The organism is Paeniglutamicibacter sp. ZC-3, from assembly GCF_025847175.2.
Classification (GTDB): domain Bacteria; phylum Actinomycetota; class Actinomycetes; order Actinomycetales; family Micrococcaceae; genus Paeniglutamicibacter; species Paeniglutamicibacter sulfureus.
Window position 1 is genome coordinate 1 of sequence record NZ_JAOYTG010000006.1, and the last position, 56874, is coordinate 56874.

A 56874-nucleotide genomic window follows, 5' to 3' on the forward strand; every position below is an offset into this window, starting at 1 on the left:
CGCTGCCTTCCGGTTATCCGGAAGGCAGCGCCCGCTTCTATTCCCCGATTGGGGAAGGACCAGCTAGACCGCTGCAGGCTCGGTCACGGCCATGGCCGGAACCGCCAGCGGGTGCGTGCCGGCCATGGTTTCAAGGACGCGGACCACTTGGCAGGAGTAACCGAACTCGTTGTCGTACCAGACGTAGACAACGGCGTTCTTGCCGGTGGCGATGGTTGCCAGGCCGTCGACGATGCCGGCGCGGCGCGAGCCGACGAAGTCGGAGGAGACGACCTCGGGTGAATCGATGAAGTCGATCTGCTTGTGCAGCTCGGCTCCCAGGGATGCCTCGCGCAGGTAGGTGTTGAGCTCTTCCTTGGTCGTCTCCGTCTCAAGGTTGAGGTTCAGGATCGCCATCGAGACATCGGGGGTGGGAACGCGGATGGCGTTGCCAGTCAGCTTACCCTCGAGCTCCGGAAGGGCCTTGGCCACGGCCTTGGCTGCACCGGTCTCGGTGATGACCATGTTCAGCGCCGCCGAACGGCCGCGACGCTCGCCCTTGTGGAAGTTGTCAATGAGGTTCTGGTCGTTGGTGAACGAGTGGACCGTCTCGACGTGGCCGTGGATGACGCCGAAGCGGTCGTTCAGGGCCTTGAGCACCGGGGTGATCGCATTGGTGGTGCACGATGCGGCGGTGACGATCTTGTCCTCGGCGGTGATGTCCTTGTGGTTGATGCCGTGGACGATGTTCTTCAGGTTGCCCTTGCCCGGTGCGGTCAGCAGTACGCGGGAAACGCCTTTGGCCTGCAGGTGCTGGGAGAGGCCTGCCTCGTCGCGCCAGCGACCGGTGTTGTCCACCACGATGGCGTTGTCGATGCCGAATTCGGTGTAGTCGACGGTGGTCGGGTCATTCGAGTAGATGACCTGGATCAGGGTTCCGTTGGCGAGGATGGTGTTGTTCTCCTCATCCACGGTGATCGAGCCGTCGAACGGACCGTGGACGGAGTCGCGGCGCAGCAGCGAGGCGCGCTTGACGATGTCGTCGTCCGAGCCCTTGCGGACAACGATGGCGCGCAGGCGCAACCCGTAGCCGCCGCGTTCGATGAGGATGCGGGCCAGCAGACGGCCGATGCGGCCAAAACCGTAGAGGACCACGTCGGTGGGCTCGGCGTCGGTGGCGCCGGACTTGCCGACCTTCTCGCCCAGTTCCTCGGTGAGGAAAGCGGTGAGATCGGTGGAGCCGGATTCGGTGAACTTCTTGTTCAGGCGTCCCAGATCGATGGCGACGGCCCCGAGGTCCAGCGTTTCGATGGCCTGCAGCAGCGGCATGGTCTGCTCAAGGGGCAGCTCCTCGCCTTCGATGCGGCGGACCACGCGGTGTGCCTTGAGGATGTTGATGGCCGACTGGTTGATCAGCTTGCGGCCATAAATGGAGGTCACCACGTTGTTGTTGCGGTACAGGCGCCCGATCAACGGGATCATGGCCTCGGCGAGCTCTTCGCGCCCGCTCCATTCCTGTAGGGCTTCGACAGACTGCTGGGTCACTGAAAATCCTTCCAAATCAGCCGGCTGGCGATCCTCAAGCCGGTTGTTACCGTAAAAGCACCTTTGCAGAAACGGTTGTTCAGGGGGTAGCAGGATCATTCCCCCGTGGAGCACTAGGGCCCGAAACCATTCTAGTATGCCTGCGCGGAGATCCACGGTGCGGGTCGGTGAGGTCTCTCACACCTACTGGCTCTTCGGGGTCTCGGACGCCGGGGTGCGTCCTGGGCTCCGGTACGGAGTCGCCTTCGTGGCCCATGGATCAACGCCGTGCTCGAGCCAAACCAAGGTCTGCTGCCAGAACGTGGACTTGTGCATGTCGTGAAAAAGCCCGAAGTGCCCGATGCCCTTCTGGCCGTAGGCTCCCGGTTCCAGGAAACGTGTGGTGGACGGCGCGTGCGGTGTGTAGGCCAGGGTGCGGGCGATCGCCGGCGCGGAGGCGTACGGGTCGTCGGTGGTGGCGACCGCGAGGATGGGTGCCTGTAATCCACGTTGGGAGGCGCGGAGTCTATTGCGCAAGGCGGGCGGTGCATTCAACGTGAAGTCCTTGCGGCCGCGTGCCCAGTCCAGTGCGACTCCCCGGGGCAGGTCCTCGAGCCATCCGCTGCGCTTGCCCGGGAAGAATCCGCTGGCCAATGTCAACATCGGCATGACCAGGTGCCATCGGGCGATGAATCGTGCGCGGTGGCCCGTCGCGTAGTCACGCCAGTGTGCATGCTGCGCACCGACGGTCAGGATGCGGGTGAGGTGGCGGGATTCGGGCGCAAGCCCGACGCCGAACCCGCCAAAGCTGTGGCCCACGAAGTGCAGGGGCAGATGCACGTGGTGGTTCCGGGCCCAGCCGAGGACCGCATCGATGTCATAAAGGCCCCAGTCATGCCATCGCGCCCGGAATCCGCGCAGCGACCCGGGTGCGGAGGCGCCGATCCCGCGGTAGTCGAAGGTGATGGCGCTGAAGCCGTGCTCCGCCAGAAAGGCGGCGTAGCGGCGGTAGTATCGCGCCGTCACGCCGGTAGCGCAGGCAATGACCACGATGCCCTTGACCGGAACCGTGTCCGAGGTGTCGGGGGCCCGTCCGTTCGGTTCAAATACGTGTCCGTACAGGATCTGCCCGTCGCTGCACGAGACTTCGATGGGGGTGGCCGGCGGCGCGATTCGTTTATCGCTTTGTACTATCGCGGGGTCCATGGTTCCTGTGGCGAATCATCGGAACCGTCGGCCGCCTCATGCGGGTGGCCGGGTGGTTGGTGCGGGAAACCTGCAAGGGGGTCCTTGTCCTGGCCTTGGGCCGACTCAAGGACCTGGCGTTTTTGTTCCTCCCGTGCCTGTTGGGCGGCCGTGCCGGAGGGTTGGTAGAAGGCGTTCAGGGCATCGAAAAATCCCGAGGCTCCGTCACCCCCGCCTTCGGTGGGAAAGGTGAACTTGGAGGCAGCCCACAGCAAACCGATGCACAGCACCGGTATCCCGATCAGCCAGAATAGCCACTCCATGCCTTGAGTCTAATGCTGTGGCAGGGGTGCCGGGGCGAGGCGTGTGCTCCGGCACCCCTGGGGTGTTCAGGCGACAAGTACGGTATCTGCCGACACCGGCGATTTCCGGATCTCGTCCAGACCTTCCACCTGGGCGGCTTCGGCCACCTTGGCCATCGGGATGTCGTGTTCCAGGGCGGCCGCCACGATGGCGTCGAGCGCTTCGATTCGTTCGTTCAGGAGAATGCGGGCGGAGGCCACGTCTTCTGCGGCGGCACGAATCAAGTCCAGTTGATGCACGGTGTTGTCCTTTCGTACGCGTCGAGTTTTGCAGGAGACAGTCTAGTCAGGCGTCGTCCGCTGCTCAACCGAAACTTGCAGGTTGTGGATGCCCTGGGTTCGGCGCCTGTGCGTGGAAGTGGTCCGGGTAGCAGGCTGCACGAGGGCCGGCAGCGTGGCGGTCGCCCTCGGGTTGGTCAAATGCGTGCGCGCGGCCGATCCTTGATGCCAAGCTCGGTGCAGTTGTTGAGCCTGGCTTCCCACGGGTCGCCCGGGAGGCACGGGATTGTGGTGGACGGGATGGCCGATACGCCGGGTTTTGTGTCGCGGTCGGTTACCCGAATCGCGGTGACGATCATCTATCTAGGAGTGCCGTTGCCGACACCCTCGAGCGGTCCACCCGACTACATTGAGCGAACAACCCAGTAGTCTGTCTGACCTTGCTCCGGGTGGGGTTTACCTAGCCGCTCCGGTCACCCGGAGCGCTGGTGGTCTCTTACACCACCGTTTCACCCTTACCCGCACGAATGCGGGCGGTCTATTCTCTGTGGCACTGGCCTGCGGGTTTCCCCGAGTGGGCGTTACCCACCACCCTGTTCTGTGGAGCCCGGACGTTCCTCGGGCCACTTGCGTGGCACGCGATCGTCTGGCCATCCCGTCCAGCATTCAAGTCTAGTCGCTTTTGCACTGCTCTCCGCACCAGAGAGGCGGCAAACTCCCATCTGGTGGTTGGCGGCGTCAACGAATCAGGAACTGGGGCGACGGAAGACTAGGCTTGACCGGTGTTGATTTTGCTTCCGCCCTCCGAGGGCAAAGAACCCGCCGGCAACGGCGACCCCTTTGATCCCGATGCCCTTCAGTTCCCGGAGCTGAAGCCGCATCGCCACCAGCTGTTGGCTGCCCTGGCCGAGGTTTCCCGTGCCGATGACGCGCTCGAGGTGCTCGGCGTGGGCAAGTCGCTGGTCGCCGAAGTCACGCGCAACATCGAATTGCACACGGAACCCGCGGCTGCCGCACACACCGTATACACCGGCGTGCTTTTTGAGGCGCTGGGCTATGAACGACTGGACGCCGCGGCGCGTGAGCGAGCTGATGCGAGCATCCTGGTGATCTCCGCGCTCTGGGGAGCCGTGGGTTTTGCCGACCGGATCCCGGCGTACAGGTTGTCCATGTCGGTGAAGCTGCCCGAGATCGGCAAGCTTGCCGGTTGGTGGAAGCCGAAGCTGACGCCGGTCCTCAACGCGCGGGCCGGCGACGACTTGGTTGTTGATTGCCGTTCCAGCACTTATGCCGCGGCGTGGGTGCCGCCGGCTTCAAACTCCGTGAGCGTCTCGGTGTTCCAGTTGCGCGGGGGCGTGCGCAAGGTTGTTTCGCACTTCGCCAAGCACACCCGTGGCGAACTGGCATCGCATCTGCTCACCCGAGGGGCCGAGGTCGCGACGCCTACGGAATTGCTGGAGGCCGCACGCGAACGCTGGGAAGCCGAGCTGGTGCCCGGCACCTCACGCAAGGCGCACCAGCTAAACATCATCCTGCCGGAGGACCACGCCTTCAGGGCCGTCGGAAACTAGCTTGCGGGATTGGAACTTGCCGCGTCGGGTTCGGCGATGTCGGGTCCATCGGTCCCCGCTATATCGGCAACCAGCTCGTTTTCAAACCCGGCCGGATGCTCCAGATAGGACGCGTAGCGTGCCGGGCCACCCGCATACGGGTGTGCCTCGGCAAAGAGCAAGACAAAGCCGCGGGACTGGGCCTGCCAAGTGAGTGCGTCGACCCTTCGGCGCGATCCGGCTGAGCCGGCCAGGTGGTTGACGCCTGGTGCCTTCCTTCGATGGGGCTCGTCGAGCACATAGGGGCCCGATTCCAGCACAATGTAGTCATGCGCCCCGACGTAGCTGGTTCCGCCCTTCCAGCAAACCCCAGCCGTGTAGCCAAGTTCCTCGAACAGCCGGCCGAGAGTGCCCCGGGACGCGGCCATGTCGCGGACCCGGATCTATGTGTGGTGCAGCCGCCCGGAACCCGGCGCACTCTCACGGACATGGGCCGCGGGGTGGCCTATGCTCCCCATTCTTCACTGCGCACCAGGATGGCTCCGGTGTCGGGGCAGAAGACCAGCTCATCGGCCGGCGCAGCCTTGATTTCCCCCAGGTCGCCCGCGGACAGAGCAATGCCGCTGGCCTCGGAGGTGCCGTGGAAGAGGCGGGCCGCGCCGATGCCGTTGCGGGTGCGCAACCTCTCGTAGATGGCGATGAGTGCTTCATCGAAGGTGGCCACCAGCCTGGCGCGGGCGTCCCGGGATTCGGCAAGCTGGTCCTGCAGCAAGGCAACGGCGGCATCGCGGCGCGCCAGGTGCTTCGCGTGCTCGTCGGCTCGGGTGGCAGTACGGGCCTGCGCCTCCGCGGCCCGCTCCTGCACCTCCTCGAGAGCCGACATGAGCTCAAGCTCGGTGTCTTCAAGGTCGTTTCGACGGACGGTGAGCGAGTCGATTTCGTGTGACAGCGCCATCAGGTCTTGGTGCGTACCGGCGCCGGCATCGATGCGCTTCTGGTCCTTGCCGATGTGGGCCACGACCTTTTCCACGGCCAACTCGGATTCCTTGAGTGCTGCCGCTGCGGCGTCGACCTCGATCTGCACCTCGTCCTGTGCGGCTCGGGCCTCCTCGAGGGCAACCTGGGCCGCGGCAAGTTGTGCATCCGCGGTGGCCTCGGCGATCTGGCGGGTGAGCTTGGTGGCCTGCGAATCGAGCGCTGCCACGTCCAAGAGTCGAAGCTGTTCCGCCGGTGCTGCCTTTGCCATGGTGTCCTCCGCTGTGCGCGCCGTGGCGCTGCCGTTCCTGGTATGCCTGGGCGATCAGAGATCGCCTAGGCACAACCCTAGTCAGTCGGGGAACTTCGTGGTGATTGTGACCCGCCGGAATCTGTCGATGGCGAGGCTGGCACCGCCCGGGCACGGCCGGGAAGCCAAAGGGGGCGGCAGGCGGCACGGCATCGCAGGAGGCTCGCCTTTTAGCGGGAGTGGAGTTTCAGGCGGCTGCGGCTTCGGGATGGAAGACCCAGTTCCGCCTGGGTCTTTGGAGCGGGTCGCGCGATGCGGGAAGGACGACGTGTGGAATGCCGGCTACGACCCGGATGCCGAAGTGACCCGCGTGGAAGGCGGTGTGGCACCGGATGCATAGCAACAAACCGTTACTGACTTCTGTCTTTCCGCCTTCGGAGAATGACTTGAGGTGGTGGGCCTCGCAGCGATGGACGGGCATGGAACAGCCGGGGTTGGCGCAGCCTCGGTCGCGGGCCGCGATGGCGCGCCTCTGGCCCTTGGTGAAGAAGCGTTTGCGTCGGCCCACATCCAGGGGCTGGCCCTCCCCACCCATGACCACTGGGGTGATCCCGGCGTTGCAGGCCAGGCGGCGGGCGGCGGCGGCGGAGATGTATTGCCCGTGGCTGGTGAACCCGGCGGTTTCCAGGGCCCCGGTGAGCGCGGCGTAGTCGATCATGACCAACAATTCGACGCGGGAGTTCAAAGGCATCCCGGGCTCCGCGGCTGCGGGGTCCATCCAGGAGCGCAGGGCCTCGAATAGTGCAGCAGAGAGGCGTTGGGCGCGGCGCCTGGCGTTGGCTTCGTCTCGGGTTTCGCCGGGGTATCGGTCGTGCTCGGGCAGGCCGTAGGGGTTGGCGCATGGCAGCGGCTTGCCGACATCGTTGAATCCGGCCCGGGGACGCTGCCCGGCGGGGACGTCGGGGTTGACGGCCCAGGCGGGAATCTCGGGGGCGTTTTCAGCGTCCTCGGCGCGCTCAATGGCTTCGGCGTCGTTTGCCGTGCCCGGGATTCCGGCCTCGTCAAGGAGTGCCGGCGGGGAGACGGTTTCCGGGGTGGCGGGAGTGCCGGAAGCGGTGCGGGGATTGTTCAGGTCCTCGGCCAGGGTGCAGAGCATTTCGTGGCCCTCGGCGTCGGTGGTGAGCTCCCAGATGTAGCCGGCAGGTTTGTGGCAGCGAAAGCGCAGCCCCTCGAACCGGGCCCTTGCGGCCTCCTGCCCCTCGACGCTGGTGTGCTCAAGGTCGATGGCCACCTGCTTCAGGAGCCTGCCGACCGCGGCCTCGTCGGCGGTGTGAAGGGTGCGGGCAACTTGCTTCTCCAGCGCGGCGCGGGTCTTCTCAGGGTCCGGTTGCGCCTCCAGGGACGGTTCCAAAGCGGCGAGCTTCGCCGCTGCGTTGGCCAGGACCTTGGGGTCGGAGGAGCCGCCAGCCAGCGCCCGGCCGAGGTGCGGGAAGGTCGGCGGCAGCGTGGTGCCGTCCGGGCCGTTGTGCTCCATGAGCCGGGCGTGGGTGCTGACGCGGTGGGCAGCCTGGAAATAGCTCAGGTGCAGTTGGTTCTTGAGGAACTCGGCGGTGTCGCGGTGCAGGGGCTTGCGGTCGGGGCCGGTCACTGCATCCGCCGGCAGGCCGCTGGTGCCGGCGACAAAACCGGCCGCGTCTTTCAGCACCTGGTTGGTTTCGGCCAGCGGCGCTTCGGTGAGGGTGTGGACCTCGGCGGCCTCGCAGGTGCCGGCGGCCAGGACCTGCCCGTAGGACCCGGTGCGGAAGAGGCATTCGGCCAGTTGCGCCAACGCGGCGGCCCGGACCGGGGAGCCGGCCGCGGAGGCGGCCCCCTGCTCCAACAGGCGGCGGGCGACCAGGTCAACGGCGGCCAACAGACGCAGCGGATCGACGGGGGTGCCGGGACCGGAAGATGCTCCGGTGCCGGTCCCCAAAGCCCCACCGAGTGCGGCGAGGGCCGAGTCGATGATGCCGGCCGGTGTGTCCATGGGATCCATGGTGCTCCCCGGACATCGGTGCCCGCCAGCGCCGGCATGGGTTCTGTGGATAACCCCCGCGGGCCGTCCAAGCGGGCACGAACGGCGCGGATGCAAAAGATGCGGTGCGCGCTCCCTGCCCGGGAAATCCGGGAGCGGTGAGCGCGCACCGCATCGAGGCAGGTGGGTGGGGTCGAGCGGTTACGGCGTGAGAATGAAGTCCCAGGGATCGGTGTTGATGGCCGAGACGCCGACCTCCACATCGTGTCCCAAATCGTGCAGGACGTTCTTCAGCGCGTCGGCGGCGGTGGGCAGCCACAGCCACTCGGAAGCGAAGTGGGAAACGTCGATGAGGTAGGGCTTGCCGTTCAATGCGGCTTCGCGGGCCTCGGATGCGGGGTGGTGGCGCAAATCGGCGGTCACGTAGACATCGGCCTCGGCGGCACGGACGGCATCGAAGAGCGAATCCCCCGCCCCTCCACACACGGCGACCTTGCGCACGATCCCTGCGCGGTCCCCGGCCACGCGCACTCCGCCGGCCACCGAGGGCATCGCGGAGAAGACGCGGGAGGCGAACTCGTGCAGCTGCAGCGGTTCGGGCAGCATGCCGACCCGGCCGATGCCTTCCTCGGGCAGCCCGTCCTTGGAGGGTGCCAGCGGCTGCGTCTGGGTCAGGCCAAAGATGTCGGCCAGCACGTCGGAGACCCCGCCGATGGCCGAGTCCGCGTTGGTGTGGGCGGTGACCAGCGCGCAGCCGGATTCGATGAGCAGGTGCACTGCCTCGCCCTTGAACCCGGTGGCGGCCACGGAGTTGACCGGGCGCAGCAGCAGCGGGTGGTGGGTGACCAGCAGGTCGGTGCCGCGGGAAACCGCGTCGGCCACCACCTCAAGGGTGGGATCGACGGCGAACATGATCCGCTTGACTTCGCGTTCGGGGCGCCCGACCACGGGTCCGACGGTGTCCCATTCCTCGGCCAGCGAAGCGGGCCAGAGTTCCTCGACGGCAATCAGCACCTGTCCGAGGGTGGGAGTGGACAGCATGGCTTCCATCTGGCCGGATGCCGGTTCTTCGGTCTCGGTGCCGAACCGGGCAGGCGCGGCGGTCGAGGCGTTCCCGGAAGCCACGGCCTGCCCCGCTGCGCCTGTGCCCGCCGCGGCGGAATCGAGGGGAGAATCGTTGCCGGGTGCGGTCGTGGGCATGCTCGACGGCGTCGATGCGGCCGCCACGGCGCCGGGGGCGGCGGGATTTGCCTCCGTATGGGCGGTGCCGGCGCTTTCCTGGTCGGCCGATCCCGGCCCGGAGACGATACGCATGCCGTGAGGCTGCTGCTTATTGCTCTGCATGCATCTACCGTATCCGGATCGGCCCCGAATGCCCTCATGTGCTGGCCGCATTTTGCGCCCGTGCCGTGAGCAGGGGGCGGCGGCATCGGACCCGCGGGAATGAATTGGCGGCGCCTGTGCTTGAGTGTAAGTGTGAATGATTTCTCAATTTCCAGCACACCGATCCGCTTTTCTGCCACGACCCGGGGTCCCGCCGGTCAGGAGCTGACCACCTTTGTGCTGGCCGGCGGCTGTTTTTGGTGCCTTGATGCCGTCTACCAGCGCACGCGCGGAGTCCACGCCGTGGTGTCCGGATACACCGGCGGTTCCGACCCCGCCCCGAACTACCGCACGGTCTGCGGAGGAAATACGGGACACGCCGAAGCCGTTGCCGTAACATTCGACCCCGCCGTCGTTCCGGACGAGGTCATACTCGACATGTTTTTCACCACCCACGACCCCACGACGCTCAACCGCCAGGGCTACGACGTCGGCACCCAGTACCGCTCGGCGATGTACCCGCTTGACGCAGCGCAGGAGTCGATTTTCCGCGAAAGCGCGCTGAAGTTCGGGGAGCTCTACCCCGATCCGCTGGTGACGGCTTTCGAGGTCCCGGGTGACTTTTTCGTGGCCGAGGGAATCCACCAGGACTACTACAACCGCTTCCCCGAAGAGGGGTACTGCCGGGTCATCATCGACCCGAAACTGGCCAAGGCCAGGAAATATTACGCAACATGGCTCGAGGAACCCGCCGCCGAGCGGTCCTGACTAGGCTTGTACCTGAGGTTCCCGGCGCGTCACTGCCCGACGGGACCGTGCCTGAACGGCCCATTCCGCTTCCACACCCAAGGACAAAGGACACCATGTCGAAGATCTACAACGACGTCACGCAAATTGTTGGCCGCACCCCGCTGGTGCGCCTGAACCGACTGGGTGCCGGGCTGCCGGGCAACATCGCCGTGAAGCTGGAGTTCTACAACCCGGCCAACTCGGTCAAGGACCGCATTGGCGTTGCCATCGTTGACGCCGCCGAGGCCTCCGGGGACCTGCGCCCGGGCGGCACCATCGTCGAGGGCACCTCCGGCAACACCGGAATCGCCCTGGCCATGGTCGGAGCGGCCCGCGGCTACAAGGTGGTGCTGACCATGCCCGAGACGATGAGCACCGAGCGCCGCGTGATGCTGCGGGCCTTCGGCGCGGAGATCGTCTTGACCCCGGGTTCCGAAGGCATGCGCGGCGCCGTGGAAAAGGCCAAGGAAATCGTCGCCACCACCGACAACGCCATCTGGGCGCAGCAGTTCGCCAACGCCGCCAACCCGGAGGTGCATGCAGCGACCACCGGTCCTGAGATCTGGAACGACACCGAGGGCGAAATCGACATCTTCGTGGCCGGCATCGGCACCGGCGGCACCATCACCGGTGCTGGCCGCTTCCTCAAGGAGCAGAAGCCTGGCCTGCAGGTCATCGCGGTCGAGCCGAAGGATTCGGCGATCCTCAACGGCGGCAAGCCGGGCCCGCACAAGATCCAGGGCCTGGGAGCGAACTTCATCCCCGAGGTGCTGGACACCGAGCTGTACGACGAGGTGCTTGACGCCTCGATCGACGACTCGGTCGCCATTGCCCGCGCGCTGGGGACGCAGGAAGGCATCCTCGGCGGCATCTCCGGCGGCGCCGCCGTCTGGGGGGCCCTGGAAATCGCCAAGCGCGAGGAAAACGCCGGCAAGCTCATCGTCGCCGTGATCCCCGACTTCGGCGAACGTTACATCTCCACGCTGCTCTTCGACGACATCCGTGGCTAAGACTGCCGATCCGGTCGGTGTCGGTTGGGGCGCGCGGGAAACCACACGCCCCGACCGGCACCGCTTCGGGCTTCACCCGCAGCTTTCCGGCCAACAGCCGGATCGCCGCACAAACAAAGGCCAAGGTTTGAGATTCTTTTCCCGACTAGCCGAAGACTTGCGCGGGGCAAGTGCGCATGATCCCGCCGCCCGCGGGCAGGCCGAGAACTTCCTGGCGTACTCGGGCCTCCATGCGATCTGGATCCACCGGCTGACCCACCGGCTGTGGCAGAACCCCAGGACGCGCTTTCCTGCGCGCCTGCTCTCCCAGGCCGGCCGCTTCCTCACCGGGATAGAGATCCACCCGGGAGCCACCATCGGCCGGCGGTTCTTCATCGACCACGGGATGGGCGTGGTCATCGGGGAGACCGCCGAGATCGGCGACGACGTGATGATCTACCACGGGGTGACCCTCGGCGGGCGCTCGCTGGCCAAGGTCAAGCGCCACCCGACCATCGGTGACCGTGTGGTCATCGGGGCCGGCGCCAAGGTGCTGGGCCCGATTGTGATCGGCGCGGATTCCGCCATCGGCGCCAACGCCGTGGTGGTCAAGGATGCCCCGGCGGATTCCATCATCACCGGCATGCCGGCGAAGAACCGCCCGCGCACCGCCGAGGAACACAAGCCGGCCGTGGATCCGGCCGAATACATCGATCCGGCCATGTGGATCTAGGGCTGGCCTGATCGAACAAGTTGCGGTGTCGGAGCCGGTCCCCTTGGGGGCGGCACCGGCACCGTTTTTTGCGTCTCCGGGCGGCGGACATGCCCGCAAAAAACCACGAGGTGGTGCCACCGGTATTCCGGGTGGCACCACCTCGTGGTGGTGAAGCGCGTGTCGACTAGTGGGTGTCTTCGGCTTCGATTTCGGTCTTGTCGCCGCTCCACTGGGTGTGGAACGAGCCGGCGGTGTCGACGCGGTTGTAGGTGTGCGCACCGAAGAGGTCGCGCAGGCCCTGGGTCAACGCTGCCGGCAGGCGCTTGCGGCGCAGGCCGTCGTAGTAGGCCAGCGAGGCGGAGAACACCGGCACCGGCACGCCCAGCTGGACGGCGGTGGACACCACGCGGCGCCAGGCCGGAAGGGCAGCGGCGATGGCCTCAGAGAAGGCGGGGGCGAAGAGCAGGTTTGCAGGCTTTTCATCCGCTGCGTAGGCCTTGGTGATGTCTGCAAGCAGGGCCGCGCGGATGATGCAGCCTTCGCGCCACAGCGAGGCGATCTCGTCGAGCTTCAGCTCCCAGTTGTATTCCTTGCCGGCGCTGGTGAGCATGTCCAGGCCCTGGGCGTAGGACACCAGCTTGGAGGCGAAGAGTGCCTGGCGCACGTCTTCGACGAAGTTCTCGTCCAGCTCGACGGCGACCTCGTGGCCCGCCAGGACCTCCTGGCCGATGGCGCGCATCTCGCGCTGCGAGGACAGGCCACGGGCGAACACGGATTCGGCGATGGCCGAGGTCGGGGAGCCCAGGTCCAGGGCCGACTGCACGGTCCAGCGGCCGGTGCCCTTCTGTCCGGCGGAGTCGACGATCACGTCAACCAGCGGCTTGCCGGTCTTCGCGTCCGTGTGGGCCAGCACCTCGGCGGTGATTTCGATGAGGAAGGAGGCGAGTTCGCCCTTGTTCCATTCCTCGAAGATCGCTGCCTGGGCCGCCGGCTCGATGCCGGCGCCGGTGCGCAGCAGATCGTAGGCCTCGCCGATGACCTGCATGTCGGCGTATTCGATGCCGTTGTGCACCATCTTCACGAAGTGCCCGGCGCCGTCGGTGGAGATCCAGGCGCAGCACGGAGCGCCGTCGACGGCCTTGGCGGAGATCTTTTCCAGCATCGGGCCCAGGGCGTCGTAGGACTGCTTCGAGCCGCCGGGCATGATCGAGGGGCCCAGCAGGGCGCCCTCCTCGCCGCCGGAGACGCCGATGCCCACGAAGTGCAGGCCCTTTTCGGCCAGTGCGGCCTCGCGGCGGCGGGTGTCCACGAAGTTGGAGTTGCCGCCATCGATGATGATGTCGCCCGCCTCGAGCAGCGGGATAAGCGAATCGATGACCGAGTCGACGGGGCCGCCGGCCTTGACCATGATCAGCACGCGGCGCGGGGTCTCAAGGTTCTGGACGAGTTCGGCCAGGGTCTCGGTGCGGATGAAGTCGCCCTCGTCGCCGTGCGCGGCCAGCAATGCGTCGGTCTTGGCGACCGAGCGGTTGTGCAGCGCCACGGTGTATCCGTTGCGGGCGAAGTTGCGGGCGAGGTTTGCGCCCATGACGGCTAGGCCGGTGACGCCAATCTGTGCAGGCATGAAGTCTCCATCGTTGCGATTTTGCTGGGCCGGGCGAATACCGGCACGAAGGAGCGCCGGGCACGGCTCCGTGACTTCTGTCCACTTTAGTTTGTCTGGCGTCTCCATGGCCAGAAGAACACGCCTCGTTGCCATTTGTTGCCCCGGAAACACGTGGCTTTTTGCCTGTTCACTGGGAAATTTGTGCAGTTGATTCCCGATAGGATTGGCTTATGCCCAATAGCCTGCACCAACGAGCCGTCGACCATCTCGGAAGCCGCATTGTCGACGGATCCATTCCCGCCGGCGACGTGATCCTGGCATCCGAGTTGGAGGGCGAGCTGGGGGTCTCCCGGTCGGTCGTTCGCGAGGCCGTACGCGTTTTGGCCTCGGCCGGCCTGGTGGTTTCCACCAAGCGCGTCGGGATCCGGGTATTGGCCGCCGAGCACTGGAACCCCTTTGACCCGCTGGTCATCCGCTGGCGCCTGGCCGGAGACGGTCAGGGCGCGCAATTGCGCTCCCTGACCGAGCTTCGCGTGGCCGTTGAACCCATGGCAGCCGAACTCGCGGCAGAGCACGCGCCGCCGGAATTTTGCGGCGAGTTGCTGAACCTGGCCGCCCGGATGCGCCATGCCGGCCGTTCCGGGGACCTGGCGTCGTTCCTGGAGCTGGACATCCGCTTCCACGCGCTGGTGTTGGCGGCCTCGGGCAATGAGATGTTTGCGAACCTGGCCAATCCGATCGGCGAGACGCTGCGGGGACGCACCGAACTTGGCTTGATGCCCGAGCACCCCCACGAAGAAGCGCTGGCCTGGCACCAGGCGGTCGCCGACGCGATTTCCGGCCGCGAGCCACACCGGGCGAGGGAATCCATGGAGCTGATCATGCGCCGCACCAATCAGGAGATCTGCGGCGTGTGGGCGGATCGGCCGCGACTCTTCCCGCAGCCCCAGGCCTAAGACCCGCAAGCGAAAGGCGCTCCGCCGGATCCCCTATGGGAGTCTGGCGGAGCGCCTATGTTTTTTGCGGTATGTCGAAAGCTGACCGGGTGAAAGCAGCGGTTAGAACTTCAGCAGGACCTTACCGGATACAGCGGAGTCCTTCGCCACGGCGAAGGCGGCAAGGGCCTGGTCGACACCGAATTCGTGGGTGACGACGGCCGAGACGTCCAGTGTGCCGTCCGCAAGTGCGCCCAGCACCTCATCGATCTCGTCGTTGAAGCGGAAGGAACCGACCAGTTCGAGCTCACGGGTGATGGCCAGCGAGATCAGTGCCGGCTGCTCGCCCGAGGGTAGCAGGCCGACCATGACGATGCGCCCTCCCCGGACCGTGCCGCGAACCGCCGAGGCCAAGCCGCGGTGGTTTCCGCTGGCCTCGATGACCACGTCGGCCTCGATCTCGGCGATGGCGTCGACGTCATCGGCCTTCAAGGTGGTGGTCGCGCCGGCTGCCGTGGCGATTTCCAGCGGGCGATCGAACATGTCCACCGCGATGATTTGAGCGGCACCTGCCCGCTTGAGCACCGCAACGGCCAGCACGCCGATGGGACCGGCGCCAATGACCATGACCCGCTTGCCGGCAACCCCGCCGGCGCGGGAGACGGCGTGCCAGGCCACGGCGGCAGGTTCGGCCAGGGCGGCATCGCGCAGCGCAAGCCCCGCCGGCAGTTCCCGCAGCATCCGCGCGGGCAGGTTCACCGCTGTGGCAAAGGCACCCTCGGTGTGCGGGTACCGTGCCGCGGAGCCCAGATAGGTGCAGCCCGGGGAGAGGTTGGGCCTCTCCCCGGGGTAGCGTGCGCCGGAGCCGCCGGGGGTGGCGGGGTGCACCGCGATGCGGGTGCCGGCCGCGGGGCCGGTTCCATCGGCGGCCGCGGCGAGGACCGTGCCGACGATTTCGTGGCCCAGGACCATGGGCGCCTTGAGGATGGACTCCCCCGCCGCCCCGTGCATCCAGTAGTGCAGGTCCGATCCGCAGATGCCGCCGTAGGCGATGGCGATCTGCGCCTCGTGCGAAGCCGGCGCGGGGACCTCGATGGCCTCGACCCTAAGGTCGCCGGCGGCATGGGCCACCACGGCGGTTGCAGGGGTGCTAGACGACAACTGTCATGCCTCCGTCGATGAAGATGGTCTGGCCGTTGACGTAGTTGGATCCGTCCGAGGCCAGCCACACGGCGGGGCCGGCCAGGTCGGCTACGGTGCCCCAGCGCCCGGCCGGGGTGCGGCCCAGGATCCAGGAGTTGAAGTCTCGATCGTCCACCAGGTTCTGCGTCATCTCGGTGTGGATGTAACCCGGGGCGATGCCGTTGACCTGCAGTCCGCCGGACGCCCACTCGGCTGTCATGGCCCGGGTCAGGTTGCGCAGCCCGCCCTTGGCCGCGGTGTAGGCGGAGATGGTGGGCCGGGCCAGGTCCGTCTGCACGGAGCAGATGTTGATGATCTTGCCCTTGCCGCGCTGAAGCATGCCCCGCGCTGCCTCGCGGCCCACCAGGAAGGCGCTGGTCAGGTTGGTGTCGAGCACGCGCTGCCAGTCGGCGACATCAAGCTCCAGCAGAGGCACGCGGTGCTGGATGCCCGCGTTGTTCACCAGGATCCGCAGCGGTCCGACCTCGGCCTCGATGGCCGAGATGTTCCGGGCCACGGCGTCCGCGTCGGTCACGTCGAACGCGTAGGAGAAGATGCGGTCCGCTCCGTAGCGGGACTCGAACTCGGCGGCCGTGGCCGCCAGTGTCTCGGCATTGCGGCCGTGGAGCACGATCGTGGCCCCGGCGTCGGCCAGGCCCGCGGCAAGTTCCCTCCCGATGCCGCGCGAGGATCCGGTGACCAGCGCGATACGCCCGGTCAGGTCAAAAAGGTTGCTGCCCATGTGGATTCCTTCCCTGGGTGTTGTTCGAAGAAGTGCGGGACTAGAACGCGGCGGCGACGGCGAAGATCAGGTACGCGATGGCAAAGCCGATCACGCCGACCAGCGCCTGGCCCACGGTCCAGACCTTCAGCGTCGTCTTGACGTCCATCCCGAAGAACCGGCTGACCAACCAGAAGCCGGAGTCGTTGACGTGGCCGGCGAAGACAGAGCCTGCGGCCAGAGCCAGCACGATGGCCACGACCTCAATCTGGTTCAGGTCCGCGTTGCCCACCACCACGGGCTGGACGATGGCGGCGGCAGTGGTCAGCGCGACGGTGGCCGAACCCTGGGCGACGCGCACCACGGCGGCGATGATGAAGCCGGCGACGATGATCGGCAGGCCGAGGGCGTCGAGTGAATCGGCAACCGCGTCGCCGATGCCGCTGGCGCGCAGCACCGCGCCGAACATGCCGCCGGCGCCGGTGATCAGGATGATCGAGCATACCGGGCCAAGAGCCGAGTCGACGACGGTCTCGATGAGTGTCTTGTCCTTGTTCTGCTTGTAGCCCAGCAGGTACATGCCCAGCAACACGGTGATCAGCAGGGCGACCGGCGTCTCGCCGACCAGGCGCAGGATCTGGACCCACTGTGCCTGGCTGTCCACGATTCCGGCTGAGGCAAGGGTGTTCAGGCCGGTGTTCATGAAGATCAGGACCAGCGGCAGCAGCAACAGGGTCACGACGGTGCCCAGCTTCGGCGTGGAGGCGAAGTCGTGCTGCTCCTGGGCGGTGCCGGCCAGGATGTCCGGGATGGCGATGTTGAACTTCCGTCCCACATACTTGCCGAACAAGTGGCCTGCGAAGAACCAGGTTGGCAGGGCGACGACGAGGCCCAGCAGCAGGACCAGGCCGACATTGGCCTCGAGCAGGCCGGAGGCGGCGACCGGGCCCGGGTGCGGCGGCACGAAGATGTGCATGACGGAGAATGCGGTGGCTGCCGGGAAGGCGTAGCCCAGGAAGGAGCCACCCAGGCGGCGTGCCACCGTGAAGATGATTGGCAGCATGACGACCAGGCCGGCGTCGAAGAAGATCGGGAATCCGAAGAGCAGCGAGGCGATGGACAGCGCCAGCGGTGCGCGCTTCTCGCCGAACTTGTTGATCAACGCATTGGTCAGCACCTCGGCTCCGCCACTTGTCTCGAGCATGCGCCCGAGCATGGCACCCAGGCCGACCAGCAGTGCGACGGAGGCCAGCGTCCCGCCGAATCCGCCGGTGAGGGTCGGAATCACCGCTGCCACCGGGATGCCGGTGGCAACTGCGGTCAGCAGCGAGATGACCACGAGTGCAACGAATGCATGGATGCGCCATTTGATAATGAACAAAAGCAGCAGCAGGATTGCGCCCACGGCAATGGAGAGGAGCGCAGGTGTCCCCAGCGTCCAGTTCATGACTAACTCGTCGGTCATCATTGTCCTTCGGAGGTATAAGGATGTCGGGTGATGGGGGTGGAACCGGTCGGTTCCGGATGTTACTTGTAGTTCAAGTTATTGGCCACGAGGGCCACAATGTCTTCCGGGCTATGGCTGATGTCCACTTCGATGGCGGCTTCGTCAGCTTCGATGGCCTCGAGCGCGTTCAATTGCGAGGTGAGCAGGGTCGAGGGCATGTATTCATGGCTGCGTTCGTCAAGCCGGTTCTGGATGAGGTCGGCAGGGCCGCGCAGGTGGATGAAGAGCGTGGCTGGCTCATGGGCACGCAGCAGGTCGCGATAGCTGCGCTTGAGTGCGGAACACGCGATGATCGCAGGGGTGCCGCTTTTGGAACTTCTGGAAAGTGCGTGGCCAATGGTCGCGAGCCACGGCTGGCGATCGGCGTCATCCAGCGGATGGCCCGCAGCCATCTTTTCCTTGTTGGACGCGGGGTGAAGATCGTCGCCGTCAGTGAACGTCGCACCGAGTTCCTCCGCAAGCATCTTGCCCACCGTGGATTTACCGCATCCAGAAACTCCCATAACGATCATGGGCGGGTTGGCAAGGCTGTTCATCGTCACTCCATCGTGGATCCAAAAGTAATGTCCTACATAACATGGTGATATCGGACATAAATCTGATTTATACAGACTAGGCCTCGCCCATCCGAGTGTCAACCGAGTGTTTTCCCGAGTCCATTCGGAACGTACTCCGTCTGCGAAAATCAGCGCCGACATGCCGATGCACGGGCCTGGCCCCAAGGCCGCGGAGCTGGCTTTCCGTTCACACCCCGTGGCTCCCAGCTAATGCCAAGGTTGACTTAATAGCGTGGAACGAGTCCAGGCAAGATCAACGAAGGGAATTCCACCATGGGACTCGGAGACAAGATCAGCAACAAGGCACAGGAAGTCGCCGGCCAAGCCAAGGAAAAACTTGGCGACGCAACGGATAACGAACGGTTGCAGGCCGAGGGCATCAAGGATCAGGCGGCGGCAAGGGCCAAGCAGGCCGGGGAACACGTCAAGGATGCTGCCAAGGACGTTACAGACAAATAATCAGTCCTTCGACCCAATACAAGTGCTTCGTGGCCCCGAGACAAGTCTGGGGCCGCGAAGCACTTTTGCATTCGAGCGTTCGCCCGCATTGCCGGCTATGTTTTGGCTTAACGAAAAGATCCCTCGAGGGAATCGACTTACGTCATTCCCTCGAGGGATCTTGCGTGTGGGCCCTACCGGGATCGAACCGATGACATTCACGGTGTAAACGTGACGCTCTACCAGCTGAGCTAAAGGCCCCTGGAACAAGCACTTTCCCGGAACATTTCCGATCGAGTGCGTTGCAACAAGAAGATAATCTAATACAGACATCCCTGACTTGGCAAATCGCGCGTCCGAATCGCGTGAACCGGACAAGCCGGTCCAGCGCAGGCCCGAGGCCACCAGACGGTACCCAAGGGAACTATCCGGCGGCCCGACCTCCCCCTTGGCTACGCCTGCGCGTAGCGTTTACGCACGAAGTAGAGACCCACGAGGGAAATGACGGCAATCGCCATGTAGTAGAGACTCGGGGCGTTCAGGGAACCCGTGATGCTCAACAGCCACGTGAGCACGAGGGGCGCGATGCCTCCGAGCAGGGTGACTCCGACGTTGTAGGTGACGGCGAGCCCAGTTCCGCGGATGGCTGCCGGGAACAAGGCCGACAGCAGCGCCGGCATCGGGCCGAAGTAGAAGGCCATGATCACTCCGAGGAGCGCAATGACAATCACCATGACCGGCACGGTCGGGTTGCTGACCATCAGCTGGAACAACGGCCAGGCCAGCAAGAGCGCCCCGACGGCCGCATAGGTCATGACTTTGGCCGGGCCGACCCTGTCTGCAAGATGCCCGACAAACGGGACCCCGATCAGCACGATAAGACCCGCAACGACGCCGCCAAGGAAAGCAGCGGTGGCAGGGATCCCCAGGTTGGTCACGGCAAAGGTCGGCATGTACAGGATCATGTAGACCGAAATGGTGGCGACGCCGATGACAGCCGAACCGGCCAGCAGCCGGCCGTAGTGGTTGACCACCAGGGCCTTCAACGGAGCGTGCTCCTTCTCGCTTTGCATGAACTCCTCGGTTTCATCCAGCTTGGCACGGATGTAAAGACCAACCGGGCCGATCAGCAGCCCGACGAAGAACGGTACCCGCCAGCCCCAGCTGTACAGGTCCTCCTCGGAGAGCCACTGCGTCAAGCCATAGCCGAAGGCCGAGGCCAGCAGCATGGATGCGCCCTGGCTGGCGACCTGCCACGACGAGTAGAAGGCCTTCTTGTTTGGAGCGGTTTCAATCAGGAAGGCCGTTGCCGTGCCGAACTCGCCGCCGGCGGAGAAGCCCTGGATCAGCCGCGAGACCAGGATGATCACCGCACCCCACACGCCTACCTGGGCGTAGGTATGGGGCCACCGCCATGATGAGCGTACCGACCATCATCAGCATGAGTGTCAGCGTCAGTGCATTCTTCCGCCCCTTGCGGTCGGCATAGCTGCCCAGGATCATTCCGCCCAGCGGCCTGATGACGTAGGACAGCGCAAAGGTTGCGAAGGTGAGCACAAGGGCGAAGGTCCCGTCAGACTCCGGGTAGAAGTTCTCCGCGATGACCACGGCGAAGGTCGCGTAGACGATGATGTCGAACCACTCCAAGGCGGCGCCAATCGAGGAACTGACCACTGCCTTTCTGGCAGCCGAAAGCTGCGCTGGGGTGGCCACTTGGGTGTTGGCCATGTTTTTCTCCTTGGGGGTTGGTGAAGGACCGGGCTCGGGCTGCGGCGCGGTCAGGCGCTGAGCGCCACGATCAGGTTGTCGATGAATGCCTCGCACTGGACGATCTGGTCAAGTGCGATGAACTCGTCCGGGGCATGGGCCTGGGCAATGTCGCCGGGACCGCACACCACCGTGGGGATGCAGGCGTTGAAGAACAGTCCGGCCTCGGTGCCGTAGGTGGCCTTGTCCGGGCTAGCGGTGCCGCCCAGCTGGGCTGCCAGGGCGACGATTCCCGCTTCCTCCGGGGTATCCAGACCCGGTGTCTTGGCCAGGACCTCAAATTCGACATGTGCTTCCGGGTTCCGCTCCTGCATGGCCGTTTCGATGCGCTTGGCCTCGAGGCGGAAACGCTCGATGAGCTCGATGGGATCGTCGTCCGCGATCGAGCGGAACTCGAAGTGGAGGGTGCAAACAGCCGGGATCGTGTTGACCGCGATGCCGCCCTCGATCTGGTTTACCGTCGTAGTCGTGTGCGGGACGATGAAGGCATCGTCGAAGGGGCCATCCTGGGCGAAGTCCCGTGCTGCCGAATCGACGAAGGCGGTGAATTCGGCGGCGGCGGAGATTGCATTGACGCCCTGGGTGGTCAGGGACGAGTGGGCTGCGACGCCATGGAAATCGACGCGAATGACGTTCACCGACTTGTGGCCACGGACAACGCGCATGCTGGTGGGCTCCCCCACGATGCAGCCGCGCGGCTTCAAACCTGCCTCGGTGATGGCGGCGACCAGGTCAACCGCCCCGATGCAACCCACTTCCTCGTCGTAGGAAAAAGCCAGGTGAATGGGTTCGTCCAGCTTTGCCCGGGCGATGCTCTCGAGCTTGGCCATGATCACGGCCACAAAGGTCTTCATGTCACAGGTGCCCCGGGCGTAGAGCTTGCCGTCCCGGATTTCCGGGACAAACGGGTCGCTGCTCCAGGTTTGGCCGTCGACCGGAACGACATCGGTGTGTCCCGAAAGCACGATGCCTCCGCTGCGGGTGCCGTCGGCGGCCGGGATGGTTGCCAGAAGATTGGCTTTGTTGCCCTCGGCGTTGTGGACCAGCGATGAATCGATCCCGAGGGCATCAAGGCGCCCGACAACGTAGTCAATCAGGGGCAAGTTACTGTCCCGGCTTGTGGTGTCGAAGCCGATCAGCTTCGCGATTTCCGCCATGGTCGCTTCGCTGGGTGCGTGTGACATTGCTTCTCATGGTGTTCATGGGGCCGGCCTTATTGCCCATGGTAAATCTGAAAGGGCCGCGAAGAGTGTCTCATTCCCCGGGCAGGGTGTTGCCGAGCATGAACGGGCAACGTAACACCGGAGGGCCAATTCGGCTTTGCAGATGGCAACTTGTTGCGGGAATCACGTCTGGCGCCAAGAATCTGCCTTGCTTAGCGCCAAAGTCATTCACGGACACGCTGGAGAACACTTTCAGGCCCGCCCAAATGACTCGGGAACGGACGAGCCAAGTGTCCATCAGGGTTTCCCCATGGTTCATCGGCAACCATCGAGGCATGAGCATCGATCAGGCCATAAATCAGGATGGACCCCCGGCCCAGGATAAACGGCGCCCGTCGCGACGCACTGTCTTTGCCCTTGTTCCGTTGGCGGCCTTGGCAACGACCGGGGTGGGAGTCGGAGCTGCGAGACTGCTCAGACCCCCGGACGTGCCCGCCACGCCGTTGGGCGCTCTAGGGTCACTGGACGGCGGTCTGGCGCGGATCCACGGGATCATCCCCTTGGAAACGGATTCCTGGAAGCCTCCGGAGCCCGTTGCGACGCTAAAGTCGCCGATTGCCTCCGGCGGTCATCGCGTACGGGTTCTTCTGGAGCTGACTGCCAGCAAGGCATCAGGCGTGCGGTTCGAATCAACAGACTTCGCCGTTGGGGAAATCGTCGGTTTCAGGGCGGAACCACTATGGGCCAGCCAGCAGTCGGCAATCATCTCGCTGGGCGAAAATTTGCAGGTGACGTTCATCTTTGAGATTCCCAACAAGGCAATACAGCTGGTTCTGGAGGGACCGGGGCAGCTGCGCCTTGCGCTCGGAACCGCCCATCACTCAAATCCCTAGGCCGGGCTAGTTCCATACGTGCAGGATGCGACCGCGCATATTTCCCAGGGGTACGGCACCGTAGTCGCGCGAATCAATCGAGGGGCCCCGATTGTCGCCCAGCACAAATACCGTGTTCGGCTCAACAAGAATCGGCCCGAAATACGTTGCATCGATGGCTTTGGGGTCGATATCCGGTTCCGGTCGGCGCACGCCGTCAACATATACAACACCGTCGATGATCGCGATTTCCTGCCCCGCCACGGCAATGACCCGCTTCAAGCTAATCGTTCCATCGTCGGGAGCACTGAATACCACTAGGTCATCCGTGTTCGGTCCGGTCGTTGTCGCGTGGGTCTTGAGCAACAGGGCGTGGGCACCCTCGCTGACCTGCGGGCTCATACTGTCCGAGGCGATCGTGATCGGCTCGAGAAGGAATATCCTACCCAAGACCAGCACTACAAAAAGTGCCGCCGCCGCGTGGATCACGAGACGGCGGCGCCTTGGTAGTCCGGGTCTGGACATCAATCGTTGTCCCATTCCGGGCGTGCAGCGGTCATCGGATCATGCTCATCGACCTCATTGGCGTTCAGCGCGACCCGAAATTGCGTCATCATGTCGTGGTCCTCGTGGGGAAGGTTGTGGCAGTGCACCATGTATCGGCCCTTGTGTGGTCCAAAACGCATGAGCACCTTCACCTTCTCGCCCTCCCCCACGTAGACAACGTCCTTGGGCCCCGCTTCGTACGGCATCGGAGCCTTGCCGTTTCGGCTAATGATCTTGAAGTCGACCAGATGGATGTGTACCGGGTGGAACCAACCGCCCGACTTGTTCTCAATTTCCCATTCCTCCACGCTATCCATCGCTACCTGGGCGAAAACTTTCTGGTAGCCGCTCGCGATCACCTCGGCCCAGCTTGATCCCCCGATGGTCCACATGTTTGTCTTGTCATCCCGCGCAACCCGCATGTATCGCTTCTGCTCAACCATCCCCTTGGTCAGGCCCATCACGTCAGTGTTCGGGGCAAGTACGGTGGGTACCGTGTTCCACGTCGTGTCACTTTTATCCACCGGGTCGCCCACTACATCAAAGGCCATGACCTTGTTGGTGTTGTCGTAGTCAACATTGTTCTTGTTGGACAGGTTGCGCAGTTCGACTCGCTGGCCCACTTTGTACTTGGAGAAGTCGATCAGTACCTCGTACCGCTCTGCGCCGCCGTGGCGCCACGATGTGACGGTGACGGGTGCGGGCATTAGTCCCCCGTCGGTGGCCACCATGGTCATGGCGTCGTTGGTACTGAGTGCCAGCCGCAGCGACCGGGAAATGCTGGCGTTGAGCACCCGAAACCTGTAGATGCGCCGTTTCACTTTCATCACCGGCCACGGAACGCCGTTGACGAGAATGACATCGCCCCAAAGGCCCGAGTGTGTGTTGTCGTCGTATCCCATGGCACCGTTTGCAGCGAACATGGCATCCGTAATGGTCAGGCCCACGTCGAATTCTCCCTGCGGAAGCAGTCCGCGTTCCTGCGGATCGTGGATTCGGTACTGTGCGGCCAGCCCTGAATAGGCATTCTGGGCCGTGTAGTGCACGCCGTGGTCGTGATACCACAACGTTCGTGCCGGCTGGAAATTGGGAAAATAGTACTTTTTTTGGAAACCAGGCATGGTGACGTCGCTGGCGTAGCCGTCATATTGCGGAAGCGAAGCCGAACCATGCAGGTGTGTTGAGGTGGCAAGCACGTGCCCGTGGGTGGGGTGGGTCGCCGGAAGCTTGTTCTTAACCGTCAAAGTGGTCTTGGTACCGCGTTCCACCTCGATGGTGGGGCCAGGGAAAATTCCGTTGTAGCCCAGGATCGGTGTTGAAAGGCGCGGAAGGATTTTGGCCGTTCCCGCCATTTGGGTCACCACATAGTTCTCGACCTTGGCTCCGTCGGCCGGCTCGATGCCCACCGAGTACGGACGCAAGACCGGCGGCTGGATAAATGCAGCCCGATACGGTCTGGGCATGTCGGAATCCCTGAGCCGGCTGGCTGACTTCGCCGCCACCGTTCCCCATGGGGTGGCTACCGCACCAACACCCAGAACGCCGATTCCACCTAGCAGCAGGACTTGTCGTCTTGAGGGCTGCATGATCGTTCCTTACTCGAGCGCGTGCATTGGTTCTGTCACCGAGCATGACCCAACAAGCTTGTGAAAAACCAATGAATGCACGAGGGGCCCGGACGCCGACTGGGAATGCCCGATCGAGAGACTTCGCCTCTTGTCCACGCCATGGTTGCTGCGGGATCCATCGCTGCGCGTCGACGTGACGGCGGGGTCGCTGTTCCTGTCACGGGGCTGTTCCGCCATACTCCTGTGCGCTGTCCAGAGCCGAGTCAGACGCCACCCGCGGAAAAGGGGGTGTTCACCGGTCTGCCCGACGATCTTCGGGAGGACCGGATCACTTTAGGCGTCAACGCTGCGATTGGCGAAGGCCCCGTTTGTCGGGACGCGGACCCGAATGCTGGTGCCCTTGTCCAACGTGCTCGTAATTTCTAGTCGTGCGCCCGCCGTCTCGGCGAAATCGGCCATCAGACGTAGCCCGAAATGGTCCGACTCGGACCGATCCGAGGAACCAAACCCCACCCCGTCGTCGCTGACATTCAGGTCCCAACTCCGGCCCAGTCGCATCAAGTGAAGTTCCATGTTCTTCGCCTCTGAATGTTTGATGGCGTTCAGCACTGACTCCCGTGCGATTCGATGGAACATGGTCGATTGCCGGTCGTCGAATGGCAGGGGGTGATCAATTCGGACGATCGTCCGGATTCCCTGGCTGCGGGCGCGCTCGGCGAGAATGCCAAGAGCGCGCGGCAACTCGTCCGCCGTGACCGAAGAGGAATAGAGCTCCGCCGTGATCCCTCGAAGCTTCCCAATCGTGTCTTGCAGCACCGCCCCCGGCGCAATGTTAGGTCCTAGCTCGGGCAATGGTTCAAGGACGTAGGCTAGGCCGGCCAAATCCTGGATGATGTCATCGTGCAACGCGGCGGCCAGCCGCATTCGTTCACGTTCTCCAGCGTCGATCGCCTGCTGCAGGATGGCACGGCGTTCCCGCTGGTGCTTTTGGACCTGTCGGGCCAACCGGATGCCGGGGATCAATTGCCCGCCCTGCAGAACCGCGCCAGCGACCAGCAGAACAGGGATCATGCCCAGCAGGAACTGATTCTCGGGACCGCGCACGACAGCGTCGTCGAAATACACCTCGAATAGCAACGGAACACCGCCCGCACTGCGGGAAGCCACGTAAACCTCCACCAGTTCGCCGTCGCCGGATTCGAACTGGTTTTCTTCTTCCTCCTGCACTTCCACGGTAGCCACCCCGGGGCCACCAGCCAACAGCTCCCGCGCCCACGGTTCAAGTTCGAATTTGGAACCGGCAAGTTCGCTCCTGTCTGAATACAGGATGGTTCCCTCCGCGCTCCACACCTTGATGCGAACGATTGATTCGTCGGCTAGCCACGGGGCCAACCGCGTGTCAATCCGGGACAGGACCTCCGGGTCAGGCTCTTCCGGAACCACGCCCAACACAGGGCTGATGACGTAGTCGGCCAGCCTTTGGGTGAGTTCCACCGCATCCTCAAGAGCCAGGTCTCGGGACACTGCCCGGACCCAGAAGGAGAACGGGATGGCAACAACCGCCAACACCACCAACCCGGTTGCCAAGAATTTGACGATTGCGCTACGGACGGCGGATCCCTCCTCGACCAGGGTCCCGGTCGAGGTATCGGCTTTGGCCTTCGTCCTGTCAACGGATCCCCTCATCTCAGGGGCTCCCCAGCAGACCCAGTTTTGTAGCTGCTACGACGGCTTCCAACTGGGTATGCGCATCTAGTTTCGCAAGGATCGATTTCACGTAGCCGCGGCAAGTGTGGGTGCTGATGCCCAGTGCCCGGGCATTCGTCGACACATCTTGGCCCGCTGCCATGAGCCGCAACACCTCAAGCTCGCGACCAGTCAGACTCGGACCTGGCCCGACGGTCTTTCGTCCCAACAAATCAAGGCGTGAAAGCAGCGCCGGAGCCACCACGAATTCCCCGGTCCGCACACCGCGAACTACATCCAACAGGATGTCCAGAGCTCCATCCTTGGGAAGAAATCCGCAAATTCCCACTGAAGCGGCACGCTGGATGGCGTGTACGTTTGGATCGCCGGTGAGCATGACGATGCGCATGTCCGGGGCACGGGCGAGGATCTGCTCGGCCGCCTGAAGGCCATCACCGTCCGGCAAGCGGTAATCCAGGATCACCAGGTCCGGAGATAGTTCGAAGCAAAGCTCGACACCTGCCTGCACCCCATGGGCCATACCCACGCAATCGAGATCACCCTCCCGATTCAGGGCCGCGGCCAAGAGCTCGGCGAAAGTGCGATGGTCATCTATCACCACGATTCGGGCAGCTTGCCCCGTCGTGGTGCTCTGTTCGGTTGCCACTGGCAATACAGCTCTCCCCATGAGCGCGATCCCCCCAAGGCCGCTTGACACTGGGCCAAAGGCCCTAGGGACAGTATCTACGCATGAGTTCGTTCGTGGCAAGGGTCGAGACGATCTGAGGGCAAAAGCCGGCCACCGGATTACACGGAGGCCGCACCCAGCGCTCGTTGCAAGTAGCCGAAAATGACACTGCCCGCTTCTTGGGGACTGAACCCGAGAACCTTGCCAGCATTTCCCGCATGTTGCCACGCACTGTTGCCATGGCCGGCGACAACTTCCTGGATCGAAAGCAATGCACCAATAACATGTCCGAAGTCATCGTCAGCTGCCGAGGTCAGGCGCAACAGCCGCTCTTGCGCTTGTTGCAGGACTGGCCCCGGGGAGCAGCCCAGCTCCCGATCCATAACCCGCCGGCAGTCATCGAGCGCTTGCAGGCCCTGTAGCGGGTTGCCGCCCGCTTCCAATCCGAGGACCAGGCATGTCCATGCCGCCTCGTTGAGGTTGTCCCTATCCAACACTTCCTGCGACAGGCGAATTGCCTCAAGATTCATGCCCAACTCCAAGGCCAATTGCGCTGCCAGTATGCCGGCTGAGGCTACCCGAGCTGCGTGCACGCAACGCTCTGCATCGGCCCACCCAGGCAATAGCTCGCTCCCCAGAAGTGGTTCGGTGGCCAGAGCCAGGGCCTGGCGCAACAACGGGAGGGCGATTTTAGGTTCGGAACCTTCGGCTCGGAGTATGAGGCTGTCAAAGCGTGACAGGTCAAGGTCGACCATTTCCGGATCCAGCATGTAACCCCCGGTGGTGGTTCTGAGCACCCCGTTCTTGCCTTGTCCTGGCTGTAGGCACCGTCGCAGAACCGAGACGTATGATTCCAGGGTTGAAACTGCCGCAAGCGGTGCCGACCCCTCCCACAACATGTCGATCAGTCGTGACTTGGAGACCGGAGTTCCTAATTGCAACAGCAGAATTTCCAGTATTTGGCGAGCTTTCGGCCCACCTACTTCGCCGGCTTCCAACACGACATCGCCCGTGCGGACCTTGAGGGTCCCCAAGATCTGTACATGGATTTTTCCGTCGGTTTCCCAAACGGTGTGGTTATCCCCTCTAAACCCCAAAAGCGTATCCATTTTTTATCTCCCCAAGATGAAAAATCCCCAAGTCCAACAATTACGATTTTCCTCTGTCCCGTCTGAACTACAAGCCCCCTTGAGGGGGGTTCTCGACACCCTAATTTGGGGGGTGCCCTATCTGGCCCGCCAGGTCCTTCCGCGCATTTTCCAAGACCCTCTGCTCTGTAGGCATGTCAGATTGCCCCGGAAAGTGTTTTTGGCCAGGCGATGGTTGCCACGGCAAGGACTAGCGCCACCGGACTTCCACCCGTCCACTCGGTCCTTCACCGGGCCGCCGGCAGGGGCAGATGTTTGACCAGCCGAGCCAACCTCCCCAGCGGTCCAGGGCCTTGCCGGCGACAGCTCTTCGGCGGCGTTGGTGTGAGTGTGCGGGCCACGGATTCGATTGGAGGCCGTGGAGCCGTCCCGTATCGACTCATCGCCTATTCCGCAGAGGATCGTCGGCTCGACGTCAAAGTCTTCGACATTCTCCACGTTGCCCGGGAAGCGTGAAGCCGCCCGGTCCTCACGTGCAAAGATGACCGCGACCATGGCGTGAACCTTAGGCTTGTCCGCGGACAAATCAGTTACTCATCGGATTTCCCGCCCGAACTGGATTCACCGTGTCTGGGAAGCGGTTTTCAGGAGCGCTCCGATAGTGACCGACTGGCACATAAAAAGCGCAAACGTCGCCGGTTGCAAAGCCGCCCAATCATGACCTCGAATTGCCCTTCTGCGTCCGACAGGTCCCTGCCCCAGATCTTCCCGCCACCCCGGTTGAGGGACACCGAGTGGTGGTGGGGCTTTCCCGTCATCGACGTTGCTGAACCCCTCGAAATCCTGGTGGTCATTCCACAATGGCGGCGTCGTCCGGAAGACCTCGGCTGGATCGAAAAAACCGGGGGTGGCCCTTGTTCCGAATCCACGAAATTGACACCCACGTCGTCCCTGGCAATGATCGCAGTTCCATGTCCGGGACCAGTTGTCGATGCCCCTGGTACCGGTCCCGTACCGCTGGCGGCCCGGAATCACTGCAATCAGCCTGCGGCACGAATATACCGGGGGCGGCAGGCCAGCAACGCATCCTTGCTTGCGGAGAATCGGTGGCGGGATGCCACGGTCAGTAGTCCGGGATCAAGCCGTGAACGCATGCTACCGCCGCCTTGGGAAGCCAGCTGCCCTGTGCTGGACACACAGCTGCTTCGCTGCGCACGGTCCGTAATACGTTCCGTGCGCAGCGAAGCACTGTTGCCCGCTGTTTACCGCTATCTGGCGGCAACCGTGGCGCTCGTCACCCCACCCCGAGTGGATTGAACCATGACAGAAGTGACTTGTCGACTTGGTCCGGGCTTGAGTTTCAACTGCCAGTTGTTGGTGGCGTCCACCACAGCCGTGCCAATCTTTTCGACTAGAGCCCCCGGCGTGGTGTTGTAGATGATGACCCTGGTCCCTGGCGTCAATGCTCCTGTGACTCCCGGCAGCGTGGCGGTTCCGGTCAACCTGAATTCCTTGTTGACCCGGTGCCTTGCGTCGCTGGCTACCGTCACGTTATCGGAGACGAGGTTGAGTTCGACTGTTGCCGGCTCGCTCTCCGAGCCGTCTTCCTTGCCCACTACAAGTTGCATCTTGATGACCTCTGTTGTTGTCACCGGCGAAGGGGCGGTGTCCGAGGTGTTGGCGAAGTATGGAACGGTGACGGTCGGCGTGGCACTGGTGTCGCTCGAGAGCGTAACCGGCATACCCGAGACCTGAGTCCATTTGTAGGTATCCGCCCCGCTCGACGTCGAACCGTCCAACACGATACTGCCTCCGTAGTTGATGCTCGCCGAATCGGGGGTGGCCCGTGCAATGGCGGGTGTTGCCGGGTCCGGTGCAGGGTCCTGGACAGGACCCGGATCAGGTGCCGGCGCAATCGGAGCTTGGCCCTCCGGCGTCGCTTCACCGCCTACAACGCTGACATCCACCGAGGCCTTGGCACCAGTCGAGTCCTTGACGATGACACGTTCCGGAGGCGCCGACACGGCAAAGGCTGCCCTTTGCGTGGCTTGGGTGGTGGCGCCCGGGTACAAGGCCCCCAAGCCTTCGGCGGTCAATGCATTACCGAACCTGCTGGCCGCGGCAACGTTGAGGAGCGTGCCGTCATAGGTGGCCTCCAGGCCCGAGATCCCATGCGGCTTGGTGACGTCGATGACGGAATTGCTGACGGGCTTGTCACCAATGTTGCTGATCTTGATTTGGGTAGGGGCATCTCCCTCAAACTTGATGCGCGCGTAAAAGCGATTGCTTGCCGGATCCGTTTCCATGGGTGTGGTCACGAACTTGCCCGCTTGGCCTTCTATCTGGAGTTGGGTGCCTTCACTGGACGCGAATACATCGATCATGTTTCCTTCAAGAAGGGCCTTTTTCCCCTCGACACCCTTGTTGGTGGAAATTTTTCCCTGAAGTGAGAATTGGTCCGTGGACAAATTCAGCCCACCACCGGTGACGGAGAACTGATTGTAGCCAAAGGGGCTTCCCGTTACGGTGTGTTCCTGTCCCGGGTCGCCGAGGTAACCCTCCGGAGCGGCAGGAGCCGTGTCCGGATCCCACTTCAGGAAGGGGCCGATGTTGCTCTTCAGTGCAGTGGTGAAGTTTCCCTGTGCCGGTGAAATGTCCTCGACGAGTTTGCCGTCACCGGCAGCGTCGGTGTCGATCGTCATTGAACCATAGGGATGCTTGAAGGTCAGGGTCGTGTTTGGAGCTGCCCCTCGCACTGTGACACGTTGGCGTCCGAAGACTACCTGGTCACCAGCCTGCACCTGGTTGGCGAACGCGGCCTCAAGCCCGAGGACCAGAACTGCCCGTCCGCCGCCCGGTAGGTCCAATGTCGTTGAAGCAAGCATGTAAAACGCTTCCTCCGGGAAATTATCTGGGAACGAGATCGGTGCTTCGTCGTTCGGGATGTCCCCGGCGGCGAATCCGCAGTATGGGTTTTCAAAATCAAGGCACAACTCCACGCGCGTGCCGACGCTGTCCTGGTACCAGCTGGGGTAGCCGTGGTCCGTATTCACCGGCCCCACTGCCACGATGCCACCGGGGTTCTTCTCCACAACTTCGGTCGCGGCTTGTGCGGGCGTAATGGTCGCCAGTGCCAGTAGGCCGATGGCCATCAGCGCGATCCTGGGTTTTTGCGATCCCCTGCTGCGTGCACGTGGCGCAGACGATGCGGGATGGTTCAATTTCATGTCGACTCCTTGGACGAGCTAAAAGATACACAAACTGTGCATGGCCCACCCTTGGGAAACCTTGATGCCCACAATCACCGAACGATCGTGCTTTTCGAATGGAGTGGCTGCGCTGCTTCCGACTGGAAATGCCCCCGACGTGGGAAATCGGTGTCAGGAAAACGAGGGCCCCGCCTGGGGAAGCGGGACCCTCGCCTGCGCCCAACCCTTTGAGGACGGCGCCAGGCCCGACCTGCGGATAGGGGGGTATCCGCTGGAGAGCCCTTACGGTGCAATCGCGCGCCTCATTGCGCCTTCGCATGTGGCACCTGTTGCGCTTACCGAGTGCGACCGTGAATCGATTCTGTCCATCTCACCCTATGAAAAGCCTAGGCGGCTTGGGCTTATGAGATAGGAGTCGCTTTTGTCGAAGGCTGGTGGCGACGCGAAAGCGCGGTGGGAGGATTTTCCACGTGGACGGACTTTGTCTGGACGCGCGCGAGAACCACGTGCGCACCCGCCGGGGACTACTGCAATGTCGCTAGAAGCGCGCGGCTATCGAGTGGCTGCGGTCGCACGCGGAAATCCCCCGCCATCTATGGAGAGCAGCTCAAGCGCGTCGCCTCCATGGCTCCACCAGGGCAAACGAAGTAACAACGGGGATCGGAAATACCGGGAACCGTTCTCTCCGCCGAGTTGGCGAATGGATATTGCAATGACTCTTTTAAAGTGGGCCCTACCGGGATCGAACCGATGACATTCACGGTGTAAACGTGACGCTCTACCAGCTGAGCTAAAGGCCCTTGGCACTACTGAATTCGTTTGGTTTTGGATCCGCCGGAAGTGTTCGTGACAAGAATATGACTGTGGCAATGTACCCGCCCGAGCTGTCGAATAGACGCAAGAATTCTTCGACACCTGTTAGGTGAGTAGGTCCAGTGCCTCTCGGTAGCGCGCGATGGCGCGCGCCTCATGGATGGGTGAACTAAACGAATCCACCACACGACCCTTCTGGATGAGGAACGTGTGCCGCGTTGCCGCGCCGGACTCGTTGTTGAATGCGCCATAGCACTTCGCTACGGCACCGTGCGGCCAGAAATCGGCCAACAGATCAAACCCGAAATGGGCCTGGTCCGCGTAGGTGCGCAATGCGTATTTGTGATCCACCGAAACGCCCATGATGCGGGTGTTACGTATGGCAAATTCCTCGCGAACCTGTTCCAGCTCTTCAAGTTCCGACCCGCAAACCGCGGAAAACGCGAACGGGTAAAAGACCAGGAAGTAGGCCTGCTCGCCCAGTGCCCGGGACTCGATGAGTTCACCGTGCTGGTTGGGAAGGGCGAAGACCGGGGCCGTTTGACCGGCCCGAGGCGTCGGGGAAATGTTCCCCGCTGCCGGATGTGATAATTCCACGCGCTAGTTCTTGCGGCGCGCAACAAGTCGAGTGGCCGACCAATCCTCCGAAACACCCTCGGTGTTTGTGACATGGAGGCCTGCGGTGGGAGCATCTGCCTGAATCGAGGCGGGTGACACATGGCCATCTCGTCCCGGTTTCGGGGTCAAGAGCCATACGACCCCCTTTTCATCCAGGTTGACCAGCGAATCAACGAGGGCATCGATAAGATCCCCATCGTCGGCGCGCCACCAATAGACGATTCCGTCCACAACCTCGTGGTCTTCCTCTGTCAGTAGTTCGGAACCCACTGCTTCCTCAAGGGAATCGCGCAGATCAAAGTCCACATCGTCGTCGTACCCGAGTTCCTGGATCAGGTCCCCGTCTTTGAAGCCCATTTTGTGTGCGGCTTCGTGCTTTGCCGGTGCGGCGTCGCTCACGTCACTCCTCCTGCTGCTGTAAAGCGTCTGGTTACAACCAAACACCCTTTTTGCGCTCTCATCAAGCGCAGAGGCTTCAACACGCCGAAATAGTGACGACTTCGACCTGATTTCGTCTCTCGGCGCATTGCCTGTTAACTCCAAATCATCGCATGTGTAGGGCCCAGATACGTTTTGGGTCCCCATGCGCATTAGAGTGTAATCGGCGGTCCGCGACCAACCACCCTTGGGGAACGGGCCACAACTTTGGCGCTTGCACCGCCACTGCGGTTCGAGGCATGCAATCTAGCGCTCGGCCCGCAGTCCCCGCTGTACCCCATAACGAGGAGAAGATGGACGTGGCTGTAGAGGAACACATTTCTCACATCCGTAGCGGCTTGACTAGCCAGTTGCCGGACCGGGATCCGGAGGAGACCGCCGAATGGATTGAGTCCTTCGATGATCTGGTCGAAACCCAGGGCACCGAGCGTGCCCAGTACATTGTTCGTTCATTGCTCCAGCGCGCTGGCGCCAAGAGCGTGGGCGTCCCCATGGTCACCACCACCGACTACGTCAACACGATCCCGGTGGACCAGGAACCGGAGTTCCCCGGCGATGAACAGATTGAACGCCGCTACCGCGCCTTCATGCGCTGGAATGCCGCCGTCATGGTGCACCGCGGGCAGCGCCCCGGGGTCGGCGTCGGCGGACACATCTCCACCTACGCCGGAGCGGCGACCCTGTACGAAGTGGGCTTCAACCACTTCTTCCGGGGCAAAAGCCACCCGGGCGGCGGCGACCAGGTTTTCTTCCAGGGCCACGCCTCCCCCGGCATGTACGCTCGCGCCTTCCTCGAAGGGCGCTTGAGCGAAGAGGACATGGACGGGTTCCGCCAGGAAAAGTCCCGCGAGGGACATGCACTGCCGTCCTACCCGCACCCGCGCTCGCTGCCGGACTTCTGGGAATTCCCGACCGTCTCCATGGGCATTGGCCCGATGAACGCGATCTACCAGGCGCAGTCCAACCGCTACCTGCAGAACCGCGGCATCAAGGACACCTCCGACCAGCACGTCTGGGCCTTCCTGGGCGACGGCGAGATGGACGAGCCGGAATCGCGCGGTCTGTTGCAGCTTGCCGCCAACGAGAAGCTCGACAACCTGACCTTCGTGGTCAACTGCAACCTGCAGCGTCTTGACGGGCCGGTTCGCGGCAACGGCAAGATCATGCAGGAGCTTGAGGCCTTCTTCCGCGGCGCCGGCTGGAATGTCATCAAGGTTGTCTGGGGCCGCGAGTGGGATGCCCTGCTCGATGCCGACACCGACAACTCCCTGGTCGACATCATGAACCAGACCCCGGACGGCGACTACCAGACCTACAAGGCCGAAAACGGCGCCTTCGTCCGCGAGCACTTCTTCGGAAAGTCACCGCAGACCAAGGAACTGGTGGCCAACCTGACGGACGAGGAAATCTGGAACCTCAAGCGAGGCGGCCACGATTACCACAAGGTCTTCGCAGCGTACAAGGCAGCGACCGAGTTCAAGGGCAAGCCGACGGTCATCCTGACCAAGACCGTCAAGGGCTACGGCCTGGGCCCCCACTTCGAGGCCCGCAACGCCACGCACCAGATGAAGAAGATGACGCTCGGGGACCTGAAGGCCTTCCGCGACCACCTGCGCATCCCGATCACCGACGAGCAGCTTGAAGCCGACCCGTACATGCCTCCGTACTACCGTCCGGAGCAGGACTCGGCCGAGTACAAGTACATGATGGAACGCCGCGAGGCCCTGGGCGGTGCCGTGCCTTCGCGCCGGACCAAGTCCAGGGAAATCCACCTGCCGGAGGAGAAGGCCTACGAGGTCGCCGCCCGCGGTTCGGGCAAGCAGCAGGCCGCCACCACCATGGCGTTCGTGCGTCTGCTCAAGGACCTGATGCGCGACAAGGAATTCGGCAAGCGCGTTGTGCCGATCGTTCCCGACGAGTCCCGCACCTTCGGCATGGACTCGTTCTTCCCGACCGCGAAGATCTACAACCCTGACGGACAGAACTACCTGTCGGTGGACCGCGAACTGGTCCTTGCCTACAAGGAATCTCCGCTCGGGCAGCTGATCCACCCGGGCATCAACGAAGCCGGCGCGGTTGCCGCCTTCACCGCCGCGGGCACCGCCTACGCCACGCACGACGAACCGTTGATCCCGATCTACGTGTTCTACTCGATGTTCGGCTTCCAGCGCACAGGCGATGCCTTCTGGGCAGCCGGCGACCAGATGACCCGCGGGTTCATCATGGGCGCCACCGCAGGTCGCACCACGCTGACCGGCGAGGGCCTGCAGCATGCCGACGGGCACTCCCCGATCCTTGCCTCCACCAACCCTGCCGTGATCACCTACGACCCTGCCTATGGGTACGAGATCGGTCACATCATGAAGGCCGGCTTGGAGCGCATGTATGGCGGCAAGCACGAGAACCCCGACGTGATGTACTACATCACGATCTACAACGAGCCCTACCAGCAGCCCAAGGAACCGGAGAACCTCGATGTTGCCGGCGTGCTTGGCGGCATCTACCAGGTCTCCCCGGCCACCGTCGACGGACCGCGGGCCCAGCTGCTCGCCTCCGGTGTGGCGGTGCCGTGGACCATTGATGCACAGCGCATTTTGGCCGAGGACTGGGGGGTGTCGGCCGATGTCTGGTCCGTGACTTCCTGGAACGAGCTGCGCCGCGACGGCCTGGAGTGCGAGGAGCAGTCGTTCCTTGACCCGGCTGCCGAACCGCGCGTGCCGTTCGTTGCCCAGCAGCTGGCAGGGGCCACCGGCCCGATCGTTGCGGTGACCGACTACATGAAGGCCGTACCGGACCAGATCCGCCAGTTCGTGCCCAATGAGTTCGCCACCCTGGGCGCCGACGGGTTCGGTTTCTCCGACACCCGCGCCGCCGCACGTCGCTTCTACAAGATCGACGCGCACTCGGTGGTTGTTCGCACCCTGCAAATGCTGGCCAAGCGCGGGGAGGTCGATGCCTCGGCTCCGGCCCAGGCCTTTGCCAAGTACAAGCTCGACGACGTCACCGCCGGCACCAGTGGCAACGCGGGCGGCGACGCCTAGCTTCTGGCAGTAGCCGATCAACGGCGGTGGCACCGGTTTCCCCACACGTGGGGTAAATCGGCGCCACCGCCGTTTTCGTCTGCCCTCGTATTGGCTGCCCGGAATGATCCTGCGGTGCGCTCCACCGCCGGGCCTCGGCACCCCGGAAGTGTCGAACGTCATTGTGTGAAACATACAAAATAGTTCGTCGGCGTGATGATGCGTATGCTCATTCTATGAGTGATGAGCAAACGTCGAATCCGGCACAGCGGATCCGGCCCTTCCGGCAAGCCAAGGCCAGCCCGGAAACCCTCAAAAGGCTCAAGCAGCACCTGGGCGTGCTCTCCACGGTGGCGCTGAAGCACCTGGACCAGTCACTGCCTTGGTACCGGGGACTGCGGCCCGAAGAGCGCGCGGCGCTGGGCTTGGTGGCGCAGAAGGGAATTGCTTCCTTCGTCTCCTGGTACGAACGGCCCACCACTTCCCCGCAGTGGGTGCTCAACGACGTCTTCGGCGCCGCACCCACCGAACTGACGCGATCCATCAGCCTGCAAAAGGCCCTCCAACTGATCCGCACCATTGTCGAGGTCGTTGAATCCCAGGTTCCTGACATCGCCCCGGAGGCCGAGCACACGCAATTGCGCGAGGCGGTCCTGCGCTACTCGCGGGAGGTCGCCTTCGCCGCGGCCGACGTGTACGCCCGGGCGGCAGAGACACGCGGTGCCTGGGACTCGCGGCTCGAGGCACTGGTGGTGGATGCCGTCATGCGCGGAGAATCCCAGGATTCCCTCCGCTCCAGGATTGCCGCCGTGGGCTGGAAGTCGCACGAAAACATCTTGGTGATGATCGGAGCAACCCCGGCCTCCTCCCAGGTGGGATTCGTCAGTGAACTCCGCCGCGCGGCAGCCCGCTATGCCCGCGACTCGCTGGTCGGTGTCCACGGTGAACGCGCCATCCTGATGCTCGGCGGCGTGGAAGCCGACCGGGCCGGGCTGGACCGGCTCGCCACGTTTTTCGGCGAAGGACCGGTGGTCTACAGTCCCTTGGCCCCGACGCTCAAGGAAGCCTCCGCCAGCGCCAAGGCAGCCTTCGCCGCCATCGCCGCCGCCAAGGCCTGGCCACTGGCTCCGCGACCGGTGGATGCCGATGACCTCTGGCCCGAGCGAGTCATGAACAACGACTCCGAGGCGCGCGAGGCGCTGGTCTCGGGGATCTACAAGCCGCTCATCAAAGCTGGAAACGGCCTGATTGAAACGCTATCGAGCTATCTGTCGCTGGGCCACTCTCTGGAGGGAACGGCCCGAGAGTTGTTCGTCCATGCCAACACGGTGCGCTATAGACTTAAAAGGGTGTGCGACGTCACCGGGTGGGATCCCTTGGTTCCGCGCGAGGCGTTCGTGCTGCAAACCGCGTTGGTGGTGGGTCGACTGGACGCCGAAACAACCGAAATCTTGTCCGAAACGCGGCAATCGGTGCCGCGCAAGAGCCCGACCACCTTGTAGGATTCATACAAAAGCACGCCGACAAGTCGGTGTGCGAAAACAGCCGTCGAGACCGACATCTTTGGAAAGCTGGAGTAGTGCTAGCAATCGTGTGCCCTGGACAGGGCTCCCAGACCCCCGGATTCCTTTCTCCGTGGCTCGAGGTTCCGGGTGTTTCCGAACATCTCGCCGGACTCTCCGCCATCACGGAGCGTGACCTGACCGCCCACGGGACCGTGTCGGACGAAGAAACCATCAAGGACACCGCGGTGGCACAGCCACTGATCGTTGCCGCAGGCCTCATTGCCGCGCGCGCCCTCTTCGGTGACGAGCTTCCGGCGAACGTCGTGTTGGCCGGACACTCCGTCGGCGAGATCACCGCCACCGCGCTGGCCGGTGCCCTCAGCGAGCAGGACGCGATGGTGTTCGTGCGCGAGCGCGCAAACGCCATGGCCTTGGCTGCAGCTGCCACCCCGACCGGCATGGCAGCGGTCCTGGGCGGAGACGCCGACGAGGTCAACGCGGCTATCTTGGCGGCCGGGCTGACACCGGCCAACGCCAATGGAGGCGGCCAGATCGTTGCCGCCGGCACGCTGGAACAAATCGAGGACTTTGCAGCCAATCCCCCGGCCAAGGCACGCGTGATTCCGCTCAAGGTCGCAGGCGCTTTCCACACCCACCACATGGCCCCGGCCGTGCAGGTGCTCCAGGAGCTTTCCGCAACATTGGAGGCCAAGGACCCGACCATCACGCTGCTGTCCAACTACGACGGGCAGGCCGTTGCCGGTGGCGAAGCGAACCTTGCCTCGCTGGTCGCCCAGGTCTCGCGTCCGGTGCGCTGGGACAAATGCATGGAGGAGCTCGCCGCACAGGGAGTCACCGGCATCATCGAACTTGCGCCGGCAGGAACCTTGGTGGGACTGGCCCGCCGCGGCCTGAAAGGCATCCCGACCCTTGCGTTGAAGTCCCCTGAAGACCTCGAGGCGGCACGCGCCTTCGTACTCGAACACACCCAAGCATAGGAAGTTCAGGAATCATGACTGCAGTGATGAACCAAACCACCGCGCGCGAATTCAGCCGCATCCACGGCGTGGGTTCCTTCCGTCCCGACGTCATTGTGAGCAACGACGACGTGTGCCAGTGGATCGATTCCTCGGACGAGTGGATCCAGCAGCGCACCGGCATCGTGACCCGCGCCCGCGCCGGGGCTGACACCTCGCTGCTGGACATGGCCGAGGGGGCTGCGCGCGAAGCCCTGAAGTCAGCCGGCATCGAGGCCAGCCAGCTTGGCGCGGTCATCGTCTCCACCGTAACCTTCCCGCATGCCACCCCGTCGGCAGCCGCCGCGCTGGCCGACCGCATCGGCGCCACCCCGGCACCGGCCTTCGACATTTCCGCCGCCTGCGCCGGTTACTGCTACGGCGTGGCCCAGGGCGACGCACTGGTTCGCTCCGGCATGGCCGAGTACGTACTGGTCATCGGTGCCGAGAAGCTGTCGGACTACATCGACAACCACGAGCGCACGATCTCCTTCCTGCTGGGCGACGGCGCCGGAGCAGTGGTCATCGGCCCGAGCGACATTCCCGGCATTTCTCCCTCGGTTTGGGGTTCGGACGGCTCGAAGTGGGGCGCCATCAGCATGACCCACTCGCAGCTTGACCTGCGCGATGCGGTCCTTCAGGCCGAGTCCTCCCCCGAGGGCGCATCCCTGATGGCGGCCACCGAGGCCCAGTTGTGGCCGACCCTTCGCCAGGACGGGCAGACCGTGTTCCGCTGGGCCGTCTGGGAGATGGCCAAGATGGCCAAACTCGCGCTCGAGAAGGCCGGCATCGGTTCCGAGGACCTCGTCGCCTTCATCCCGCACCAGGCAAACATGCGCATCATCGACGAGATGGTGAAGCAACTGAAGCTTCCGGAAACCGTGGTTGTCGCCCGCGACATCGCGAATGCCGGTAACACCTCCGCGGCCTCGATCCCGATGGCCATGGATCGGATGCTCAAGGAAAACCCGGAGCTTTCCGGCGGCCTCGCGCTGCAAATTGGGTTTGGCGCCGGGCTTGTCTTTGGCGCACAGGTCGTTGTCCTGCCCTAGGCTTTATCTCCAGGGACACAACCCATCATTCGGACCGCACACCTGTGGTCTGCATAGTCGTCGGGCTTGGTACCGGCAATCATAGAAAAGGAGCCATCATGGCTAGCAACGAAGAGATTCTGGCCGGCTTGGCCGAGATCGTCAACGAAGAGACCGGCCTGGAGACCGAGGCAGTCGAAATGGACAAGTCCTTCACCGAGGACCTGGACATCGACTCCATCTCGATGATGACCATCGTCGTCAACGCCGAAGAGAAGTTCGACGTGAAGATCCCGGACGAAGAGGTCAAGAACCTCAAGACCGTTGCAGATGCAGTGAACTTCATCGCCGGCGCACAGGTCTAAGCCAAGTAGTGATGCGTCCCCTTGAAGCGTGTTCCCTCGCGGAAGCACGTTTCAAGGGGAGGCATCGTTTTCACTTCATGTTTCCCGGTTGGCAGGCCCTGAGACGCCAACAAGCTTTACCGGTTTCGTCACCGATCCCCAGATTTTCGATTCAATCCGGACACCGTCCATTCGGCAACAGTCCGACGCTTGGATCGCGCGCTAGCCTCGCTAGCCGTTTCGCCCCCAACCAGTAGAGAGTTTCAACATGGCTCGCAAAGTTGTTATCACCGGCCTTGGTGCCACTACCCCCATCGGCGGGGACGTCCCGACCCTGTGGGCCAATGCCCTCAAGGGTGTCTCCGGCGCCCATCTGCTGCCCGACGAGTGGGTTGAAACCTACAACCTTCCGGTGAAGTTTGCCGCCAAGGCCTCCAACCCGGCCTCCGAGGTCCTCTCACGCGTTGAAATGAAGCGCATGGACCCGTCCACCCAGTTCGCCGTGGTCGCCGCGCGCGAGGCGTGGAAGGACGCGGGCATCGAGGAGATGGACCACGACCGCCTGGCCGTGGCCTTCGCCACCGGCATCGGCGGGGTCTGGACCCTCCTGGACGCGTGGGACACCCTGAAGGAAAAGGGCCCGCGTCGCGTGCTGCCGATGACAGTACCCATGTTGATGCCCAATGGACCTGCAGCTGCCGTGTCGCTTGACCTGGGTGCCCGCGCCGGCGCGCACACCCCGGTTTCTGCCTGCGCCTCGGGCACCGAGGCCATGCACATCGGTCTTGAGCTGATCCGCTCGGGCAAGGCTGACGTGGTGATGTGCGGCGGAGCCGAAGCAGCCATCCACCCCATGCCCATGGCTTCCTTTGCCGCCATGCAGGCCTTGTCCAAGCGCAACGACGACCCGGAGCATGCTTCGCGTCCGTACGACATCGACCGTGACGGCTTCGTCATGGGCGAAGGCGCCGGTGCCTTGGTGCTTGAGGCCGAGGAACATGCCATCGCCCGCGGTGCGACGATCTACGCCGAACTGGCAGGCACCTCGGTGACGGCCGATGCGTACCACATCACCGCACCGGACCCGCAGGGCCTGGGTGCCACCCGAGCCCTGAAGGCGGCCATGTTTGACGGCCTCATCCAGCCAGAAGACGTGGTCCACGTCAACGCGCACGCCACTTCCACCCCGGTGGGCGACAAGCCCGAGTACACCGCCCTGCGCGCCGCCCTGGGTTCGCACCTGGACAAGGTATGCGTCTCGGCCACGAAGTCGCAGATGGGACACCTGCTGGGCGCCTCCGGCGCAGTCGAATCGGTCTTGGCCGTGCTGGCCGTGTACCACCGCAAGGCTCCGGTTACCATCAACCTGGAAAACCAGGATCCGGAAATCCCGTTGGACGTGGTTGTCGGCACGCCGCGTGAGTTGCCTGAGGGCACCATCGTCGCCCTGAACAACTCGTTCGGCTTCGGCGGACACAATGCCGTCGTTGCCATCCGAAGCGTCTAATACGCGCGCAGGCGCAGCCTGAGGCACCAAAGAGCGGTGGCCCGAAGTTCACGTGGAACTTCGGGCCACTGCTCTTTGCGTATATGCCTGCAGCCGGACCTTGCGGTCGTCACTTCATCTGGTGAAAATCCTACGCGTCGTTTTGTCGGCAGGTAGAGGAGTACACCGGTTGGCTCATTGACCAGGAGGAGTGGTCGATGACTTCATTGGCGGTACAGAGATAGAACGGGTCAGATGACCTGGTGCAGCCAACGGACGGGCGCACCCTCTGCTGCGTAGCGGAAAGGCTCGAGCTCCTCGTCCCAGGCCTCGCCGAGGGCAATCGAGAGTTCCTGGTAGACAATCGCGGGATCCCCAGCGCCCTTTTCATAAGCCCAGCGGATGCGTTCCTCGCTGACCATGATGTTGCCTGCAGCATCGGTGGTGGCATGGAAAATTCCGAGCTCCGGGGTATGGGACCAACGGCTCGAATCGACACCGGGACTCGCTTCCTCGGTGACCTCGTAGCGCAGGTGTGCCCAGCCGCGAAGTGCGGACGCCAAAAGAGCACCGGTACCGGGCTTGCCGGTCCAGTTGACTTCCGCCCGGGACATGCCCGGGGCGGCGCTCTGCTCGGTCCAGTGCAGATCGGTCCGCTGGTCGACAACGGAACCGATCGCCCACTCGATGTGCGGGCACAGCGCTGAGGGGGCCGAGTGTACGAAAAGTACGCCCCTGGTCAGTGCGTCAGACATGCTTTCCTCCGATGTGCTGTTGGAACGTCTTCCCCAACGTCAACAACCCTGATTCGAAGTCAAACAAGTCCTGATTAGTATTGTGCACGATTATACGGCGTTCGGCCAGCGGCTTTCGACCATGACTTCGGATTATGCGCGCGGATGGGCCCGCTGATAGCTCTCCTTCAGCCGTTCGACGGAAACGTGGGTATAAAGCTGCGTGGTGGCCAACGAGGAATGTCCCAGGATCTCCTGGACCGCGCGCAGGTCCGCCCCGCGGTCCAAAAGGTGCGTTGCCGCACTGTGGCGAAGTGAGTGGGGGCCGCGGGCAGCAGTGTCCCCCAGTGCCGCCAGCGCATCGGAAACCAATTGGCGCGCCTGTCGGGCGTCAAGCCGCTTGCCTCGACGGCCCAGCAGCAAGGCGTGGCCGGAGTCGTCCGTCCGCAAGACCGGTCGGGCCCTCCGCAGCCAGTTGTCAACGGCGTTCATGGCAGGCTGCCCGAAGGGCACGGTGCGTTCCTTGTTGCCCTTTCCGATCACCCGTAGGGTGCGGCGGTCCAGGTCGACATCGTTGATGTCCAATGACACCAGCTCCCCCACGCGGATGGCGGTCGCGTAGAGCAACTCCAGGATGAGTTTGTCGCGGTCGGCGAGCGCGAGCTGTTCGCGGGTGGGCTCCGGGGCCTTGGCCTCTGGTGTGCCCTGGGGCACGGGAACCGGCTTGAAGATGCGTTCGATCTGGTTGTTCTGCAGGATGTGCGGGAGACGTTGTTCCCGTTTGGGCGATTTCAGCCGGATGGCGGGATTGGTGGCGATGAGTTCTTCACGCACTGCCCAGGTGAGGAAGCTGCGGATGGTTGCGGAGCGACGGGCCAAGGTGGCGCGGGCGAGTCCTGACTCCTGCAGGGCCATGAGCCAGGCGCGTAGGAGGGTGAGGTCCAGGCCTGCCAAGGTCGTGGCGCCGCGTGGGATGGCGTAGGCGTAGAGATTGCCGATGTCGCTGCCGTAGGCGCGCAAGGTGTGTTCACTGCGTTCGCGCTCCAGGGCCATGTATCTCAGGAAGCCGTCGCGGGCACTTTGGAGCTCGGCGGGCAGGCGTGTGGCTTCGTTGGTTTGTTCGATTGGCTCTGGCACGTCTCTACTGTCTCCCGTACCCCGTGCTGGGACGATGATGCCACGCCGGTCGGTGCGCTTCCGGCATGTCTCATCGGGGTTCCGGGGCTCCGCGTTGCGGTTCCCTGCCGTTGGGAAAGCGGCGTATCCATCCGGTGCCGGAGCGTTCAGCCAGTCCGCGTGTGGACAGGCGCGAGAGTCCTCCGAGGATGGCTCCCATTCCCAGTCCGGCGAGCGCCGCCAGCTGGTCGGCGGTGCGCGGGGACCGTACGGGCAGGGCGTCGAGGAGGAGCAAGTCCTGAATCGCCAGCCCGTCGTAGTCCCGTGGTTCTTCCCTGTCGTTGCTGGCCTGTTGGGCTTGAACGTCCGCGGGAGCGGGATCGGGGAGTTTGAGCAGTTCGAGTGCCTCGGCGGCGTCGGTGACGAGGATGGCCGCGCCCTCCCGGATGAGTCGGTGGCAGCCTGCGGAGTTGGCGGAGAAGACGGAACCCGGGATAGCACCTACTTCTCGGCCCATCTCCGCCGCGTGGCGTGCGGTGCTCAGTGCCCCGGAGCGCCAGCGTGCCTCGGCGACGACGGTCGCAGCACATAGCGCGGCGATCAACCTGTTGCGTTGAAGGAACCGCCAGCGCGTTGGGGTGGCACCGGGGGCGACCTCGGCGATGAGCAGTCCCTGTCGATGGACGGACTTGAGCAAGTCGTCGTTGCCGACCGGGTAGAAACGGTTCAATCCCCCTGCCATGACAGCAATCGTGGCAGGTAGCAGGGGTTCGCCCGGGCGGGTGCGTGCGGGTGGATCTTCGGCGAGCGCCGCCTGATGTGCCTGTGCGTCGATGCCATACGCTCCCCCGGACACGATGCAGATCCCGCGTGCCCGTAGCCCGTGGACCAGTTCCGCGGTGACGGTGCGTCCGTATTCGGTGGCGTCGCGGGATCCGACGATCGCGGCGAGCCGGGCGGGATCGCGCAGGATGGCGAGGTTGCCGGTGCCGCGGTACCAGAGGGCCAGTGGTGCGGCCAGGCCGAGGGCCTCAAACCCCTGGGGCCAGTTCCCGTCTCCGGGGTGGATGATCCCTCCCCCGAGCGTGGACATGAGCTTGAGGTCTGACTGGGGGTCCGCGAGCGCGGCGCGGGGGCGCCAGCGTTCGAGTCCGGCATCCAGGCGCAGGCTCGCACGGCTGGCTCCGTGTGCGTCGAGCAGTTCGGCGACCTGTTGCTGTTCGTGGGCCGGGGCAGGGCCGGTGTGGTCGTGGATGATGCGGTACGCTTCCACCGCTCCGCTGACCTGCACGAGTGCCGCTCCGGTCTGGTCGTTGGGTTCGATGATGTGGGTGAGGCCGGCGCGTGCCAAGACCTCCGGGTCTGCATTGCTCATGTCTGCGTGGCTTCCGGCTCGTTGGATGCTCCCGGGCGGGGTATGCACTTGGTCCCCGGTATCGCGCATGGAAGGGGATGCGTGGGTGCCGGGGGGTGCGTCTGTGGTGCTGCATTCATCGTGCCTCCCATCCAAGGAACCTTGGAGGCGTCCAAGCGCGGTCTGGGGAACCACGCAGGGAACCTCGATCCGGCTGCAATGCTGTGTGGGCAAGTCGGCAGGAACCTCGTGGAAGCACTCTGCGGGCGGTCCTGGCCCGGTGCCGCTTCGACAATATCGTGGGCGGGATGCGTCGGGATGTTGCTAGTCGGACGCCAAATAGGTAACGATAGGTTCAGCCCGCCTACCGACGGTCACGTGCATCCGAGGCGGACCCGCCGGTAGATACTACTGAAACGGAACTAGGCCTGACACATGAAACGCATGAAGCTTCCTTTTATCGCCGCCCTGTCAGTGGTGGCCGGTTCGTTGGTTCTCAGCGGATGCTCCAATCCCACGGCGGCTCCTGCGCCGGATGAATCGGGCGCCACCGACCAAAGCCTGACCGTATCCTCCGCGGATTTCACCGAATCCGAGATCATCGGCAACCTCTACGCCGAGGCATTGAAGGACAAGGGGTACACGGTTGAGACCAAGTTCCGCATCGGCACCCGCGAGGCCTACATCCCGGCGCTGGAGGACGGTTCCATCGACCTGATCCCCGACTACACCGGCAACCTGCTGCTGGCCCTGGACGAGGACGCCGATGTCAGCTCGCCCGAATCGATCCTTTCGGCCCTTCCTGCGGTTCTGGAGGCCAAGAAGCTGACCATGCTCACCCCGGCTGCCGCGGAGGACAAGGACGCGGTGGTGGTCACCCGTGCCACCGCCGACAAGTGGTCACTCACGACCATCGAAGACCTTGCAGCACACAACGACGAGGTGGTCATGGCCGGCCCCCCCGAATTCAACAAGCGTCCCGTGGGCCTGCCGGGGCTCGAGAAGAACTACGGATTTGTACCCTCCAAGTTCGAACCGATTTCCGATGGCGGCGGTCCTGCCACCGTCAAGGCGTTGCTCGACGGCAAGGTCACGGCCGCGAACATCTTCACCACCAGCACAGCGATCCCGGCCAACGACCTGGTCGTGCTGGAAGATCCCAAGAACAACTTCCCTGCGCAGCAGGTCGTTCCGGTGGCCGCCGCGAACAAGCTCGATGAGACGGCCGTGGAGACCCTCGATGCAATTTCGGCAAAGTTGAGCACCGAGGAGCTGATCAAGCTCAACGAGCAGGTTTCCGGCAGCGCCAAGGTGGAACCAAAGCAGGCGGCCATCAATTGGCTTACGGACCAGGGACTACTGGGCAACTAACGCATAACCACGCCCCCGAATCGACAAGACTAGAACACTTGTTCTACTCGGGGGTAAATGCTCTCTCCCGCCGGTGGGAGCAACCCATTTTTGACCGTTTTCGCGCAGCACCGCCACCGATAGGACCCGAGAACCAGCAATGATTACCTTCGAATCAGTGTCCAAGTCCTATCCCGGTGGCACCCAGGCCGTGACCGACCTGGACCTGGAAATTCCCACCGGTTCGTTTACCGTCCTGGTCGGGCCCAGCGGCTGCGGCAAGACCACCTCGATGCGCATGATCAACCGCATGGTCACCCCCAGCAGTGGCCGCATCTGCATCGACGACCAGGACGTTGCTGACATCCGGGCTGTCACGTTGCGCTTGGGCATCGGCTATGTGCTGCAGAATGCAGGCCTGTTCCCGCACCGCACCGTGGTGGACAATGTGGCCACCGTCCAGCGCCTGCTGGGACTCTCCAAGGCCCAGGCCCGCACCAAGGCTTACGAGGCGATGGAACGGGTGGGGTTGGACGCCTCGATGGCCAACCGCTACCCCGCACAACTATCCGGCGGGCAGCAGCAACGCGTAGGCGTGGCCCGTGCCCTGGCTGCCGACCCGCCGATCCTGCTCATGGACGAGCCCTTCAGCGCGGTGGACCCGATCGTGCGCCTTGAATTGCAGCAGGAGGTCCGGCACCTCCAGGCGGAGATCAAGAAAACCATCGTGATGGTCACCCACGACATCGACGAAGCACTTTCCCTGGGCGACCGAATCGCGGTGCTTGCTCCCGGCGGGGTTCTTCACCAATATGCTCCGCCGCTTCAGATCCTCACGCGGCCGGCCACCGACTTTGTCGCCTCAATGGTCTCCAAGGACCGCGGTTTCCGTCAGTTGTCCTTCGCAACGCTGCAGGACGTGCAGGCCACCGCGCTTCCCGCCCCCGGCGCCGACGACCTGATCGAGCTGGGGACGCTCGCACCGGGATGGAAGCTTCGGCTGGACACCGCGCAGGGCAGGGCGGTATGGATCGATCCCACGGGGGCGGAGTTTGCAGCTGGCGGCGCGGTCCGGCGCGGGGACACGGTGCGCTCGGCACTTGATGCGGTGCTGGCCTCCCCGGTCTCGGCGGCACTGTTGCTGAACGGCGACTCGGTGCCGACCGCCTGCGTGACCATCGATGACCTGGCACCGTACCTGCGCCACGGCGTGCGGAACCCGGCATGAGGTGGCTGCTGGACAATGCCGGGCAGGCCTGGGCGCTTACGCTCGAACACCTGTACCTGAGCATTGTCCCCACCATGGTGGGTGTGGTCGTTGCACTGGCCCTCGGGCTGGTCTTCGGGAACAAGCCGCGCGCCCGGGGTGCGATCACCGCGGTGGCCAGCGCGATCTTCACCATCCCCTCGCTGGCCCTGTTCGTGGTGATTCCCTCGATCATCGGCACCCAGATCCTTGACCCGTTGAACGTGGTCATTGCGCTGAGCCTGTACTCGGCCTCCTTGTTGGTGCGCACGGTGTTTGACGCGCTGGACGCGGTGGCCCCGGAGGTCCTGAACGCGGCCGAAGCGCTGGGCTACTCCCGCGCCCGGCGCAGGGTGTTCGTGGACCTGCCGCTGGCCGTGGCGCCGCTAGCCGCCGGCACGCGGGTCGCGGCGGTGACAAACGTGTCACTGGTGTCCGTGGGTGCCGTAATCGGCGTCGGCGGGCTGGGCCAGCTGTTCGTGGCCGGATACCAGCGCAACTACCCCGACCAGATCCTGGCCGGCATCATTGTGATCCTCGCGCTCGCACTGGTCCTTGACCGCCTCATCGCCGGCGCCGCCCGGCTGCTGACCCCCTGGCTGCACAGCGGTGCAGCCCCGTCAGGGTCCACGGGCAGGCGTCGGCCTGCCAACGGCCGCGAAAAACCGGTCGTCCCGGCGGCTCCGGATGCCGCGGTCCGGGAGGCGGGCAAATGATCAACGAGATGCTCTCCTACTTCGCCGACGCCGCGAACTGGTCCGGGGACGCGGGTATCCCCGCCCGACTGGGCGAACACCTCTGGTATTCCCTTCTTGCGGTGCTGGCCGCAGCCGTCATCGCATTCCCTGTCGGCCTGTTCATTGGACACACGGGAACCGGCACGGTGTTCCTGGTGTCGGCCTCCAACGTGCTGCGGGCGCTACCCTCGCTGGGCATCATGACGCTGCTGGTGCTCCTGATGGGCATCGGATTGGTGCCGCCCCTGGCAGCCCTGGTGCTGATCGCGATCCCGCCGATCCTGGCAGGGGTGTACGCGGGGGTGGCCAACGTCGAGCCCTCGGTGGTGGATGCAGCGCGGGCCATCGGCATGAAGGATTCGCGGATCATCCTGCAGGTCGAACTTCCCCTGGCGCTGCCGCTGATCCTCGGCGGGATGCGCGGGGCGATCCTGCAGGTCGTGGCCACGGCCACGATCGCCGCCTACGTGAACCTGGGTGGGCTGGGCCGCTACATCTTCGACGGGCTGGCCCTCTTCGACTACGGCGAGGTGCTGGTCGGTGCCGTGCTGGTCACCGGCCTCGCACTGGTGCTCGACGGATTGCTGGCCCTGCTGGCCAAGGCAGTGTCCCCTGCCCGTCGATCAATCGACCGATAAGTTGGCATTCCTCGGCGAACGCGGCTATCCCACGTCGCCCTTGCCGTGCTGGCGCAGCTGGATGGCCACATCCACGTCGTCCGACGTGGGGCAGGCGTGGGAGTTCAGGTCGGCGATTGACCACGCGATGCGCAGCACCCTGTCGTAGCCGCGTGCACTGAGCCGCAGCGACTCCGTGGCCCGGTTCAGTCCGGCCAGGGTGGCCGAGAGCAGGCGCAGCTCGTTGCGCAGGATCGACCCGGGGACCTCCGCGTTGGTGCCAATACCCCAGCGCTTGAGCCGATCACGTGCCGCCGTACGGGCCTCGCCCACGCGCGCCGCGACCACGGCGGAGGATTCGCCGGTTCCACGCCCGGCCAGTTCGCGGGCAGAGAGCTGCGGAACGAAGAGCTGCATGTCAATCCGGTCCAGCAGTGGACCCGAGAGCCTGGCCAGGTAGCGGCGGCGCTGCATCGGGGTACAGGTGCAGTCGGTGCCCTTACCCAGGTTCCGCCCGCACGGACACGGGTTGGCGGCCAGCAGGAGCTGGAACCGGGCCGGGTAGCTGGCGGTGCCGGATGCCCGATGCAGGGTGAGCACGCCGGATTCCAGCGGCTGGCGCAGCGCGTCCAGGGCCGTCGCCGAAAATTCCGGCGCCTCGTCCAGGAAAAGCACGCCTCGATGTGCGCGCGAGGCGGCGCCGGGCCGTGGGATGCCGCTGCCTCCGCCGATCAGCGCCACCATGGAGGCGCTGTGGTGCGGGGACTCGAAGGGCGGGCGGCGCAGCAAGGAGTTGATGGGTCGCCCGCCGGACGACAACGAATGCACGGCCGTGGTTTCCAGCGCCTGGGCGTCGTCAAGATCCGGCAGCAAACCGGGCAGGCGCTGGGCGAGCATGGTCTTCCCGGCCCCGGGAGGTCCGGTGAAGAGCAGGTGGTGGCCGCCGGCTGCTGCCACCTCCAACGCGTACCGTCCCTGGGCCTGACCGACCACCTCGGAGAGGTCCATGCCCGGTGTGCGGGTTGCCGACCATCCGGCGTTCTTCCGCGAGGGCGAGTCGTGCCGCGCCCGGTACCGGAGATCCAGCGGATCGGCGCCGCATTCGGCAAGCACCTGGGACAGGTGGGCGTAGGACCGTACCGCGGCCCCGGCAACCAGTTCCGCCTCTGCCTGGTTCTCGGTGGCGACAACGACGTTCGGGTAGCCGTCCCGCACGGCCGCCATGACGGCCGGAAGCACCCCGGAGACGGGACGCAACGATCCGTCAAGCCCGAGTTCGGCAAGGTAGACAACGCCCGGTGCCGGGGCGATGGACCGGTCCGCGGCCAGCGCCGCCAGCAGGATCGCCAGGTCGAATCCGGAGCCGCGCTTGTGCAGCGTCGCGGGCGTCAGGTTCACCGTGAGGCGGCGGTTGGGCAGCGGGATGCCGGAGTTGCGGGCCGCGGAGCGGATGCGCTCGCGCGATTCGTTGAGTGCCGCGTCGGGCAGCCCCAGCAGGATGAAGGCGGGGATGCCGTTGCCCACGTCGGCTTCCACCTCGATGAGCTGGCCGTTGAGACCGGTCAGGCCGATGCCGAGGGTGCGGGCCAGGCTCACGATTCCACCCCGATCAGGTGTTCGATGCCCGGTTCGCGCCCCGGCGCCATGAGGATCGCCACCACGTCCACGCGCACGGTGTGTGGATTGCGGCGGTGGGTCACGCACCAGCGCCGCACCAGTCGTGAGAGCCTGCGCAGCTTCTGCGGGTTGACAGCCTCGGCCGGGTGCCCGAAGCCCACCGAGCTGCGCGTCTTGACCTCCACCCCGACGACCTGGCCGTCCGTTTCGGCGACGATGTCCAGCTCGCCGAAGTTGCAGCGCCAATTGCGTTCCAGAACCGTGTATCCGGCGCCGGTGAGATAGGCCGCGGCAAGCTCCTCACCCGCGGCGCCCAGTTCCTGGTTATGGCTCATCAGCAGACTCCTCTCCGTTCTGGGCCGCACGTCGCTCGTCGGGAGACGGTTGAACGGGAGCGGCCTGATGTCAAGGGTGCGCGCCTTGGCACGGCAACGAAGCCCGACCGGGCAGAGGTGTGGATAAGGGCGAATCCCCTTCCGGCGAGCGCGACATCATGCCGTGTAGCCCGGGGGGCACCGATAGAGATGCGCCTTCACCCGGGGGCATCGGCCACAACGGCAGGATACCGGTGTGGCCGCAAGCCGCAGCCAGGTGCCATCTACTTCAGCTACAGGTTCCTGCGGACCGCCGGAACCAAGCCCGCGGTAGCCAGGAGAGACTCCGCCGAGGAAGCTTCCCGCTGATCCCTCCATAAGTACGAAATCCACTCCGGTGGGAATCGTCTTGTTCAGCCAGCAAGCCTGACGTTCCCGCGACGCAAGGCATCGCTCTTGAGTTCGGCCACGCCGAAACTGCGTTCGTCGCCGAACAAGACATCAGTGGGAAACTCAGCCGAAGGTAGCGGACAGCGCCAGCGTGGTGATCGTTTCTACCTGACCGCACTGCGCCAAGGGCCCGGCCGCGAAGGTGCCCGGCACCCAGCGCCCGGGACTCATGTACCCGGCTCCCGGGGCCCGAAGGCGCGGATGCGGCCGGCTGCCCCACGCAGCACGGAGGTCTCCAACCGGAACTGGACCTCCAGGGGTTCGGCGCTGCCGTCGGCGGCAATCGCGTCGTGCACGGTGAGGGTCCCGGTGAGCTCTTCGGCCTCCGGTGCGGGATGGATCCAGAATTGGTGGTTCAGCGTGTAGCAGTGCGGGCCCACGTTCCCGTCGGCCCGGTGCGGAGAGCAACGCTGCGGCGCGCCTGTGGCCGCATTGCCCAGCTGCAGGGAGATCTCGACGTTTCCGTGCTGTTCGTTGCTGCGGCGGAACCAGATCAGCCCGTCTTCGCGCGGTCCGCGCACGTTGACGTAGTCGACCATCAGCAGCACCCCGTTGCCGAAGACCTGCGCGGTGTCCAGCCGTACGAACTCGGCGGGGGTTTGGTGGATCACCCGGTCCAGGACCACGGTTGCACCGAGCTCGGTGGGGCGTGGCCAATGCGTGTCGTCGGCATCCTCGGTGGACTCGTTGGCGGCGAGCAATGCCGCCCATTCTTCCGGGGTGGCGGCCTCGTCCGGGAGGGACCGATCCGGCGGCACCTCGGGCAGGCCCTCGCCGGTGTACACCTGGTGCGCAGCCAAGAGCTCGGCCAGCGCCTCGAGGACGCCCCGGGAGGCAGCGAATAGCTCCGGTGCCAGCTCTGGCCGGCGCAGGGCATCTGAGATCCGTCCCTGGCGGTCCTCCAGCGCGTGGGCGTAGTCCAGCAGTGCCGCGTTCAGGGCGGGGATGGAAGCATCGAAGGCGCGCTTTCCGACCTCGGGATCGTGCTCGACGCCGCCGAACTCGAAGGACAGCGAGCTGTCCTCAGAGTGGCCACCGGCGAGGAACCCGAAGTCCTCGGGTTCGGGTTCTTCCCCGTGGGCATCCCCCGGTCCGTTGGGGTCCTCGGGGTCGGGCTTGCCTGGCTGCTCGGTCATTTGCGTGGATTTCTTTCTGGTGCCTGGCTCGGACGCTGGGGCAGTTGGTTCCGGACTAGCCGCCGTAGGGCCAGGACCAGCCGCCGTTGTCCTCGGGGTCATAGGCGACCTTCCCGGATAGCGCATCCACGTCGAGGACGACCTTGCCCTTGACGCTTTGGCCCGGGTTGACCACCGGCGGCAGCAACACCGAATCATCGAAGCAGCCCCAGGCCGTTTCCGAGGTGACGTTGCGGTCCGCGGACCCGCTGGAGGTGGTCACCGAGAACGCCTCGGCGACCAGCGGCATGTACAGCTCCTGTGCCCCGCCACCGACCTTCGAGGAGACGGAGGCTGCCAGGGTCGCCTCGACGTCCAGGACCAGGAACTTGGTGCGCATCGGCTTGAGTTTCTGGTTCCCCACGCGTGATGTGCACTGCCCCAGCAACTGGGTGTTGGTGACCTCGATGGTGAAATAGTTCTTGTTCGTCTCTTCATCGACCAGGCCGGCCTTTTCGCCCGCCTTTTTCTGGACGTTGTCGAACCTGTCGGTCTTCACCTCGGAGCCGGTGGACGGATCGACTTCGGCGATTGCGGGGCCCGCGACGAGGTCGCCGGGGAGCTCCCACTCCGTACTGTTGGCGGCACCGGCCATCCCTATGCCCCAGGCCGCGAGGCCGACGGCTGCAACGCCTGAAACGACGCCGGTGGCGATCTTGCCCTGCTTTTTCATGGTCAGAACCTCTTCAGATAGTCGCCGGAAGTTACGCGGATTCCGTTTTTGGTCAGGTACTTGCCGATCTTCTTCGATCCCAGGTAGGCCCAGGACTTCTTGCCGTCCTTGTCGGTGACCAGCACGCGGTTGTAGTTCTGGTCGGCTAGCGGCTTATTGGGGTTGAAGCGTTCCCACTTGTCCATGTTGGCCACGGTGGCCCGGTAACTGGCCGGCTTGATGTCCATCCGCTCGACAACCACCTTGTCGGAGGCCTTCTTGCTGGGGATGACGTAGGAGAGCCAAGTCTTGTTCGGCTGCAGATACATGCTGTGGCTGGCGATCGTCGTCTTGGTTTCCCTGGACGTCTTCCCCTTGAGGATGTAGTAAGCCGATTGCCCCTTGCGCAGCGTTCCGTAGACCGCGAACGAGTACTGGCCGGTCTTGTCCAGGTAATTGTTCGAAATCCAGCCGGTGCCCTTGGAAGACCTGACGTTCGACCAGCCGTTGGCGGTCTTGAGGTAGGTGACTCGCTCGTTGGCCGGTACCAAGCCAAGGCTCTTGTGCGAAGTGCCGGCGCCCTTGCGGATGTTCACCTTCGCCGTTGTCCAGCGGTAGCTGGCCTTGGGTGTAGGTTTTTTGGGGGCAGTCGGCTTGATGGCGGTGTTGGCCAGGGCCGAGGTCAGCACCCACCCATTGCCCTTCCCGGTCCGTATGGCGGTCCAGCCGGTGCCGGTGCGCAGCCATTCGACCTTGGCGTTTTTCTCCACCGTGGCGACCCTGGCGGACTTGTTGTTGGTGCTCTTGTAAACGACCTGCTTGGACTTCAACCATCGGTAGACCACGGCGGGATTGGTCTTGGAAAGACGGGCGGATTCCATGAAGCCCGTCTTGCCTGAAACCTTGACCTTGGTCCACGCCCCGGAGGCCGAGAGGAATTCGACCTTGGCGCGGCGCTGGTAGGAACCCAACGACTGGCTCTTGGCGGATGCACTCTTTCGCAGGGTGGTGAAGCCGGTGGTGTAGCGGTGAGCGATCGACTGTGACTCGGGCGCAGTCTTCTGGGCGGCGGGCGCGTTCTTGAGATACCGGGAGGACACCCACCCGGTCTTGCCCTTATAGGTTGTCTTGCTCCAGGTGCCGCTGGTTTCGGTGACGGTGACGGTGGTGTTCTTCGGGACCGTCAGCAGTACCCTCGTCCGGGTGCTCTTGGCCTGGCGCAGATTCAGGTTATGTCTGGTCACCTTCTTCAGGTTAAGCTTTTTCGCGGCGATGCCTGCCGCAGCCGCTCTTGGCTCCAGGACCATTGGCGCTGCCCCGGCCGCTCCCGTTGCCGGAGCGTGTACCTGGCCGACCGCCGGCAACACAAAGCCGGTGCTGCTTCCTGTCACCGCGACGGCAAGTGCCAGCGCCGTCATGATTCGCTTTTTCTGCAATCGGATCCCCCCATTGGTCCTGGTTCCACTCGATGCTGCGCACTGCCGTGGTGGTGGCCCGTGCGAAGGATCTTGATCCGCCATACGTACGCCGAATCGAGTTTTTATGCTTCCGCTTGATCATAGCGTCAGAATGTTCGAAATCCGGGTTTCACCGGGAAATCTCCGGCGAAGTCGACGAGCGAGGCGTTTTGGATATCGAACCTTCGGCATGGTGGCCGAGAGGTTCACGCCCGAGCTCGGGTCAAAGGACGGCTCGGCCTCTCAGTTCTGACCGGGCTATCCCCCATACGGCCACGACCATCCGCCGTTGTTCTCGGGGTCGTAGGTGACCTGTCCCTTGAGGGCATCCACGTCAAGCACCAACTTGCCCATGACGCTCTGGCCGGGGTTGACCACCGGAGGCAACAACACGGCGTCATCGAAGCAGCCCCAGGCCGTTTCCGATGTGACGTTGCGGTCCGGGGCCCCGTTGGAGCCGGCCACCGAGAAGGTCTCCGCCACCAACGGCATGTACAGCTCGCCGCCGTCTCCGCCGACGTTCTTTGAGACGTTGGCATCCAGGGTTGCGGTGATGTCCAGGACCAGGAACGCCGTGCGCGTGGGCTTGAGCTTGTCGATGCCGACACGGGGGTCGCAGTGGTCCACCACTTCACTGTTCGTGACTTCGATGGTGAAATCGGGAGTTGCGTGGCGGTCTTGGGAGGCGAGCACGTCGCAGTTCGCGGGGGCGGTCCGGAGGCGGAAACAAGACTGCCCCCGAATCCGCCCCGCGCACGGCGGGATGGCTTCGGGGGCAGGGGCCGCCAGGACACGGCGATCGTGGCGGCAGCGGCTAGTTCAGCCCCTCCTTGGGGATGGACAGGTCATCGACGCGGTTCAGTTCCTCGATGTTCACGTCCTTGAACGTCACGATGCGCACCGACTGCACGAAGCGGCCGGTGCGGTAGACGTCCCAGACCCAGGCGTCGGTGAGCGTGAGGTCGAAGAAGACCTCGCCGTCGGCCGAGCGGGTCTTCAGGTCAACGTTGTTGGCCAGGTAAAAACGCCGCTCGGTTTCCACGACGTAATTAAAGAGGTTCGCCACGTCCTTGTATTCGCGGTAGAGCTGTAGTTCGAGTTCCGCTTCGTAGTTCTCCAGGTCTTCGGCACTCATGGTGTTTTCCCCTCGCCCCCTGACTCGATGTTCTTTCCCGGCACCTTGGGTGTCAGCTGCCAGGTCTTCCGATGGTATTCGCACGCCCCGTGCTCGGCGATGCCGGCGCGGTGGGCGGCTGTGCCATACCCCTTGTTTCGTATCCAACCGTACGCCGGGTAGCTCACATCGTAACCATCCATGAGCGCGTCGCGTTCGACCTTGGCCAAGATGGAGGCTGCTGCGATGGACAGCGCGAGCAAGTCGCCCTTGATCAGGGTGTGCACAGGAATCTGTAGGCCGTCGATGTCCTGGGTGGCTCCGAAACCGGGAACCAGGGAATCCAGCAGCGTGGGCTGTGCGGTGGCCGAGAGCCAGTCCAGGTTTCCGTCAAGCAGCACCGCGTCGGCTGCCTGGACGCCATGCGCGAGGGTGGCTGCCCGCAACCCGGCCAGGCGAAGGGCAGGAACCAGTCCCAGCGCGTCGATCTCCGCTGCGCTGGCGTGGCCCACGCCCCAGGAGGCTGCCCAGTCCTTGATCGCCGGGACCAATTCGTGGCGCAGCGCCGCCGAGAGCAGCTTGGAGTCGCGCACGCCCGGCAGCTGCGGCGAAGCGTCCGGGTCGATCACGACATAACCAACGGAGACGGGTCCGGCCAGGGAACCGCGGCCGACCTCGTCGGCAGCCCCGATGAACCGGTGGCCGCCCGCGGCGGCCAGTGCCAGTTCATGCTCCAGGGTGGGTGCAGTCGATGTCATTGGTTCGCCGGCACAGGGACGCCGGCGAAGACCTCGTCCTCGCCGGAGATGCCGCCCAGGCGGTCCAGCGGCCAGGAGATGACCGCTGCCCGTCCCTCGACGGCTGAAAGGTCGACGAAGCCGTCCTGCAAATCCTCGTGGAAGCGGGAGTCCGCGGAGGCACCGCGGTGGTCGCCCATGACCCAGATCTTGCCCTCCGGGACGGTCTTGGTGAACTCGGAGTCCGAGGGGTTGTCACCCGGGTAGATGTAAGGCTCGGTGATTTCCACGCCGTTGATGCTCAGTCTGCCGTCGGCGGAGCAACACTCGACGGTGTCTCCGGGCATGCCGATGATCCGCTTGATCAGGTGTTGGCTGGACGGGTCCGGAAGCAGTCCGACGAAGGTGAAGAAATCGCTGACGGCGTTGGTCTCCGGGGAAGGGATCGGGGGCAGCCAGCCCTCTTCGTCGCGGAACACCACAACGTCGCCGCGCGAGAGCTCGAACGGACCCGGTGCCATGAGAT

The 56874-nt window shown here is 64.2% G+C and carries 53 protein-coding genes, 2 tRNA genes and 1 other RNA gene (1 of these 56 only partly in view); 17 read left to right on the plus strand and 39 right to left on the minus strand.

The annotated features are described in order from the left end of the window. Positions 1–63 precede the first annotated feature (63 nt). From OIU93_RS08450 to rnpB, 5 genes are all read right to left on the minus strand, one after another. Complete coding sequence (locus OIU93_RS08450) at positions 64–1524, minus strand: glyceraldehyde-3-phosphate dehydrogenase (protein WP_264269654.1); 1461 nt, start codon at positions 1522–1524, stop codon at positions 64–66. Between the two features lie 183 nt (positions 1525–1707). Beyond that, entirely contained in the window at positions 1708–2709 is a 1002-nt protein-coding gene (locus OIU93_RS08455; RefSeq protein ID WP_264269655.1) for an alpha/beta fold hydrolase, read from the minus strand. Beyond that, positions 2694–3011: a hypothetical protein gene (locus tag OIU93_RS08460; RefSeq protein ID WP_264269656.1), complete on the minus strand. Its 318-nt coding sequence runs from the start codon at positions 3009–3011 to the stop codon at positions 2694–2696. The genes OIU93_RS08455 and OIU93_RS08460 overlap by 16 nt, the downstream gene beginning before the upstream one ends. 66 nt (positions 3012–3077) lie before the next feature. After that, a complete protein-coding gene (locus tag OIU93_RS08465; protein WP_264269657.1) occupies positions 3078–3290 on the minus strand; it encodes a hypothetical protein in 213 nt (70 codons plus the stop codon). A gap of 271 nt (positions 3291–3561) precedes the next feature. Continuing rightward, positions 3562–3927: RNase P RNA component class A (gene rnpB, locus OIU93_RS08470), an RNA gene on the minus strand. A gap of 124 nt (positions 3928–4051) precedes the next feature. Between rnpB and OIU93_RS08475 the strand changes: the two genes are divergently transcribed. After that, the gene (locus OIU93_RS08475) at positions 4052–4840 is read left to right on the plus strand and encodes a YaaA family protein (RefSeq protein WP_264269658.1); all 789 of its coding nucleotides are present in this window, start codon (positions 4052–4054) and stop codon (positions 4838–4840) included. Here the strand turns inward: OIU93_RS08475 and OIU93_RS08480 are convergent. From OIU93_RS08480 to OIU93_RS08495, 4 genes are all read right to left on the minus strand, one after another. After that, a complete protein-coding gene (locus OIU93_RS08480; RefSeq protein ID WP_264269659.1) occupies positions 4837–5247 on the minus strand; it encodes a glyoxalase in 411 nt (136 codons plus the stop codon). The two genes, OIU93_RS08475 and OIU93_RS08480, sit on opposite strands and share 4 nt — an antisense overlap. 77 nt (positions 5248–5324) lie before the next feature. Next, entirely contained in the window at positions 5325–6065 is a 741-nt protein-coding gene (locus tag OIU93_RS08485; RefSeq protein WP_264269660.1) for a zinc ribbon domain-containing protein, read from the minus strand. A gap of 226 nt (positions 6066–6291) precedes the next feature. Next, entirely contained in the window at positions 6292–8070 is a 1779-nt protein-coding gene (locus OIU93_RS08490) for an HNH endonuclease signature motif containing protein (RefSeq protein WP_264269661.1), read from the minus strand. A 189-nt stretch (positions 8071–8259) separates the two neighbouring features. Further along, positions 8260–9402, minus strand: a complete 1143-nt coding sequence (locus OIU93_RS08495; RefSeq protein ID WP_372342891.1) for a Nif3-like dinuclear metal center hexameric protein — start codon at positions 9400–9402, stop codon at positions 8260–8262. A 204-nt stretch (positions 9403–9606) separates the two neighbouring features. Between OIU93_RS08495 and msrA the strand changes: the two genes are divergently transcribed. The 3 genes from msrA to epsC all read left to right on the plus strand — a co-directional run bounded on the left by msrA (position 9607) and on the right by epsC (position 11892). Continuing rightward, positions 9607–10149 carry a peptide-methionine (S)-S-oxide reductase MsrA gene (gene msrA / locus OIU93_RS08500; RefSeq protein WP_264269807.1) on the plus strand — a complete coding sequence of 181 codons (543 nt, stop codon included), beginning with the start codon at positions 9607–9609 and terminating at the stop codon, positions 10147–10149. 95 nt (positions 10150–10244) lie between these two features. Further along, complete coding sequence (gene cysK / locus OIU93_RS08505) at positions 10245–11180, plus strand: cysteine synthase A (protein ID WP_264269662.1); 936 nt, start codon at positions 10245–10247, stop codon at positions 11178–11180. A 127-nt stretch (positions 11181–11307) separates the two neighbouring features. Continuing rightward, positions 11308–11892 (plus strand): serine O-acetyltransferase EpsC, encoded by a 585-nt coding sequence (gene epsC, locus OIU93_RS08510; RefSeq protein WP_264269663.1) that lies wholly within the window; start codon positions 11308–11310, stop codon positions 11890–11892. A 166-nt stretch (positions 11893–12058) separates the two neighbouring features. Here the strand turns inward: epsC and gndA are convergent, their stop codons facing one another. Further along, complete coding sequence (gndA, locus tag OIU93_RS08515) at positions 12059–13498, minus strand: NADP-dependent phosphogluconate dehydrogenase (protein ID WP_264269664.1); 1440 nt, start codon at positions 13496–13498, stop codon at positions 12059–12061. Between the two features lie 212 nt (positions 13499–13710). On the opposite strand from gndA, the gene OIU93_RS08520 reads away from it, so the two are divergent. Beyond that, the gene (locus OIU93_RS08520) at positions 13711–14436 is read left to right on the plus strand and encodes a FadR/GntR family transcriptional regulator (RefSeq protein WP_264269665.1); all 726 of its coding nucleotides are present in this window, start codon (positions 13711–13713) and stop codon (positions 14434–14436) included. Positions 14437–14538: 102 nt separating this feature from the next. Here OIU93_RS08520 and OIU93_RS08525 read toward each other — a convergent pair whose 3' ends face one another. The 4 genes from OIU93_RS08525 to OIU93_RS08540 form a co-directional block, all read right to left on the minus strand. Continuing rightward, complete coding sequence (locus OIU93_RS08525; RefSeq protein ID WP_264269666.1) at positions 14539–15576, minus strand: L-idonate 5-dehydrogenase; 1038 nt, start codon at positions 15574–15576, stop codon at positions 14539–14541. Further along, positions 15566–16339: an SDR family oxidoreductase gene (locus tag OIU93_RS08530; protein ID WP_264269667.1), complete on the minus strand. Its 774-nt coding sequence runs from the start codon at positions 16337–16339 to the stop codon at positions 15566–15568. The genes OIU93_RS08525 and OIU93_RS08530 overlap by 11 nt, the downstream gene beginning before the upstream one ends. Positions 16340–16379: 40 nt before the next feature. Beyond that, positions 16380–17783 carry a GntP family permease gene (locus tag OIU93_RS08535; protein WP_264269668.1) on the minus strand — a complete coding sequence of 468 codons (1404 nt, stop codon included), beginning with the start codon at positions 17781–17783 and terminating at the stop codon, positions 16380–16382. A gap of 62 nt (positions 17784–17845) precedes the next feature. Next, complete coding sequence (locus tag OIU93_RS08540; protein ID WP_264269669.1) at positions 17846–18361, minus strand: gluconokinase; 516 nt, start codon at positions 18359–18361, stop codon at positions 17846–17848. 294 nt (positions 18362–18655) lie between these two features. Here OIU93_RS08540 and OIU93_RS08545 point away from each other — a divergent pair, with 294 nt between their 5' ends. Further along, entirely contained in the window at positions 18656–18841 is a 186-nt protein-coding gene (locus OIU93_RS08545; protein ID WP_264269670.1) for a CsbD family protein, read from the plus strand. Positions 18842–19008: 167 nt separating this feature from the next. On the opposite strand, the gene OIU93_RS08550 is transcribed toward OIU93_RS08545, so the two are convergent. The 4 genes from OIU93_RS08550 to argE all read right to left on the minus strand — a co-directional run bounded on the left by OIU93_RS08550 (position 19009) and on the right by argE (position 21771). Then, positions 19009–19081, minus strand: a tRNA-Val gene (locus OIU93_RS08550). A 191-nt stretch (positions 19082–19272) separates the two neighbouring features. Beyond that, a complete protein-coding gene (locus OIU93_RS08555) occupies positions 19273–20190 on the minus strand; it encodes an MFS transporter (RefSeq protein ID WP_264269671.1) in 918 nt (305 codons plus the stop codon). Further along, complete coding sequence (locus OIU93_RS08560; RefSeq protein ID WP_264269672.1) at positions 20111–20548, minus strand: MFS transporter; 438 nt, start codon at positions 20546–20548, stop codon at positions 20111–20113. The genes OIU93_RS08555 and OIU93_RS08560 overlap by 80 nt, the downstream gene beginning before the upstream one ends. Before the next feature lie 50 nt (positions 20549–20598). Further along, positions 20599–21771: an acetylornithine deacetylase gene (argE, locus tag OIU93_RS08565; protein WP_264269673.1), complete on the minus strand. Its 1173-nt coding sequence runs from the start codon at positions 21769–21771 to the stop codon at positions 20599–20601. A gap of 314 nt (positions 21772–22085) precedes the next feature. Between argE and OIU93_RS08570 the strand changes: the two genes are divergently transcribed. Then, positions 22086–22643 carry a hypothetical protein gene (locus tag OIU93_RS08570; RefSeq protein WP_264269674.1) on the plus strand — a complete coding sequence of 186 codons (558 nt, stop codon included), beginning with the start codon at positions 22086–22088 and terminating at the stop codon, positions 22641–22643. Between the two features lie 6 nt (positions 22644–22649). Here OIU93_RS08570 and lepB (OIU93_RS08575) read toward each other — a convergent pair whose 3' ends face one another. From lepB (OIU93_RS08575) to OIU93_RS08615, 9 genes are all read right to left on the minus strand, one after another. Next, positions 22650–23111: a signal peptidase I gene (gene lepB, locus OIU93_RS08575; RefSeq protein WP_264269675.1), complete on the minus strand. Its 462-nt coding sequence runs from the start codon at positions 23109–23111 to the stop codon at positions 22650–22652. Between the two features lie 35 nt (positions 23112–23146). Continuing rightward, positions 23147–24631 (minus strand): multicopper oxidase family protein, encoded by a 1485-nt coding sequence (locus OIU93_RS08580; protein ID WP_264269676.1) that lies wholly within the window; start codon positions 24629–24631, stop codon positions 23147–23149. A 438-nt stretch (positions 24632–25069) separates the two neighbouring features. Further along, positions 25070–26230: a sensor histidine kinase gene (locus tag OIU93_RS08585; RefSeq protein ID WP_264269677.1), complete on the minus strand. Its 1161-nt coding sequence runs from the start codon at positions 26228–26230 to the stop codon at positions 25070–25072. A 193-nt stretch (positions 26231–26423) separates the two neighbouring features. Next, entirely contained in the window at positions 26424–27089 is a 666-nt protein-coding gene (locus OIU93_RS08590; protein ID WP_264269678.1) for a response regulator transcription factor, read from the minus strand. A gap of 140 nt (positions 27090–27229) precedes the next feature. Continuing rightward, entirely contained in the window at positions 27230–28219 is a 990-nt protein-coding gene (locus OIU93_RS08595; RefSeq protein WP_264269679.1) for a BTAD domain-containing putative transcriptional regulator, read from the minus strand. A gap of 1247 nt (positions 28220–29466) precedes the next feature. Then, the gene (locus OIU93_RS08600) at positions 29467–31350 is read right to left on the minus strand and encodes a hypothetical protein (RefSeq protein ID WP_264269680.1); all 1884 of its coding nucleotides are present in this window, start codon (positions 31348–31350) and stop codon (positions 29467–29469) included. Positions 31351–32134: 784 nt separating this feature from the next. Next, positions 32135–32207: transfer RNA gene (locus OIU93_RS08605), tRNA-Val, on the minus strand. Between the two features lie 118 nt (positions 32208–32325). Continuing rightward, positions 32326–32817: a redoxin domain-containing protein gene (locus tag OIU93_RS08610; RefSeq protein ID WP_264269681.1), complete on the minus strand. Its 492-nt coding sequence runs from the start codon at positions 32815–32817 to the stop codon at positions 32326–32328. 3 nt (positions 32818–32820) lie between these two features. Then, positions 32821–33237: a DUF3052 domain-containing protein gene (locus tag OIU93_RS08615; RefSeq protein ID WP_372342892.1), complete on the minus strand. Its 417-nt coding sequence runs from the start codon at positions 33235–33237 to the stop codon at positions 32821–32823. A 332-nt stretch (positions 33238–33569) separates the two neighbouring features. Here OIU93_RS08615 and aceE point away from each other — a divergent pair, with 332 nt between their 5' ends. The 6 genes from aceE (at position 33570) to OIU93_RS08645 (ending at position 41699) form a co-directional block, all read left to right on the plus strand. After that, positions 33570–36317 (plus strand): pyruvate dehydrogenase (acetyl-transferring), homodimeric type, encoded by a 2748-nt coding sequence (gene aceE, locus OIU93_RS08620; protein ID WP_264269682.1) that lies wholly within the window; start codon positions 33570–33572, stop codon positions 36315–36317. Between the two features lie 215 nt (positions 36318–36532). Next, the gene (locus tag OIU93_RS08625) at positions 36533–37798 is read left to right on the plus strand and encodes a CdaR family transcriptional regulator (RefSeq protein WP_264269683.1); all 1266 of its coding nucleotides are present in this window, start codon (positions 36533–36535) and stop codon (positions 37796–37798) included. Between the two features lie 77 nt (positions 37799–37875). Then, positions 37876–38799: an ACP S-malonyltransferase gene (locus tag OIU93_RS08630; RefSeq protein ID WP_264269684.1), complete on the plus strand. Its 924-nt coding sequence runs from the start codon at positions 37876–37878 to the stop codon at positions 38797–38799. A gap of 14 nt (positions 38800–38813) precedes the next feature. Next, positions 38814–39869: a beta-ketoacyl-ACP synthase III gene (locus OIU93_RS08635; RefSeq protein ID WP_264269685.1), complete on the plus strand. Its 1056-nt coding sequence runs from the start codon at positions 38814–38816 to the stop codon at positions 39867–39869. A gap of 98 nt (positions 39870–39967) precedes the next feature. Then, positions 39968–40213 carry an acyl carrier protein gene (locus OIU93_RS08640; RefSeq protein WP_217388104.1) on the plus strand — a complete coding sequence of 82 codons (246 nt, stop codon included), beginning with the start codon at positions 39968–39970 and terminating at the stop codon, positions 40211–40213. A 247-nt stretch (positions 40214–40460) separates the two neighbouring features. Further along, positions 40461–41699, plus strand: a complete 1239-nt coding sequence (locus tag OIU93_RS08645) for a beta-ketoacyl synthase (protein ID WP_264269686.1) — start codon at positions 40461–40463, stop codon at positions 41697–41699. 230 nt (positions 41700–41929) lie between these two features. On the opposite strand, the gene OIU93_RS08650 is transcribed toward OIU93_RS08645, so the two are convergent. From OIU93_RS08650 to OIU93_RS08660, 3 genes are all read right to left on the minus strand, one after another. Further along, a complete protein-coding gene (locus OIU93_RS08650; protein WP_071215384.1) occupies positions 41930–42433 on the minus strand; it encodes a DUF3145 domain-containing protein in 504 nt (167 codons plus the stop codon). A gap of 132 nt (positions 42434–42565) precedes the next feature. Then, the gene (locus OIU93_RS08655) at positions 42566–43549 is read right to left on the minus strand and encodes a tyrosine recombinase XerC (protein WP_264269687.1); all 984 of its coding nucleotides are present in this window, start codon (positions 43547–43549) and stop codon (positions 42566–42568) included. Between the two features lie 70 nt (positions 43550–43619). After that, the gene (locus OIU93_RS08660; protein WP_264269688.1) at positions 43620–44903 is read right to left on the minus strand and encodes a DNA-processing protein DprA; all 1284 of its coding nucleotides are present in this window, start codon (positions 44901–44903) and stop codon (positions 43620–43622) included. Positions 44904–45326: 423 nt separating this feature from the next. Between OIU93_RS08660 and OIU93_RS08665 the strand changes: the two genes are divergently transcribed. The 4 genes from OIU93_RS08665 to OIU93_RS08680 all read left to right on the plus strand — a co-directional run bounded on the left by OIU93_RS08665 (position 45327) and on the right by OIU93_RS08680 (position 48853). Next, positions 45327–46253, plus strand: coding sequence for an ABC transporter substrate-binding protein (locus tag OIU93_RS08665; protein WP_372342893.1), 927 nt, complete (start codon positions 45327–45329; stop codon positions 46251–46253). Positions 46254–46392: 139 nt separating this feature from the next. Continuing rightward, entirely contained in the window at positions 46393–47460 is a 1068-nt protein-coding gene (locus tag OIU93_RS08670) for an ABC transporter ATP-binding protein (protein WP_372342894.1), read from the plus strand. Beyond that, entirely contained in the window at positions 47457–48194 is a 738-nt protein-coding gene (locus OIU93_RS08675) for an ABC transporter permease (protein WP_264269690.1), read from the plus strand. Before OIU93_RS08670 ends, OIU93_RS08675 begins: the two co-directional genes overlap by 4 nt. Then, positions 48191–48853 carry an ABC transporter permease gene (locus OIU93_RS08680; protein WP_264269691.1) on the plus strand — a complete coding sequence of 221 codons (663 nt, stop codon included), beginning with the start codon at positions 48191–48193 and terminating at the stop codon, positions 48851–48853. The genes OIU93_RS08675 and OIU93_RS08680 overlap by 4 nt, the downstream gene beginning before the upstream one ends. A 24-nt stretch (positions 48854–48877) precedes the next feature. Here the strand turns inward: OIU93_RS08680 and OIU93_RS08685 are convergent, their stop codons facing one another. The 9 genes from OIU93_RS08685 to lepB (OIU93_RS08725) form a co-directional block, all read right to left on the minus strand. Continuing rightward, positions 48878–50428 carry a YifB family Mg chelatase-like AAA ATPase gene (locus OIU93_RS08685; RefSeq protein WP_264269692.1) on the minus strand — a complete coding sequence of 517 codons (1551 nt, stop codon included), beginning with the start codon at positions 50426–50428 and terminating at the stop codon, positions 48878–48880. After that, positions 50425–50784 carry a YraN family protein gene (locus tag OIU93_RS08690; protein WP_264269693.1) on the minus strand — a complete coding sequence of 120 codons (360 nt, stop codon included), beginning with the start codon at positions 50782–50784 and terminating at the stop codon, positions 50425–50427. Before OIU93_RS08690 ends, OIU93_RS08685 begins: the two co-directional genes overlap by 4 nt. A gap of 596 nt (positions 50785–51380) precedes the next feature. Further along, positions 51381–52349, minus strand: a complete 969-nt coding sequence (locus tag OIU93_RS08695) for a hypothetical protein (protein WP_264269694.1) — start codon at positions 52347–52349, stop codon at positions 51381–51383. Positions 52350–52404: 55 nt separating this feature from the next. Further along, positions 52405–53061, minus strand: coding sequence for a hypothetical protein (locus OIU93_RS08700; RefSeq protein WP_264269695.1), 657 nt, complete (start codon positions 53059–53061; stop codon positions 52405–52407). A gap of 2 nt (positions 53062–53063) precedes the next feature. Then, entirely contained in the window at positions 53064–54458 is a 1395-nt protein-coding gene (locus OIU93_RS08705; RefSeq protein ID WP_264269696.1) for an SH3 domain-containing protein, read from the minus strand. 297 nt (positions 54459–54755) lie between these two features. Beyond that, positions 54756–55190, minus strand: a complete 435-nt coding sequence (locus OIU93_RS08710) for a hypothetical protein (protein WP_264269697.1) — start codon at positions 55188–55190, stop codon at positions 54756–54758. A gap of 121 nt (positions 55191–55311) precedes the next feature. Continuing rightward, positions 55312–55632: a DUF2469 domain-containing protein gene (locus tag OIU93_RS08715; protein WP_217388199.1), complete on the minus strand. Its 321-nt coding sequence runs from the start codon at positions 55630–55632 to the stop codon at positions 55312–55314. Next, on the minus strand, positions 55629–56369 hold the full coding sequence (locus OIU93_RS08720) for a ribonuclease HII (protein WP_264269698.1): 741 nt from the start codon (positions 56367–56369) through the stop codon (positions 55629–55631). Before OIU93_RS08720 ends, OIU93_RS08715 begins: the two co-directional genes overlap by 4 nt. Beyond that, a protein-coding gene (gene lepB, locus OIU93_RS08725) for a signal peptidase I (RefSeq protein ID WP_264269699.1) crosses the window boundary here: on the minus strand, positions 56366–56874 show its 3' portion. It continues 208 nt past the right edge of the window; only the last 509 of its 717 coding nucleotides appear in the window; the start codon falls outside the window, past its right edge; its stop codon occupies positions 56366–56368. Before lepB (OIU93_RS08725) ends, OIU93_RS08720 begins: the two co-directional genes overlap by 4 nt.

Bases quoted from the DNA above. Each gene is read 5' to 3' on its own strand.
- OIU93_RS08675 (WP_264269690.1), top strand. From the start codon at position 47,457: ATGAGGTGGCTGCTGGACAATGCCGGGCAGGCCTGGGCGCTTACGCTC.
- OIU93_RS08670 (WP_372342894.1), top strand. From the start codon at position 46,393: ATGATTACCTTCGAATCAGTGTCCAAGTCCTATCCCGGTGGCACCCAG.
- OIU93_RS08660 (WP_264269688.1), bottom strand. From the start codon at position 44,903: ATGAGCAATGCAGACCCGGAGGTCTTGGCACGCGCCGGCCTCACCCAC.
- OIU93_RS08570 (WP_264269674.1), top strand. From the start codon at position 22,086: ATGAGCATCGATCAGGCCATAAATCAGGATGGACCCCCGGCCCAGGAT.
- OIU93_RS08705 (WP_264269696.1), bottom strand. From the start codon at position 54,458: ATGACGGCGCTGGCACTTGCCGTCGCGGTGACAGGAAGCAGCACCGGC.
- OIU93_RS08545 (WP_264269670.1), top strand. From the start codon at position 18,656: ATGGGACTCGGAGACAAGATCAGCAACAAGGCACAGGAAGTCGCCGGC.
- OIU93_RS08680 (WP_264269691.1), top strand. From the start codon at position 48,191: ATGATCAACGAGATGCTCTCCTACTTCGCCGACGCCGCGAACTGGTCC.
- OIU93_RS08490 (WP_264269661.1), bottom strand. From the start codon at position 8,070: ATGGACACACCGGCCGGCATCATCGACTCGGCCCTCGCCGCACTCGGT.
- OIU93_RS08530 (WP_264269667.1), bottom strand. From the start codon at position 16,339: ATGGGCAGCAACCTTTTTGACCTGACCGGGCGTATCGCGCTGGTCACC.
- OIU93_RS08455 (WP_264269655.1), bottom strand. From the start codon at position 2,709: ATGGACCCCGCGATAGTACAAAGCGATAAACGAATCGCGCCGCCGGCC.
- OIU93_RS08495 (WP_372342891.1), bottom strand. From the start codon at position 9,402: ATGCAGAGCAATAAGCAGCAGCCTCACGGCATGCGTATCGTCTCCGGG.
- argE (WP_264269673.1), bottom strand. From the start codon at position 21,771: ATGTCACACGCACCCAGCGAAGCGACCATGGCGGAAATCGCGAAGCTG.
- OIU93_RS08540 (WP_264269669.1), bottom strand. From the start codon at position 18,361: ATGAACAGCCTTGCCAACCCGCCCATGATCGTTATGGGAGTTTCTGGA.
- cysK (WP_264269662.1), top strand. From the start codon at position 10,245: ATGTCGAAGATCTACAACGACGTCACGCAAATTGTTGGCCGCACCCCG.
- OIU93_RS08460 (WP_264269656.1), bottom strand. From the start codon at position 3,011: ATGGAGTGGCTATTCTGGCTGATCGGGATACCGGTGCTGTGCATCGGT.
- OIU93_RS08640 (WP_217388104.1), top strand. From the start codon at position 39,968: ATGGCTAGCAACGAAGAGATTCTGGCCGGCTTGGCCGAGATCGTCAAC.
- OIU93_RS08485 (WP_264269660.1), bottom strand. From the start codon at position 6,065: ATGGCAAAGGCAGCACCGGCGGAACAGCTTCGACTCTTGGACGTGGCA.
- OIU93_RS08535 (WP_264269668.1), bottom strand. From the start codon at position 17,783: ATGACCGACGAGTTAGTCATGAACTGGACGCTGGGGACACCTGCGCTC.
- OIU93_RS08595 (WP_264269679.1), bottom strand. From the start codon at position 28,219: ATGGATACGCTTTTGGGGTTTAGAGGGGATAACCACACCGTTTGGGAA.
- OIU93_RS08650 (WP_071215384.1), bottom strand. From the start codon at position 42,433: ATGTCTGACGCACTGACCAGGGGCGTACTTTTCGTACACTCGGCCCCC.
- OIU93_RS08480 (WP_264269659.1), bottom strand. From the start codon at position 5,247: ATGGCCGCGTCCCGGGGCACTCTCGGCCGGCTGTTCGAGGAACTTGGC.
- OIU93_RS08700 (WP_264269695.1), bottom strand. From the start codon at position 53,061: ATGAAAAAGCAGGGCAAGATCGCCACCGGCGTCGTTTCAGGCGTTGCA.
- OIU93_RS08645 (WP_264269686.1), top strand. From the start codon at position 40,461: ATGGCTCGCAAAGTTGTTATCACCGGCCTTGGTGCCACTACCCCCATC.
- aceE (WP_264269682.1), top strand. From the start codon at position 33,570: ATGGACGTGGCTGTAGAGGAACACATTTCTCACATCCGTAGCGGCTTG.
- OIU93_RS08695 (WP_264269694.1), bottom strand. From the start codon at position 52,349: ATGACCGAGCAGCCAGGCAAGCCCGACCCCGAGGACCCCAACGGACCG.
- OIU93_RS08665 (WP_372342893.1), top strand. From the start codon at position 45,327: ATGAAGCTTCCTTTTATCGCCGCCCTGTCAGTGGTGGCCGGTTCGTTG.
- OIU93_RS08520 (WP_264269665.1), top strand. From the start codon at position 13,711: ATGCCCAATAGCCTGCACCAACGAGCCGTCGACCATCTCGGAAGCCGC.
- OIU93_RS08635 (WP_264269685.1), top strand. From the start codon at position 38,814: ATGACTGCAGTGATGAACCAAACCACCGCGCGCGAATTCAGCCGCATC.
- gndA (WP_264269664.1), bottom strand. From the start codon at position 13,498: ATGCCTGCACAGATTGGCGTCACCGGCCTAGCCGTCATGGGCGCAAAC.
- OIU93_RS08690 (WP_264269693.1), bottom strand. From the start codon at position 50,784: ATGAGCCATAACCAGGAACTGGGCGCCGCGGGTGAGGAGCTTGCCGCG.
- OIU93_RS08720 (WP_264269698.1), bottom strand. From the start codon at position 56,369: ATGACATCGACTGCACCCACCCTGGAGCATGAACTGGCACTGGCCGCC.
- OIU93_RS08560 (WP_264269672.1), bottom strand. From the start codon at position 20,548: ATGGCCAACACCCAAGTGGCCACCCCAGCGCAGCTTTCGGCTGCCAGA.
- OIU93_RS08625 (WP_264269683.1), top strand. From the start codon at position 36,533: ATGAGTGATGAGCAAACGTCGAATCCGGCACAGCGGATCCGGCCCTTC.
- OIU93_RS08580 (WP_264269676.1), bottom strand. From the start codon at position 24,631: ATGCCCAGACCGTATCGGGCTGCATTTATCCAGCCGCCGGTCTTGCGT.
- OIU93_RS08715 (WP_217388199.1), bottom strand. From the start codon at position 55,632: ATGAGTGCCGAAGACCTGGAGAACTACGAAGCGGAACTCGAACTACAG.
- OIU93_RS08600 (WP_264269680.1), bottom strand. From the start codon at position 31,350: ATGGCCATCGGCCTACTGGCACTGGCGACCATTACGCCCGCACAAGCC.